Annotated in this window: 53 protein-coding genes and 3 pseudogenes (2 of these 56 cut by a window edge); 27 read left to right on the top strand and 29 right to left on the bottom strand. The window is 53.6% G+C overall.

All coding sequences use genetic code 11. The features are described 5' to 3' along the window. From M4I31_RS01870 to prs, 6 genes are all read right to left on the bottom strand, one after another. Positions 1 to 137 carry the 5' portion of a biotin-independent malonate decarboxylase subunit beta gene (locus tag M4I31_RS01870; protein ID WP_038634789.1) on the bottom strand. The gene continues 697 nt to the left of window position 1, outside the view, so the window shows 137 of its 834 coding nt (coding positions 1-137); it begins with the start codon at positions 135 to 137; its stop codon lies off the left edge, out of view. After that, positions 130 to 429: a malonate decarboxylase acyl carrier protein gene (mdcC, locus tag M4I31_RS01865; protein WP_032945188.1), complete on the bottom strand. Its 300-nt coding sequence runs from the start codon at positions 427 to 429 to the stop codon at positions 130 to 132. Before mdcC ends, M4I31_RS01870 begins: the two co-directional genes overlap by 8 nt. Positions 430 to 446: 17 nt before the next feature. Then, on the bottom strand, positions 447 to 1307 hold the full coding sequence (locus M4I31_RS01860) for a triphosphoribosyl-dephospho-CoA synthase (RefSeq protein ID WP_085048988.1): 861 nt from the start codon (positions 1305 to 1307) through the stop codon (positions 447 to 449). Further along, a complete protein-coding gene (gene mdcA, locus M4I31_RS01855) occupies positions 1307 to 2962 on the bottom strand; it encodes a malonate decarboxylase subunit alpha (RefSeq protein WP_038634792.1) in 1656 nt (551 codons plus the stop codon). Before mdcA ends, M4I31_RS01860 begins: the two co-directional genes overlap by 1 nt. A gap of 197 nt (positions 2963 to 3159) precedes the next feature. After that, the gene (locus M4I31_RS01850; protein ID WP_085048989.1) at positions 3160 to 4650 is read right to left on the bottom strand and encodes a nicotinate phosphoribosyltransferase; all 1491 of its coding nucleotides are present in this window, start codon (positions 4648 to 4650) and stop codon (positions 3160 to 3162) included. A 14-nt stretch (positions 4651 to 4664) separates the two neighbouring features. Continuing rightward, positions 4665 to 5525 (bottom strand): ribose-phosphate diphosphokinase, encoded by an 861-nt coding sequence (gene prs, locus M4I31_RS01845; protein ID WP_085048990.1) that lies wholly within the window; start codon positions 5523 to 5525, stop codon positions 4665 to 4667. Positions 5526 to 5715: 190 nt separating this feature from the next. Here prs and M4I31_RS01840 point away from each other — a divergent pair, with 190 nt between their 5' ends. The 4 genes and pseudogenes from M4I31_RS01840 (at position 5716) to M4I31_RS01825 (ending at position 8677) form a co-directional block, all read left to right on the top strand. Further along, the gene (locus M4I31_RS01840) at positions 5716 to 6435 is read left to right on the top strand and encodes an NUDIX domain-containing protein (RefSeq protein WP_085049160.1); all 720 of its coding nucleotides are present in this window, start codon (positions 5716 to 5718) and stop codon (positions 6433 to 6435) included. A 44-nt stretch (positions 6436 to 6479) separates the two neighbouring features. Next, positions 6480 to 7539 (top strand): annotated as a pseudogene (locus M4I31_RS01835) (hydrolase). Continuing rightward, positions 7536 to 7754, top strand: a complete 219-nt coding sequence (locus M4I31_RS01830) for a YheU family protein (RefSeq protein ID WP_085048991.1) — start codon at positions 7536 to 7538, stop codon at positions 7752 to 7754. Before M4I31_RS01835 ends, M4I31_RS01830 begins: the two are co-directional and overlap by 4 nt. Before the next feature lie 53 nt (positions 7755 to 7807). After that, on the top strand, positions 7808 to 8677 hold the full coding sequence (locus M4I31_RS01825; RefSeq protein ID WP_003827751.1) for a phosphoribulokinase: 870 nt from the start codon (positions 7808 to 7810) through the stop codon (positions 8675 to 8677). 98 nt (positions 8678 to 8775) lie between these two features. On the opposite strand, the gene M4I31_RS01820 is transcribed toward M4I31_RS01825, so the two are convergent. After that, positions 8776 to 9180 (bottom strand): OsmC family protein, encoded by a 405-nt coding sequence (locus M4I31_RS01820; protein WP_006687378.1) that lies wholly within the window; start codon positions 9178 to 9180, stop codon positions 8776 to 8778. A 308-nt stretch (positions 9181 to 9488) separates the two neighbouring features. Between M4I31_RS01820 and crp the strand changes: the two genes are divergently transcribed. Both crp and M4I31_RS01810 read left to right on the top strand, forming a co-directional pair. Next, positions 9489 to 10121: a cAMP-activated global transcriptional regulator CRP gene (gene crp / locus M4I31_RS01815; RefSeq protein ID WP_000242758.1), complete on the top strand. Its 633-nt coding sequence runs from the start codon at positions 9489 to 9491 to the stop codon at positions 10119 to 10121. A 51-nt stretch (positions 10122 to 10172) separates the two neighbouring features. After that, positions 10173 to 12260 carry a YccS/YhfK family putative transporter gene (locus M4I31_RS01810; protein WP_085048992.1) on the top strand — a complete coding sequence of 696 codons (2088 nt, stop codon included), beginning with the start codon at positions 10173 to 10175 and terminating at the stop codon, positions 12258 to 12260. A gap of 99 nt (positions 12261 to 12359) precedes the next feature. Here the strand turns inward: M4I31_RS01810 and M4I31_RS01805 are convergent, their stop codons facing one another. The 5 genes from M4I31_RS01805 to ppiA all read right to left on the bottom strand — a co-directional run bounded on the left by M4I31_RS01805 (position 12360) and on the right by ppiA (position 15697). After that, positions 12360 to 13577, bottom strand: coding sequence for an aspartate aminotransferase family protein (locus M4I31_RS01805; protein WP_085048993.1), 1218 nt, complete (start codon positions 13575 to 13577; stop codon positions 12360 to 12362). Between the two features lie 85 nt (positions 13578 to 13662). After that, positions 13663 to 14226, bottom strand: coding sequence for an aminodeoxychorismate synthase component 2 (pabA, locus tag M4I31_RS01800; RefSeq protein ID WP_038634811.1), 564 nt, complete (start codon positions 14224 to 14226; stop codon positions 13663 to 13665). 31 nt (positions 14227 to 14257) lie between these two features. Next, positions 14258 to 14860: a putative adenosine monophosphate-protein transferase Fic gene (locus M4I31_RS01795; protein WP_085048994.1), complete on the bottom strand. Its 603-nt coding sequence runs from the start codon at positions 14858 to 14860 to the stop codon at positions 14258 to 14260. Beyond that, positions 14850 to 15017: a YhfG family protein gene (locus M4I31_RS01790; RefSeq protein ID WP_069323810.1), complete on the bottom strand. Its 168-nt coding sequence runs from the start codon at positions 15015 to 15017 to the stop codon at positions 14850 to 14852. Before M4I31_RS01790 ends, M4I31_RS01795 begins: the two co-directional genes overlap by 11 nt. 107 nt (positions 15018 to 15124) lie before the next feature. Next, the gene (gene ppiA / locus M4I31_RS01785; RefSeq protein WP_003023595.1) at positions 15125 to 15697 is read right to left on the bottom strand and encodes a peptidylprolyl isomerase A; all 573 of its coding nucleotides are present in this window, start codon (positions 15695 to 15697) and stop codon (positions 15125 to 15127) included. Between the two features lie 264 nt (positions 15698 to 15961). Here ppiA and tsgA point away from each other — a divergent pair, with 264 nt between their 5' ends. The 6 genes from tsgA to M4I31_RS01755 all read left to right on the top strand — a co-directional run bounded on the left by tsgA (position 15962) and on the right by M4I31_RS01755 (position 23113). After that, positions 15962 to 17143 (top strand): MFS transporter TsgA, encoded by a 1182-nt coding sequence (gene tsgA / locus M4I31_RS01780; protein ID WP_085048995.1) that lies wholly within the window; start codon positions 15962 to 15964, stop codon positions 17141 to 17143. A 270-nt stretch (positions 17144 to 17413) separates the two neighbouring features. Then, positions 17414 to 19957 (top strand): NADPH-nitrite reductase large subunit, encoded by a 2544-nt coding sequence (nirB, locus tag M4I31_RS01775; protein WP_085048996.1) that lies wholly within the window; start codon positions 17414 to 17416, stop codon positions 19955 to 19957. Beyond that, positions 19954 to 20280, top strand: coding sequence for a nitrite reductase small subunit NirD (gene nirD / locus M4I31_RS01770; protein WP_042312029.1), 327 nt, complete (start codon positions 19954 to 19956; stop codon positions 20278 to 20280). The genes nirB and nirD overlap by 4 nt, the downstream gene beginning before the upstream one ends. Before the next feature lie 195 nt (positions 20281 to 20475). After that, positions 20476 to 21285 (top strand): nitrite transporter NirC, encoded by an 810-nt coding sequence (gene nirC, locus M4I31_RS01765; RefSeq protein WP_085048997.1) that lies wholly within the window; start codon positions 20476 to 20478, stop codon positions 21283 to 21285. A gap of 11 nt (positions 21286 to 21296) precedes the next feature. Further along, positions 21297 to 22670, top strand: coding sequence for a siroheme synthase CysG (cysG, locus tag M4I31_RS01760; RefSeq protein ID WP_085048998.1), 1374 nt, complete (start codon positions 21297 to 21299; stop codon positions 22668 to 22670). A 272-nt stretch (positions 22671 to 22942) separates the two neighbouring features. Beyond that, entirely contained in the window at positions 22943 to 23113 is a 171-nt protein-coding gene (locus M4I31_RS01755) for a YhfL family protein (protein WP_006687392.1), read from the top strand. 63 nt (positions 23114 to 23176) lie between these two features. On the opposite strand, the gene trpS is transcribed toward M4I31_RS01755, so the two are convergent. The 12 genes from trpS to M4I31_RS01695 form a co-directional block, all read right to left on the bottom strand. Then, the gene (gene trpS, locus M4I31_RS01750) at positions 23177 to 24181 is read right to left on the bottom strand and encodes a tryptophan--tRNA ligase (protein WP_038634836.1); all 1005 of its coding nucleotides are present in this window, start codon (positions 24179 to 24181) and stop codon (positions 23177 to 23179) included. After that, positions 24174 to 24932, bottom strand: a complete 759-nt coding sequence (gene gph, locus M4I31_RS01745; protein WP_038634839.1) for a phosphoglycolate phosphatase — start codon at positions 24930 to 24932, stop codon at positions 24174 to 24176. Before gph ends, trpS begins: the two co-directional genes overlap by 8 nt. Then, a complete protein-coding gene (gene rpe, locus M4I31_RS01740; protein ID WP_003023561.1) occupies positions 24925 to 25602 on the bottom strand; it encodes a ribulose-phosphate 3-epimerase in 678 nt (225 codons plus the stop codon). Before rpe ends, gph begins: the two co-directional genes overlap by 8 nt. A 17-nt stretch (positions 25603 to 25619) precedes the next feature. After that, positions 25620 to 26456: an adenine-specific DNA-methyltransferase gene (gene dam, locus M4I31_RS01735; RefSeq protein ID WP_085048999.1), complete on the bottom strand. Its 837-nt coding sequence runs from the start codon at positions 26454 to 26456 to the stop codon at positions 25620 to 25622. A 117-nt stretch (positions 26457 to 26573) separates the two neighbouring features. Continuing rightward, positions 26574 to 27911: a cell division protein DamX gene (gene damX / locus M4I31_RS01730; protein WP_085049000.1), complete on the bottom strand. Its 1338-nt coding sequence runs from the start codon at positions 27909 to 27911 to the stop codon at positions 26574 to 26576. Positions 27912 to 28007: 96 nt separating this feature from the next. Then, positions 28008 to 29096 carry a 3-dehydroquinate synthase gene (aroB, locus tag M4I31_RS01725; protein WP_038634848.1) on the bottom strand — a complete coding sequence of 363 codons (1089 nt, stop codon included), beginning with the start codon at positions 29094 to 29096 and terminating at the stop codon, positions 28008 to 28010. A gap of 57 nt (positions 29097 to 29153) precedes the next feature. Then, positions 29154 to 29675, bottom strand: a complete 522-nt coding sequence (gene aroK / locus M4I31_RS01720; protein WP_003023552.1) for a shikimate kinase AroK — start codon at positions 29673 to 29675, stop codon at positions 29154 to 29156. 405 nt (positions 29676 to 30080) lie between these two features. Beyond that, entirely contained in the window at positions 30081 to 31316 is a 1236-nt protein-coding gene (gene hofQ, locus M4I31_RS01715) for a DNA uptake porin HofQ (protein WP_370621288.1), read from the bottom strand. After that, positions 31231 to 31644, bottom strand: coding sequence for a HofP DNA utilization family protein (locus M4I31_RS01710; RefSeq protein ID WP_085049002.1), 414 nt, complete (start codon positions 31642 to 31644; stop codon positions 31231 to 31233). The genes hofQ and M4I31_RS01710 overlap by 86 nt, the downstream gene beginning before the upstream one ends. After that, the gene (locus tag M4I31_RS01705; RefSeq protein ID WP_085049003.1) at positions 31634 to 32089 is read right to left on the bottom strand and encodes a hypothetical protein; all 456 of its coding nucleotides are present in this window, start codon (positions 32087 to 32089) and stop codon (positions 31634 to 31636) included. The genes M4I31_RS01710 and M4I31_RS01705 overlap by 11 nt, the downstream gene beginning before the upstream one ends. Then, positions 32073 to 32612: a PilN domain-containing protein gene (locus M4I31_RS01700; protein WP_085049004.1), complete on the bottom strand. Its 540-nt coding sequence runs from the start codon at positions 32610 to 32612 to the stop codon at positions 32073 to 32075. Before M4I31_RS01700 ends, M4I31_RS01705 begins: the two co-directional genes overlap by 17 nt. After that, positions 32612 to 33391 carry a DNA utilization protein HofM gene (locus M4I31_RS01695; protein ID WP_085049005.1) on the bottom strand — a complete coding sequence of 260 codons (780 nt, stop codon included), beginning with the start codon at positions 33389 to 33391 and terminating at the stop codon, positions 32612 to 32614. The genes M4I31_RS01700 and M4I31_RS01695 overlap by 1 nt, the downstream gene beginning before the upstream one ends. Before the next feature lie 120 nt (positions 33392 to 33511). Between M4I31_RS01695 and mrcA the strand changes: the two genes are divergently transcribed. Beyond that, positions 33512 to 36064 carry a peptidoglycan glycosyltransferase/peptidoglycan DD-transpeptidase MrcA gene (mrcA, locus tag M4I31_RS01690; RefSeq protein WP_085049006.1) on the top strand — a complete coding sequence of 851 codons (2553 nt, stop codon included), beginning with the start codon at positions 33512 to 33514 and terminating at the stop codon, positions 36062 to 36064. A 55-nt stretch (positions 36065 to 36119) separates the two neighbouring features. Here mrcA and nudE read toward each other — a convergent pair whose 3' ends face one another. Continuing rightward, the gene (nudE, locus tag M4I31_RS01685) at positions 36120 to 36680 is read right to left on the bottom strand and encodes an ADP compounds hydrolase NudE (RefSeq protein WP_085049007.1); all 561 of its coding nucleotides are present in this window, start codon (positions 36678 to 36680) and stop codon (positions 36120 to 36122) included. Between the two features lie 322 nt (positions 36681 to 37002). Between nudE and igaA the strand changes: the two genes are divergently transcribed. From igaA to pckA, 5 genes are all read left to right on the top strand, one after another. Further along, positions 37003 to 39138, top strand: coding sequence for an intracellular growth attenuator protein IgaA (gene igaA / locus M4I31_RS01680; RefSeq protein ID WP_085049008.1), 2136 nt, complete (start codon positions 37003 to 37005; stop codon positions 39136 to 39138). A gap of 62 nt (positions 39139 to 39200) precedes the next feature. Next, the gene (yrfG, locus tag M4I31_RS01675) at positions 39201 to 39869 is read left to right on the top strand and encodes a GMP/IMP nucleotidase (RefSeq protein ID WP_085049009.1); all 669 of its coding nucleotides are present in this window, start codon (positions 39201 to 39203) and stop codon (positions 39867 to 39869) included. A gap of 10 nt (positions 39870 to 39879) precedes the next feature. Continuing rightward, a complete protein-coding gene (hslR, locus tag M4I31_RS01670) occupies positions 39880 to 40281 on the top strand; it encodes a ribosome-associated heat shock protein Hsp15 (RefSeq protein ID WP_250856850.1) in 402 nt (133 codons plus the stop codon). 24 nt (positions 40282 to 40305) lie between these two features. Further along, positions 40306 to 41184, top strand: coding sequence for an Hsp33 family molecular chaperone HslO (hslO, locus tag M4I31_RS01665; RefSeq protein ID WP_016157640.1), 879 nt, complete (start codon positions 40306 to 40308; stop codon positions 41182 to 41184). A 578-nt stretch (positions 41185 to 41762) separates the two neighbouring features. Beyond that, complete coding sequence (gene pckA / locus M4I31_RS01660) at positions 41763 to 43385, top strand: phosphoenolpyruvate carboxykinase (ATP) (RefSeq protein WP_038634881.1); 1623 nt, start codon at positions 41763 to 41765, stop codon at positions 43383 to 43385. A gap of 74 nt (positions 43386 to 43459) precedes the next feature. Here the strand turns inward: pckA and envZ are convergent. Together envZ and ompR are read right to left on the bottom strand one after the other, a co-directional pair. Further along, positions 43460 to 44811, bottom strand: a pseudogene (gene envZ, locus M4I31_RS01655) (two-component system sensor histidine kinase EnvZ). Next, positions 44808 to 45527, bottom strand: a complete 720-nt coding sequence (gene ompR, locus M4I31_RS01650; protein WP_001157751.1) for a two-component system response regulator OmpR — start codon at positions 45525 to 45527, stop codon at positions 44808 to 44810. Before ompR ends, envZ begins: the two are co-directional and overlap by 4 nt. Before the next feature lie 225 nt (positions 45528 to 45752). Between ompR and greB the strand changes: the two genes are divergently transcribed. The 6 genes and pseudogenes from greB to M4I31_RS01620 all read left to right on the top strand — a co-directional run. Next, positions 45753 to 46226 carry a transcription elongation factor GreB gene (gene greB, locus M4I31_RS01645; RefSeq protein ID WP_003023524.1) on the top strand — a complete coding sequence of 158 codons (474 nt, stop codon included), beginning with the start codon at positions 45753 to 45755 and terminating at the stop codon, positions 46224 to 46226. 98 nt (positions 46227 to 46324) lie between these two features. Further along, positions 46325 to 48658 carry a Tex family protein gene (locus M4I31_RS01640; RefSeq protein ID WP_085049010.1) on the top strand — a complete coding sequence of 778 codons (2334 nt, stop codon included), beginning with the start codon at positions 46325 to 46327 and terminating at the stop codon, positions 48656 to 48658. 375 nt (positions 48659 to 49033) lie between these two features. Continuing rightward, positions 49034 to 49261, top strand: a complete 228-nt coding sequence (gene feoA, locus M4I31_RS01635; RefSeq protein WP_003023519.1) for a ferrous iron transporter A — start codon at positions 49034 to 49036, stop codon at positions 49259 to 49261. Between the two features lie 18 nt (positions 49262 to 49279). Beyond that, positions 49280 to 51598 (top strand): Fe(2+) transporter permease subunit FeoB, encoded by a 2319-nt coding sequence (gene feoB / locus M4I31_RS01630; protein WP_038634892.1) that lies wholly within the window; start codon positions 49280 to 49282, stop codon positions 51596 to 51598. An 11-nt stretch (positions 51599 to 51609) separates the two neighbouring features. Further along, positions 51610 to 51846, top strand: coding sequence for a [Fe-S]-dependent transcriptional repressor FeoC (gene feoC / locus M4I31_RS01625; protein ID WP_085049011.1), 237 nt, complete (start codon positions 51610 to 51612; stop codon positions 51844 to 51846). Between the two features lie 70 nt (positions 51847 to 51916). Continuing rightward, positions 51917 to 52537, top strand: a pseudogene (locus tag M4I31_RS01620) (Rpn family recombination-promoting nuclease/putative transposase); the annotation flags it as partial. Positions 52538 to 52580: 43 nt separating this feature from the next. Here the strand turns inward: M4I31_RS01620 and bioH are convergent. Further along, the gene (gene bioH, locus M4I31_RS01615; protein ID WP_085049012.1) at positions 52581 to 53351 is read right to left on the bottom strand and encodes a pimeloyl-ACP methyl ester esterase BioH; all 771 of its coding nucleotides are present in this window, start codon (positions 53349 to 53351) and stop codon (positions 52581 to 52583) included. A gap of 37 nt (positions 53352 to 53388) precedes the next feature. Here bioH and gntX point away from each other — a divergent pair, with 37 nt between their 5' ends. From gntX to gntT, 3 genes are all read left to right on the top strand, one after another. Then, the gene (gene gntX / locus M4I31_RS01610) at positions 53389 to 54072 is read left to right on the top strand and encodes a DNA utilization protein GntX (RefSeq protein ID WP_085049013.1); all 684 of its coding nucleotides are present in this window, start codon (positions 53389 to 53391) and stop codon (positions 54070 to 54072) included. 58 nt (positions 54073 to 54130) lie between these two features. Next, positions 54131 to 54706 (top strand): Fe-S biogenesis protein NfuA, encoded by a 576-nt coding sequence (gene nfuA, locus M4I31_RS01605; RefSeq protein ID WP_003023509.1) that lies wholly within the window; start codon positions 54131 to 54133, stop codon positions 54704 to 54706. Between the two features lie 368 nt (positions 54707 to 55074). Then, entirely contained in the window at positions 55075 to 56391 is a 1317-nt protein-coding gene (gene gntT, locus M4I31_RS01600; RefSeq protein WP_003023507.1) for a gluconate transporter, read from the top strand. Between the two features lie 96 nt (positions 56392 to 56487). On the opposite strand, the gene malQ is transcribed toward gntT, so the two are convergent. Continuing rightward, a protein-coding gene (gene malQ, locus M4I31_RS01595) for a 4-alpha-glucanotransferase (RefSeq protein WP_085049014.1) crosses the window boundary here: on the bottom strand, positions 56488 to 57671 show its 3' portion. It continues 904 nt past the right edge of the window; only the last 1184 of its 2088 coding nucleotides appear in the window; the start codon falls outside the window, past its right edge — the gene reads right to left on this strand; it ends in the stop codon at positions 56488 to 56490.

The following is a 57671-nucleotide window of genomic DNA, read 5'->3' as shown; positions in this document are numbered from 1 at the left end:
ACAATGCCCTGTGCGCCGAGCCACGGCGACATCACGCCTTCAAACGGGTCGAGCAGTTCACGGTAGCTGCCTTCATCCAGCAGCGCATGCGCACGCTGGCGTGCTTTTAATTCGATAAAACTGCGGTCATCACGCATAGCTCACCTCTTCAAAAACCTGTTCGATACGGATGCGCGCCACGCCCGGCGTCGCGCCGAAGTCATGGATGGTCAGTTTGCCCGCAGGCAGGCTGCTGACCGTCTGCAGACGGTTGAATAGCGCTTCCCAGCGGCGGGTGCTGTTATCGACAGAAGTGGTGATATCAATGGTTAACGTCTGGCCCTGGTCGGCGGTGAATAACACCTCCATATCCCCGGAGCCCACAACGCCTGCCAGCGCTTTGCCGCTTAAGGTGCGGCTGGCCGGTACGGTTAACGTAATGTGTTCCATAACATCCTCTTAATGCTTTAAATACGGCGATTCGACGTGATTTCGACGCGATCGAGAAATAGCGTGGCGGCGAGCAGGTCAGCCGCGCCGCCCGGCGAGGCGTTTAGCGCCAGCATCTGGCTATCCAGTTCCGCTAATGCCGCCTGACCCGCCGGATGCGCGCTGCCGCCTGCATTCAACACGGCGCGCGCGCCGTCCTGCATGACATCAAGCCCTTCCAACCCGGCACGAGAAAGTACGCAGGTATCGGTCAGCGAGGTCATGATGGCCATCAGCGCATCCAGCCTCGCGTGCGTCTCGCTACTACCACGCAGGCGGCTTAAACGCAGCTGCGGCAGCGCGCGCTGCATCACGTGCGGAAACGCCTGCTGAGCTTCTTCACGAGCGCCCGGTACACGATAACGATGCGTCGCGCGAAGCCCTTTGCTGAACACCTTCGGCGCTGCGTCATCCGGCAGCTTCGCCAGCTCCGCTGCGGTAGCGGCTATCTGCTGCGCGCCACCGGCACCACCGTGCATCGCAACGGCGCTCACCAACAACCCCAGCGCCCAAATCGCGCCGCGGTGGGTATTCACGCCGTGGGTCGCGGCCATCATCTGCTGCTCGCCCTCACGGCCGAGTCGCCCTATGGTTTGTCTGAGCGCAATATCCGCTGGACGCTGCCAGCTTTGCTGCGCCAGCGCCTGAAACGTAGGGGTCAGGCTATGTGCGGAGCGCTCCATTAGCGAAAGCGTAAGATCGTGGTGCGCGCCGTTCCCCCGACTGTCCACCAGACCGGGTTTCGGGCTTAATCGTGCTTCGTCAATCAGACACTGCGTGGCGGTTCGCGCCAGCCACTCGGCACCGCCTTCAACCTGAATCTGGGGCAGAAGTTTCATTACCAGCTCCGGAATTTCGCAGGTGGGTTGTAAAGACCGCCGGACCATTCCACCAGGTCAGCGACGCTACCGGCTGCCAGCAGCGAACGGGTGGCATCGGTACGACGAATGCCCATATCTTCCGGATAGACCACCTTGCCGCTCTGACGCAGCTCGGCAACGCGTTTGGCATCAACGCCCAGGCCGATATCGGTGATACCCGCGACCGCAGCTACCATCGCACGGCGCTCTTCAAGATCTTTGGCGCGGTAGAGGTAGGCGATACCTTCTTCGGTCAGCACGTGGGTTACGTCATCGCCGTAGATCATTACCGGTGCCAGCGGCATGCCGGAGGCTTTCGCCACGTCAACCGCGTCCAGTTTTTCGACGAAGGTTGGCTTCACGCCCGCCTGGAAAGTTTCGACCATCTGCACCACCAGTTTTTTACCGCGCTGCATTGGGTCTGGTTCGGTGATCATATTCAGCCAGGCTGGCGTTGCATGACGACGACCGTGCGGGTCGTGACCCATGTTTGGCGCGCCGCCGAAGCCAGAAAGACGGCCGCGGGTCACGGTGGAGGAGTTGGCGTAGCCATCAACCTGCAGGGTGGAGCCGATAAACATATCTACCGCGTACTGGCCAGCCAACTGGCAGAAGGCGCGGTTAGAACGCATCGAGCCGTCGGAACCGGTAAAGAAGATGTCTGGGCGGGCGCGGATATACTCTTCCATCCCCAACTCGCCGCCGAAGCAGTGCACGCTTTCTACCCAGCCGCTCTCAATTGCCGGAATCAGCGTTGGATGCGGGTTCAGGGTCCAGTGCTTACAGATTTTGCCTTTCAGACCGAGCTGTTCACCGTAGGTTGGCAGCAACAGTTCAATCGCCGCGGTGTTGAAGCCGATACCGTGGTTCAGCGACTGTACCTGATGTTCCGCGTAGATGCCTTTAATCGCCATCATCGCCATCAGGATGTGTTCCTGTTTGATCAGGCGCGGGTCGCGGGTAAACAGCGGTTCGATAAAGAACGGTTTGTCAGCCACCACGACGTAGTCAATCCAGGAACCCGGAATATCCACGCGCGGCAGGTCGCATTCGTCGTCCACCAGCTCGTTCACCTGTGCGATGACGATACCGTCGTGGAACGCGGCGGCTTCCACCAGCGCTGGCGTATCTTCGGTGCTCGGCCCGGTGTAGAGGTTACCTTTACGGTCAGCTTTATAACCGGCAATCAGCGCCACGTTCGGGGCCAGGTCAACATAAAGACGGGAATAGAGTTCGATGTAGGTGTGGATGGCGCCAATTTCCAGTTGGCCATCTTCCAGTAGTTGCGAAATACGCAAGCTTTGGGTACCGGAGAAGGAGAAGTCCAGCTTGCGGGCGATCCCTTTTTCAAAGATATCCAGATGCTCGCTGCGCCCGACGCTTGGCATAATCATATGCAGGTCGTGCACAATCTGCGGATTGACTTCAGCCAGCATGCGGGACAGGAAATCTGCCTGCTTCTGGTTATTCCCTTCTAATACCACGCGGTCACCCGGCGCGATCAGTTTTTCCAGCATCGCGGTCAGGTCTGCGGTCGGCAGCACCTTACCCTGCACCGGAACGGAAGCCAGACGGCGCTGTTTTTCCGTGCGGCGGGTGTTCCAGACTCGTGCTGGCGTTTGCCCAGATAACATTATTAACCTCCTGATTCAGCTAATCATTTTGATTGCTTAACACTGGAAAGAGTGTGCACCCTGGTGAGAAAGTCATCAATTAAGCGTAGGAAAGAATCATTAGCTTGAGAGTAATAATTGAAGTAACCATTTGTGACGATGATCAATTCACGCCGGGAGGGAGGAGGAAGCGGGTAACGCTACCCGCTTGGGGAAAACTAGCTTTGTGCCGCCAGGCGCAGGCGGATCTGTTCAAAGTGCTCACGGTTAAACAACTTCCCGTTGAGAAAACGGGTTTTCAGCTCTCCTTCCTGCTCTTGCTCCCAGGTTTGTTCATCATGCAGACGCAATTCTCCTTGCTCATCACGTACTACGCGAAGCAGCCCACGGGCCGAGCGCTTTAAGCCGTTATCGGTTTTCGGCTCTTTAAAAATCGTCCGACCCTTGCCGTCGACTTCGCCCCACGTTGCCTTCATCGCAAAACCGAAGGTGTCACGCGTGTTGTACTGATAGGTAAAAGAACCCACGCCAAACACCACATTTGAACTGGCAAATCCTTTCGCTTCCAGGCGGCGCAGGATCTCATTCGCCCGCTCAAGGGTGATGGAATCGCCATAAATTAGCCCCACATGTGGGTCGAGCACCTTGTAGCCTTTGGCGTTAACCGTGCCGCCAAATATCTCCCACAGCACCTCCACAGAGCCTTTCTCCTGTGCCGTACGATCGGCTCGTGTATCCTCATCCGCGCCAGTACCGCACAGGATCTCAACCGGATTACCGCTGTCCGGGCGGAAAACCACCCGTCCCTCGCGCGCCAGAATGATGTTCTTCAGCTCGCGGGTGTACTCCGTCAGTACCTGCCAGTAATCCCATGTATCAGAGACAATCGACACAAATCCCTGCGGGTAGAGATCGGCAATCAGGCGGCGGAAGGTTTCGATCTCATGTTCACGTTCCCCCATACACATCACGCTGTGCTCGGTCGCCGGAATGCTGGCGCCGATAAAATAGGGCTCGCCGTCGGTATAATAATCCCGAGCGTAGAGAAGCGACGGAATGCTGTCAGTGCCTTTAAAACTCAACAAGTGGCCGCTGCCCGCCTGCATGGTGTCCTGCAATCCGGCCATACCGCGAAATGAAAAGTCATGGCACTGGAAGTCGAGGTGTGACAGGTCGCTACAGGTTTTCTGTGCCCAGCGCGCGCAAATTTTACGATAGTGATGAGCGATTGTGGCGTTTGTTGACGCCTTCCACAGTTCTGCCGACAGCACGGTCTCCAGGTAATTCACCAGCCAGAAAAACTCAGGTTGGGTGTTGATGATAGTTAAAACAGGCACCGCCATCAGCACCTTGCTGCCTTCATCCAGCGCTTTGATGTGCAACGGCAGATAGCCCAACTGATGCAGAGCGCGGATATGATCAACCGCTACCGCATCTTTGCCGAGATAGCTGTCCATGACCTGTTTGTATTCGCTGACCACCTCGTCTTCCGGACGGGCAAAGAATGCCTCGTTAAACAAATCAACCAGAAACCACTGCAGAAAACCTTGCAGGCCAAAAAACACCAGTTTGCCATCCGCCAACGGCGAGGAGAAAAAGCGATCGCTGCGCGGGGTAAAGTTGGAATACACGCGGCTGGTTCCTTGCGGATACTGTACGCGGTGAGAAACTTTGTAGCCGTCGATAGCCAGAATCGGGTTCATTTTCATAATCAGTATCTCCCTCAGGCGCGGTAAATCGCGTCAATGTCGATAAGCTCAAGCTGCGGATGTTCCAGCGTCGGGGCAGCGAAAGAGGTGGTGGTGTAGATAGCATCAATACCGTTCGCAAACAGGTGTTCGACGCCTTTAGAGAAAATACCGTGGGTGATATACAGGTTGACGCTACGGGCACCTGCATCACGGAGTACCTGCGCAGAACCAATGAACGTACCGCCAGCGTCACACAGGTCGTCAACAATCAGCATATCCCGGCCCCTGACGTCTCCGGCGACTAAAGCAAATCCCGTCAGCTTGCCGCTTGCCACATCGCGTTTTTTGCTCAGGACGGCGTATTCCGCTACACCGACCGCTCTGGCAACGGCATCAATTTTCTTCAGCGATCCGGCATCGGGGGCGACCAGCATTAGCGCTTTTTGTCGGAACTGCCGCTGCAAGGTCGCGCTGTGCAGCAGGCAAGTCTCTTGTGAAATCGCCACAAAATTATTGATAGCTGCCGCCGCCGCGTCACTGTGTGGATCGAGCACCTTCACCCTATCGAATTGCAGCGTATTAAGCTGGCTGGCAAAGACTTTCAGCGCAAAGCTATCACCCGCCACCATATGGCGATCCTGACGAGCCCATGGTAACCAGGGAAGTTCGAGATGACTGACCAGCACATCCGTTTGATGGCGAACCGCCTCCACCAGTTGCGCCAACAGCATAAAGTCGTTCATATCGCGCATCGCCGTCGCACGAATGCGCATCAGGCGAGCAAAGGGTGGTAATGCTTCAGTAACCTTCAACCAGACGGCGCCATCAGGAAAAACACCGTGTGTCATTCCGTAGCTCTGGTCGTCCAACGTTAGTGTCAGTTTTATGTTCATCACGCTCACCTTTAATTGTGTCCCTTCGACACAATTAATAATGTCCCTAGGACACATACAAAGCAAGCACAAAGTGCATTATTTTTAGGGCATCACATAATCCACTGATAAATAATAAGAAAAAACGAACCTTGCCCCCCGGTATTGGGCTGGTACACTTGTGGGCGTTGCAAATCATCGTGAGTACCTTATGACCACCGAAGCCGACTACCTGAATCAATACGATGCCCGCCGCTTTCCCACACCACTGGTGACGGTCGATAGCGTGCTGTTTACCCTGCATCAACAGGCGCTGTGCGTATTACTGGTTGAACGAGCAAACCAGCCGCAAAAAGAGCGTTGGGGATTACCAGGTGGCTTCATTGATATCGCGCACGATGACTCCACTCGCGCCACAGCGCTGCGCAAGCTCACTGAAAAAACAGGGGTTTTGCCTTCGTGGCTGGAACAACTGGATACTTTTTCCGGCCCGGATCGCGACCCGCGCGGCTGGAGTCTGACAGTCGCCTGGTTTGCGCTTATCGCCTGGGTAGACTGTGCGCCGCACATCGCCAGCGTCAGCAATGCCCGTTGGGTGCCGGTTGATGAGCTGAAAAATTATTCACTCGCGTTCGACCACGGAGACATCATTACGGCGGCCCTGCATCGCTTGCGGCAAAAAACGATGTACTCACTACTGCCCGTATACTGCTTGCCGGAGACATTTACCCATGGGCAACTGCTCGAAGCCACCGAGGTGATCCTCGGTCAGTCGATCCAGCGTAAAAGTCTGATTCGCCGCTTTGAAGCGTCAGGAATGTTTGAAGATACCGGAGAAAGCGTAGCGACAGGGACGCGTAAAGCTCGCCTGTGGCGACGAAAGCCCGACGTCGATTTTCATTTTTTCTCGCGTAACCTGCTGACTGACTAGCGACAAAATCACATATTGGCTAACCCGCAAGCGCTGCGCGCGGTATAGTTATTCTTTCCGATTATTAATTGCTCTGGTGTTATGGTTGAAATCACGTCCACAGAAATGATCCCACCTACTGATGATTCGCGAGAATTCCGCCCTATGCGCGGTATCAGTAACCGCCATTTGCAGACAATGCTGCCGCGTTTAATTCGCCGCAAGGTGAAGTTCGACGCCCATTGGCAGCGTCTGGAATTACCCGACGGTGACTTTGTCGATCTGGCATGGAGTGAAGATCCGCAACAGGCGAAGCACAAACCGCGCCTGGTGGTTTTTCACGGTCTGGAAGGCAGTCTGAACAGCCCGTACGCACATGGCCTGATTGAGGCAGCGCAAAAGCGCGGCTGGCTGGGCGTGGTGATGCATTTTCGCGGCTGCAGCGGCGAACCAAATCGTCTCAACCGTATTTATCATTCTGGTGAAACAGAAGATGGCACCTGGTTTTTACATTGGCTGGAACGCGAGCTTGGTCGTGTGCCGACCGCGGCGGTAGGCTATTCACTCGGCGGGAACATGCTTGCCTGCCTGCTGGCCAAAGAAGGCAACGATATTCCCATTGATGCAGCGGTTATTGTCTCTGCGCCTTTCGTGCTGGAAGCCTGTAGTTACCATATGGAGAAGGGGTTCTCACGCGTCTACCAGCGCTATCTGCTCAATCTGTTGAAAGCTAACGCCTCGCGTAAGCTACAGGCCTATCCGGGTTCGTTGCCGGTGAGTCTGACCCAGTTGAAATCCCTGCGTCGCATTCGTGATTTTGACGATCTCATCACTGCCAAAATCCACGGTTTTGCCGATGCTATAGACTATTACCGCCAGTGTAGCGCCATGCCATTGCTTAATCAGATCGCCAAACCGACGCTGATTATCCATGCCAAGGACGATCCGTTTATGGATCATCACGTGATCCCTGAACCGGAAAACCTGCCCTCACAGGTGGAGTATCAGTTGACTGAACACGGCGGACACGTCGGATTTATTGGCGGCACAGTGCGCCGCCCTGAGATGTGGCTGGAATCCAGAATTCCCGACTGGCTGACAACGTATCTGGAGGCGTCATCATGATTATCCCCTGGCAAGACATCTCCCCGGACGCGCTGGACAATCTGATTGAAAGCTTTGTCTTGCGCGAAGGTACCGATTATGGTGAACATGAACGTTCGCTCGAACAAAAAGTCGCCGACGTCAAACGCCAACTACAATCAGGTGAAGCCGTCCTGGTGTGGTCCGAACTGCATGAAACGGTCAACATCATGCCGAAGAAGCAGATTCACCAGTAATTCGTAGCCGACGGCTGACTATAATAAAAAATCAACCTATTCATGGAGTTGTTATGTCTGCCAAACATCCGGTGATTGCGGTAACAGGATCCAGCGGCGCGGGGACCACCACCACCAGCCTCGCGTTTCGTAAAATTTTCGCGCAGCTAAATCTGCGCGCCGCCGAGGTGGAAGGTGACAGTTTTCATCGCTATACCCGTCCGGAAATGGATATGGCGATTCGCAAAGCGCGCGATGCCGGGCGACATATCAGTTATTTCGGGCCCGAAGCCAATGACTTTGGTCTGCTGGAACAAACCTTCATTGAATACGGCCAGACGGGAAAAGGTCAGTCGCGTAAATATCTGCACACCTACGATGAAGCCGTACCGTGGAACCAGGTCCCGGGAACGTTTACCCCCTGGCAGCCATTGCCTGAACCGACGGATGTCCTGTTCTATGAAGGGCTACACGGCGGCGTCGTCACCCCACAGCAAAATGTGGCCCGGCATGTCGACCTTCTGGTCGGTGTGGTGCCGATCGTTAACCTGGAATGGATCCAGAAACTGACCCGCGATACCAGCGAGCGTGGACACTCGCGTGAAGCGGTGATGGACTCGGTTGTGCGCTCAATGGACGATTACATCAATTACATCACGCCGCAGTTTTCCCGTACGCACATTAACTTTCAGCGCGTACCCACCGTCGATACCTCAAACCCCTTTGCCGCCAAGAGCATTCCGTCGCTGGATGAAAGCTTTGTGGTCATTCATTTTCGTAATCTGGAAGGGATCGACTTTCCGTGGCTTCTGGCCATGCTGCAAGGCTCATTCATTTCCCACATCAATACATTAGTCGTACCTGGCGGCAAAATGGGTCTGGCGATGGAATTGATTATGCTGCCGCTGGTCCAGCGATTGATGGAAGGTAAAAAGATAGAGTGAGGTACGGGATGTGCCCGATGGCGCTACGCTTATCGGGCCTACGAATCGGTATCGTCCTGTAGGCCGGATAAGGCCAAGCCGCCATCCGGCTTCACGTATTACGCAGCAACCACTTCATAGGAGTGGGTAATATTCACCGCCTTTTCCAGCATCAATGCCACGGAACAATATTTTTCCGCCGAGAGATCGACGGCGCGGGAGACCGACGCCTCTTTCAGATCGTTGCCGGTGACGATGAAATGCAGATTAATGTGGGTAAACAAACGCGGCGCTTCTTCACGGCGCTCAGAGGTGAGCTTCACTTCGCAGTTGGTCACATCCTGACGACCCTTTTGCAGGATCGACACCACATCGATGGCGCTACAACCGCCTGCAGCCATTAATACCATTTCCATCGGGCTCGGCGCTTTATCACCGGAGTTACCGTCCATCAAAATTTGGTGGCCAGAGGCGGACTCACCGAGGAAGGTTAACCCCTCAACCCACTTTACACGCGCTTGCATATTTCGTAACTCCAATGTTTCAATTTTCCTGACAGATTACGCGTACATAACAATTCTCGCAACGGAAGGCGACCTGCGTCATGCTGAAGCGAGACACCAGGAGACACACGGCGAAAGCTATGCTAAAACAGTCGGGATGCTACAGTAATACATTGACGTACTGCATGTATGCAGAGGACATCACATTACAGGCTGCAGTATATTTTTAGTAGCCCCCTTCCCAGGTAGCGGGAAGCACATTTTTGCAAACCCAGAGGCAGCGTCGTTTTCTGGCTCTGGAGACAGCTTATAACAGAGGATAACCGCGCATGGTGCTTGGCAAACCGCAAACAGACCCGACTCTCGAATGGTTCTTGTCTCATTGCCATATTCATAAGTACCCATCGAAGAGCACGCTGATTCACCAGGGTGAAAAAGCGGAAACGTTGTATTACATCGTTAAAGGCTCAGTGGCAGTGCTGATCAAAGATGAAGAAGGGAAAGAAATGATCCTTTCTTATCTGAATCAGGGCGATTTTATTGGTGAATTAGGCCTCTTCGAAGAAGGCCAGGAACGTAGCGCTTGGGTACGGGCCAAAACCGCATGTGAAGTCGCTGAAATTTCCTACAAAAAATTTCGCCAATTAATCCAGGTCAACCCGGATATTCTGATGCGCCTGTCTTCTCAGATGGCTCGTCGCCTGCAGGTCACGTCTGAAAAAGTAGGCAACCTTGCCTTCCTCGACGTCACCGGCCGTATTGCCCAGACTCTGCTGAATCTGGCAAAACAGCCTGACGCGATGACTCACCCGGACGGTATGCAGATTAAAATCACCCGCCAGGAAATCGGCCAGATCGTTGGCTGCTCCCGTGAGACCGTTGGTCGTATTCTGAAGATGCTGGAAGATCAGAACCTGATCTCCGCTCACGGTAAGACCATTGTCGTTTACGGCACACGTTAATCCCATCGAAATGGCGCGTTACCCGGTAGCGCGCCATTTTTGTTTGTTCCGATGTGGCGAAGACTGATTTATCACCCCGAGATCAACTACGCACTACGGCAGACGCTGGTGCTGTGTTTACCTGTGGCCGTCGGTCTTATCATTGGTCAGCTTCATCTGGGGCTTCTGTTTTCCCTCGTCCCTGCCTGTTGCAACATTGCCGGTCTTGATACCCCGCATAAACGCTTTTTTAAACGTTTAGTTATTGGCGCATCGCTGTTTGCCGGTTGCAGCCTGATCATGCAGTTACTGCTGGCGCAAAATATACCACTGCCGCTCATCCTCACCGGCCTGACGCTAATTCTTGGCGTAACCGCCGAGCTAAGCCCGTTGCATGCGCGACTGCTGCCAGCCTCACTCATCGCGGCAATTTTCACGCTAAGCCTTGCCGGGAACATGCCCGTCTGGGAGCCATTGCTGATCTATGCACTGGGTACGTTGTGGTACGGTCTGTTCAACTGGTTCTGGTTCTGGATGTGGCGTGAGCAGCCACTGCGTGAATCGCTTAGTCTGCTGTACCGCGAATTAGCCGATTACTGTGAGGCCAAGTACAGTCTGCTGACCCAGCATGCCGATCCAGAAAAAGCGCTGCCTCCGTTACTGGTTCGTCAACAAAAAGCGGTGGATTTGATTACCCAGTGCTACCAGCAAATGCACATGCTGTCGGCGCATCACAATAATGAATACAAGCGACTGTTGCGTGCCTTTCAGGAAGCGCTCGATTTGCAGGAACATATTTCAGTTAGCCTGCATCAGCCGGAAGAGGTGCAAAAGCTGGTCGAGCGAAGCCACGCGGAACAGGTGATTCGCTGGAACGCGCGCACCGTCGCCGCCCGCCTGCGCGTCCTGGCCGATGATATCTTGTATCACCGCTTACCGACCCGTTTCTCAATGGAAAAGCAAATTGGCTCGCTGGAAAAAATCGCCAACCAGCATCCGGATAATCCGGTAGGACAGTTTTGCTACTGGCACTTCAGCCGTATCGCCCGCGTGCTACGGACCCAGCGCCCGCTGTATGCCCGAGATTTGATGGCGGACAAACAGCGGCGGTTGCCGTTGATCCCGGCGCTGAAAAACTATCTGTCGTTGAAATCCCCGGCGCTGCGTAACGCCGGGCGCATCAGCGTCATGCTGAGTATCGCCAGCCTGATGGGCAGCGCCTTACATCTGCCTAAACCTTACTGGATTTTGATGACGATCCTGTTCGTCACGCAAAATGGCTATGGGGCGACCCGGGTGCGTATTTTGCATCGTTCGGTGGGTACGCTCGTCGGACTGGTGATTGCGGGCGTCACATTGCACTTTCATATTCAGGAAGGTTTCACGCTGGCAGGCATGTTGCTGATCACGTTAGGCAGCTATCTGATCATTCGCAAAAACTACGGCTGGGCCACCGTCGGCTTTACGGTTACGGCGGTGTACACCCTGCAACTGCTGACGCTGAACGGGGAACAATTTATCGTGCCGCGGTTTGTCGACACGGTGATTGGCTGCTTAATCGCCTTTGGTGGCACGCTCTGGCTGTGGCCACAGTGGCAGAGTGGTCTGTTGCGTAAGAACGCCCACGATGCGTTAGAAGCCGACCAGGAGGCTATTCGCCTGATCCTCAGCAACGATCCGCAGGCCACGCCGCTGGCGTATCAACGCATGCGGGTCAACCAGGCGCATAACACGCTGTTTAACTCACTGAATCAGGCAATGCAGGAGCCGGGATTCAACGCGCACTATCTGGCGGATATGAAACTGTGGGTCACGCACAGCCAGTTTATTGTCGAACACATCAACGCGATGACCACACTGGCAAGGGAACATACGATGCTGACGCCGGATTTGGCGCAGCGGTATCTGGAGTCCTGCGAAATTGCGCTCCAGCGCTGTCAGCAGCGGCTGGAGTATGACGGACCGGGAAGCTCGGGCGATGTGAATATTCTCGAAGCGCCTGAAATGCTGTCCCACGGCCCATTAAGCACCCTGGAGCAGCATCTGCAGCGAGTATTGGGGCATCTGAACACCATGCACACCATTTCGTCGGTAGCATGGCGTCAACGACCCCACCACGGGATCTGGCTTAGCCGTCGGTTGCGGGACATGAAAGGCTAAGATCGGCTGCCGGATGCGCTACGCTTATCCGGCCTACGAATCACACCTTACCCTGTAGGCCGGATAAGGCGCTCGCGCCGCCATCAGGCAATCAACCAATCAGCCCACCACCTTCGCTACCGCCTGCGCGAAACGCTGCATCCCTTCCTCGATATCCGCATCTTCCACCACCAGCGACGGCGCGAAACGCATCACGTCCGGCCCGGCATTCAGCACCATCACCCCATCGTGCGCGGCGGCGTAGAGGAAATCGCGCGCCCGGCTTTTAAACTGCGGCTTCAGCTCGGCGCCAATCAGCAGCCCCATGCCGCGAATATCGCTGAAAATATCGAACTGCTGATTAATTTTCTGCAAATGATGCACAAACGTCTGACGTTTGCCCTGAATACCTTCCAGCACTTCCGGGGTGTTGATGATATCAAACGCGGCATCTGCAACCGCACAGGCCAGCGGATTACCGCCGTAAGTGGAACCGTGCGAACCCACGTGGAACGCGGAGGCAATTTCCTGAGTGGTCAGCATGGCGCTCACCGGGAAACCGCCGCCGAGCGCCTTGGCGCTGGTGAGGATATCCGGCGTCACGCCGTAGTGCATATAGGCAAATAAATCGCCGGTACGCCCCATCCCACACTGCACCTCATCAAAGACCAGCAGCGCCTGGTGCTGGTCGCAAAGTTCACGCAGACCTTGCAGGAATTCCGGGGTTGCCGCAGTGACGCCGCCTTCTCCCTGAATGGGCTCAACCACCACCGCACAGGTGTGATCGTCCATCACCGCTTTTACCGCATGCAGATCGTTAAACGGCACATGGATGATATCCGCCGGTTTTGGTCCAAAGCCGTCGGAATATTTCGGTTGCCCACCAACAGATACGGTAAACAGCGAACGACCGTGAAACGCATTATGAAAGGCGATGATTTTGGTTTTGAACGGGCTGTGGCGTACGCAGGCATAATGACGCGCCAGCTTAAAGGCGGTTTCATTGGCTTCGGTACCGGAGTTCATGAACAGCACGCGTTCAGCAAAGGTCGCATTGATGATTTTACGACCTAAGCGCAACGCCGGTTCGTTGGTGAAAACGTTACTGGTGTGCCACAGGGTTTCGCCCTGGGTTTTTAACGCCTCAACCAGCGCCGGATGGCAATGCCCTAACGCGGTAACTGCAATGCCGCCCGCGAAATCAACATACTCTTTGCCCTGTTGATCCCAGACCCGACTCCCTTTTCCTTTTACCGGGATAAACTCAGCCGGTGCATAAATCGGCAGAATTACTTCATCGAATGTCGCGCGCGTAATCGCAGTTTGTTCAGTTGCCATGTCATTACCACCCTGTTAAGCAGAAATGCTAGTGAAATTATAATCACAAAATATGAATAAAAAATCACTGAATGGCAACCATAAATCACCGTTGGAGGAAATTATCCAGCAGCTGATGCCCCTGTTCGCTGAGAATACTCTCCGGGTGAAACTGCACACCTTCCAGATCCCACTCGCGGTGGCGAATGCCCATTATCTCTTGTGTTTCACTCCAGGCCGTCACTTCAAAGCAGTCAGGAAGCGTTTCGGGGGCAACCACCAGAGAATGGTAGCGTGTCACGGTTAATGGGTTGGCGAGTCCCTGAAAAACCCCCTGCCCGTTATGCGTAATCGGCGAGGTTTTACCATGCATCACTTTTGCTGCCCGAACCACGGTCGCGCCAAACGCCTGCGCCATCGCCTGGTGACCAAGACATACACCCAGCAGGGGAATTTTGCCCGCAAAATGGCGAATCACATCCAGCGAGATACCGGCATCATCCGGCGTGCATGGGCCTGGGGAAATCACGATTTTTTGCGGATTCAGCGCGTCGATTTGCGACAGCGTCAGCTCGTCGTTACGCCTGACGAGGACATCAGCACCCAGTTCGCAGAAGTATTGGTACAGGTTCCAGGTAAAAGAATCATAGTTATCGATAAGCAGGATCATGGCGGCTCCGGTACATAAGAACCGCGCTATTCTACTCAGTTTCCGGGGCTTCGCTTACCACTTTACGAAATATCGCCCGCAGAGCGGTCAGGTCGCCCATCGCCCCGCTCTGGTTCGCCTGGTTCCACTCCTCAACCTGAATGTCATCCCAGCTCAGCATATACCCGGCATGGATCGCTAGCTGTTCGAAGAAAATACGCTGCGCGAGACCGCTACCAATACGAAACGGATGCAGCACATTGATTTCGCAATAATAGTGCGCAAGGCGGTCGACGAATTTTTCTTCCGGCAATCCCACCAGCCAGGACTCCTCTTCCAGGTCCTGCATCAACGCATTACCCTCTTTCTCGATATAGGCGAAATGGCAAAAGCGAGTATCGCCCTGGTAGATATCAACTTCCCGCAGTTGTCCCGCCCAGTCGAAAATATCCTGGTATAACTGGCGATGAATGGCGCACAGGTGTGGCAGGCCACGCTTTAAAGGCCCCAACTCAACCGTCGCGGCGCGCAGTGCTGTTAATTCGTATGCCGCTTGTGCCAGACGCTGGGTCTGATGAATCCCCAGGCGGTTACGCATCACATTCAGACCGGGGTACAGATAAGGGTCGCGTCCATCACCGAATTTATCGCTCATAGTGCCTCCTCAACTCATCCAGACGCGCCAGGGCGTCTTCCGCACTCAGAGTAACCCGTGGAATATCCACGCCTTCCAGTCGTCGACTTCCCTGGAAATTGACATTACGCCGTTGCTCCCAGAGCCTGGACTTTTGTTTATCGGTGAGTTTTTTCACGTGACCTCCCTGAATGTAAGCGGCACTTGCCACAAGTATAAGCAGCAATTTCGGGTTACGCAGAGAAGGGAGAGAACGCGGGCAGGAACTGCCCGCGCAAAATACGATTACGGCAGGACTTTAGCAGAAAGGATAACAATCGGTTTTGACGGGACATTCTGGTAAGGACCAACATCATGGGTCTGTACCTGAGAGATCTTATCTGCAACATCCATACCTTTCACAACTTTACCGAACACAGCATAGCCAAAGTCGCGTTGGCCATGATCGAGAAAAGCGTTGTCTGCAATGTTGATAAAGAACTGGCTGGTCGCGCTGTCTTTATCCGCTGTACGCGCCATCGCAATCGTACCGCGGGTGTTACGCAGACCGTTATCGGCTTCATTCTTGATTGGCGGGTTAGGTTTCTTCTGCTGCATCTGCTCGGTGAAGCCGCCGCCCTGTACCATAAAGCCTGGGATCACACGGTGGAACGTGGTGTTGTTATAAAAACCACTGTTCACATAATCGACAAAGTTTTGCACTGAAACCGGGGCTTTCTGGCTGTTCAGCTCCAGCTCGATGTTACCAGCAGAGGTGGTCAGCAGGACATGTGGGTCACCTTTTGCTGCCAGTGCTGCAGGAGAGAGCGCGGAAAGAGCGAGAACAGCTGCAACAGCCGCCAGAGTCGATTTGAGCATGAGAAGTCCTTAACAAGAGCAGAAATGAAGCAAGTGAAGTGATTCTAAAGAGCCTTCAAGGACAAGGCCATCCCTTTACTTAATTTTACGTATCTGAAACAAATGTAACTGCATAACCGGAATACTCATTGTGATCCAGCTCACATACAAAAATGTAACGGAGCAAGTTATTGCCATTAAATATTTAAATACGTCACTAAAACGCCTAAAATCTGCCCGCTCACGGCGCAATCAATGCGTCTTACACTTCTATACAGGCCAGTCATGACTAACAGCAATCGCATTAAGCTCACATGGATTAGCTTTCTCTCCTACGCCCTGACAGGCGCGTTGGTAATTGTCACCGGGATGGTGATGGGAAATATCGCAGATTACTTCCATTTGCCCGTTTCCAGTATGAGTAACACCTTCACCTTCCTGAATGCCGGCATCCTGATTTCTATCTTTTTGAATGCCTGGCTGATGGAAATTGTGCCCCTGAAAACCCAGTTGCGCTTTGGCTTTATCCTGATGGTTCTGGCGGTCGCCGGACTGATGCTCAGCCATAGCCTGGCCTTGTTCTCAGCAGCAATGTTTGTACTGGGGCTGGTGAGCGGTATCACCATGTCGATTGGTACGTTCCTGGTCACGCAGATGTATGAAGGTCGCCAGCGCGGTTCCCGCCTGCTGTTTACGGACTCCTTCTTCAGCATGGCTGGCATGATCTTCCCGATGGTGGCGGCGTTTCTGCTAGCGCGCAGCATCGAATGGTACTGGGTTTATGCCTGCATCGGCCTGGTATATGTTGCCATTTTCCTGCTGACCTTCGGTTGCGAATTCCCGGCGCTGGGCAAACACGCGCAGCAGTCAGACGCACCGGTAGTAAAAGAAAAATGGGGCATTGGCGTACTGTTCCTGTCCATTGCGGCTCTGTGCTACATCCTCGGCCAGCTTGGTTTTATCTCGTGGGTGCCGGAATATGCCAAAAGCCTGGGCATGAGCCTGGGTGATGCGGGTAAACTGGTCAGCGACTTCTGGATGTCTTACATGGTTGGCATGTGGGCGTTTAGCTTTATTCTGCGTTTCTTCGATTTGCAGCGCATCCTGACGGTACTGGCGGGTTTGGCCACCGTCCTGATGTATCTGTTTATCACCGGTACGCCGGAGCATATGCCGTGGTTCATTCTGACGCTGGGCTTCTTCTCCAGCGCGATTTATACCACCATTATTACCCTCGGTTCCCAGCAGACGAAGGTCGCCTCACCTAAACTGGTTAACTTCATTCTGACCTGCGGCACCATCGGTACCATGCTTACTTTCGTCGTCACTGGCCCGATCGTCGCTCATAGCGGTCCAATGGCGGCACTGCAAACAGCTAACGGCTTGTATGCCATTGTGTTCGTAATGTGCTTTATTCTTGGGTTTGTTACGCGCCATCGCCAGCATAACGCGCCGGCCACGCATTAATCTCACGGCCGGATGTTGTTCTCGCCATCCGGCATATCCCTGGCGTCCCTTCCTCCATTGGTGATGTAGGCCAATTCATACAAAAACCCCTTAATTTGTGCGCTTTTTATACAAACACGAAAAGCCAGTCAATTCCGTAACTTATAAAAATGTAGGTAAATCAGTTATATACCTCTTAAGGAGTATATGAGGGCGAATTTGATTTGTATCAATAAGCGGGGTAGCTGAATCGTTAAGGTAGGCGGTAATAGAAAAGAAATCGAGGCAAAAATGAGCAAAGTCAGACTCGCTATTATCGGTAATGGTATGGTCGGCCATCGCTTTATTGAGGATCTTCTTGATAAATCCGACGCTGCCAATTTTGATATTACCGTCTTCTGTGAAGAACCCCGCAAAGCGTACGACCGCGTACACCTGTCTTCCTACTTCTCCCACCACACCGCCGAAGAGCTTTCTCTGGTGCGTGAAGGATTCTACGAGAAGCACGGCGTTAAGGTATTAGTCGGCGAGCGCGCAATTACCATCAACCGCCAGGAGAAGGTGATCCACTCCAGCGCGGGTCGTACGGTTTATTACGATAAGCTGATCATGGCGACTGGCTCTTATCCGTGGATCCCGCCGATTAAAGGTTCGGAAACTCAGGACTGCTTCGTTTACCGCACCATTGAAGACCTCAACGCCATTGAGTCTTGCGCGCGCCGTAGCAAACGCGGCGCTGTCGTCGGCGGTGGCCTGCTGGGTCTGGAAGCCGCCGGTGCGCTGAAAAACCTCGGCGTTGAAACCCACGTGATTGAATTCGCTCCGATGCTGATGGCTGAACAGCTGGATCATATGGGTGGCGAGCAGTTACGTCGCAAAATTGAAAGCATGGGCGTGCGTGTGCACACCAGCAAAAACACGAAAGAGATTGTCCAGGAAGGCGTCGAAGCGCGCAAAACCATGCGTTTTGCCGATGGTAGCGAACTGGAAGTCGACTTTATCGTTTTCTCTACCGGTATTCGTCCACGCGACAAACTGGCTACCCAGTGCGGTCTGGACGTCGCTCCGCGCGGTGGGATCGTGATTAACGACACCTGCCAGACTTCTGACCCGGACATCTATGCCATCGGCGAATGCGCCAGTTGGAACAACCGTGTATATGGTCTGGTGGCTCCCGGCTACAAAATGGCGCAGGTCGCCGTTGACCATATCCTCGAAACCGAAAACGCCTTCGAAGGCGCAGATTTAAGCGCCAAGCTGAAGCTACTCGGTGTTGACGTTGGCGGGATTGGCGACGCGCATGGCCGCACACCGGGTTCGCGCAGCTACGTTTACCTCGACGAGAGCAAAGAAGTCTACAAACGCCTCATTGTCAGCGAAGATAACAAAACGCTGCTCGGCGCGGTTCTGGTGGGCGACACCAGCGATTACGGCAATCTGCTGCAACTGGTGCTGAACGCTATCGAACTGCCGGAAAACCCGGACTCGTTGATCCTGCCAGCACACGCGGGCAGCGGTAAACCCTCTATCGGTGTCGATAAACTGCCGGACAGCGCGCAGATTTGTTCCTGCTTCGACGTCACCAAAGGCATGCTGGTTGCTGCTATCAATAAAGGTTGCCACACCGTTGCAGCGCTGAAAGCTGAAACCAAAGCCGGTACCGGCTGCGGCGGGTGTATCCCGCTGGTAACGCAGGTCCTGAACGCTGAACTGGCGAAACAGGGTATTGAAGTTAACAACAACCTGTGTGAACACTTCCCGTACTCGCGTCAGGAACTGTTCCATCTCATTCGCGTAGAAGGCATTAAAACCTTCGAAGAGTTGCTGGCAAAACACGGGAAAGGCTACGGCTGTGAAGTGTGTAAACCTACCGTCGGTTCCCTGCTGGCCTCGTGCTGGAATGAGTACATTCTCAAACCTCAGCACACGCCGCTGCAAGACACCAACGACAACTTCCTGGCGAATATCCAGAAAGACGGCACCTACTCCGTGATCCCGCGCTCCGCTGGCGGTGAAATCACACCGGAAGGTCTGGTGGCCGTGGGACGTATCGCACGTGAATTTAACCTGTATACCAAAATCACCGGTTCTCAGCGTATTGGCCTGTTCGGCGCGCAGAAAGATGACCTGCCGGAAATCTGGCGTCAGTTGATTGAAGCTGGTTTCGAAACCGGTCATGCCTATGCTAAAGCGTTGCGTATGGCGAAAACCTGCGTGGGCAGCACCTGGTGCCGTTACGGCGTGGGCGACAGCGTCGGTTTCGGCGTCGAGCTGGAAAACCGCTACAAAGGCATCCGTACGCCGCACAAGATGAAGTTCGGTGTCTCTGGCTGTACCCGTGAATGCGCGGAAGCCCAGGGCAAAGACGTGGGTATCATCGCCACTGAAAAAGGCTGGAATCTGTACGTTTGCGGTAACGGCGGGATGAAACCTCGTCACGCCGATCTGCTGGCGGCAGATATCGATCGTGAAACGCTGCTGAAGTATCTCGATCGCTTCATGATGTTCTACATCCGCACTGCCGACAAACTGACCCGTACCGCACCGTGGTTAGACAACCTGGAAGGCGGCATTGAGTATCTGAAATCGGTCATCATCGACGACAAGCTGGGCCTGAACGAGCATCTGGAAGAAGAGATGGCCCGTCTGCGTGAAGCGGTGGTATGCGAGTGGACAGAAACCGTTAACACCCCATCCGCGCAGGTTCGCTTCAAGCACTTCATCAACAGCGACAAACGCGACCCGAACGTCCAGGTTGTGCCTGAACGTGAACAACATCGTCCGGCAACGCCTTATGAGCGTATCCCGGTGACTCTGGTGGAGGAGAACGCATGAGCCAGTGGCAAAACATCTGCAAAATCGATGACATTCTGCCTGCAACAGGCGTCTGCGCCCTGTTAGGTACTGAACAGGTCGCAATTTTCCGCCCGTATCACAGTGACCAGGTGTTTGCGATCAGCAACATCGACCCGTTCTTTGAGTCCAGCGTGCTTTCTCGTGGCTTGATCGCTGAGCATCAGGGCGAACTGTGGGTCGCCAGCCCGCTGAAAAAACAGCGCTTTCGTTTAAGCGATGGACTGTGCATGGAAGACGAACAGTTCTCCGTGAAACATTACGAAGCGCGCGTGAAAGACGGCACGGTGCAGTTGCGCGGTTAATAAACTTTTGGGAGGCGCAACGCCTCCCCTTTTTTGTATTTTTTTCATTTTAATTGTTATCACAAAATCATTTGTACTGCATCGCGGCGGCAACCGAGCAAATCTCCAGGAGCATAGTTCACTATGTGACTGGGGTGAGCGAGGGCAGCCAACAAAGAGGCAGTGCAAAGGATGAAGTGAGAAAAGGATAATCAAATGTTTACTGACACTATTAATAAGTGTGCAGCTAATGCTGCGCGCATCGCACGCCTGTCGGCTAATAACCCGCTCGGATTCTGGGTCAGTTCGGCAATGGCAGGGGCCTATGTCGGTCTCGGCATCATTCTTATTTTCACCCTCGGCAATCTGCTCGACCCGTCCGTACGTCCTTTGGTAATGGGTGCAACCTTTGGTATCGCCTTAACGCTGGTCATTATCGCGGGTTCTGAACTGTTTACCGGTCACACCATGTTCCTGACGCTCGGCGTCAAAGCGGGCACCATCAGTCACGGTCAAATGTGGGCAATTTTACCGCAAACCTGGCTGGGTAATCTGGTCGGTTCCGTGTTTGTCGCTCTGCTTTACAGTTGGGGTGGCGGCAGCTTGTTGCCGGTAGATACCAGCATCGTCCATTCGGTTGCACTGGCGAAAACCACCGCGCCTACGACGGTACTGTTCTTCAAGGGCGCACTGTGTAACTGGTTGGTTTGTCTGGCAATCTGGATGGCAATCCGTACCGAAGGCGCAGCAAAATTCCTCGCTATCTGGTGGTGTCTGCTGGCGTTTATTGCTTCCGGCTACGAACACTCGGTTGCCAACATGACGCTGTTTGCCCTCTCCTGGTTCGGCCACCACAGCGAAGCCTATACCCTGGCCGGAATTGGTCATAACCTGCTGTGGGTGACACTCGGTAATACTTTGTCCGGTGTCGTATTCATGGGATTGGGTTATTGGTATGCTACGCCAAAATCGGAGCGTCCGGCTCCGGCAAAAATCAATCAGCCAGAGGCTGCTGCCAATAATTAAGGGGTAATGTCGTGGATCATTTGCCTATATTTTGTCAACTACGTGACCGTGACTGCTTGATCGTCGGCGGTGGTGATGTCGCAGAACGCAAAGCGCGGTTATTGCTGGAAGCGGGCGCCCGTTTAACGGTTAATGCGCTGGCGTTTATTCCGCAGTTCACCGTATGGGCAAATGAAGGCATGTTGACGCTTGTTGAGGGACCGTTCGATGAATCCCTGCTCGATCCTTGCTGGCTGGTTATCGCCGCCACCGATGACGATGTCGTCAACCAAAGCGTCAGCACCGCCGCAGAATCACGCCGTATTTTCTGCAACGTGGTCGATGCGCCAAAAGCAGCCAGTTTTATCATGCCCTCCATTATCGACCGCTCGCCACTGATGGTGGCGGTCTCCTCTGGCGGCACTTCGCCGGTGCTGGCCCGTCTGCTGCGTGAAAGACTCGAATCCATACTGCCTCAGCATCTTGGCCAGGTCGCACAGTATGCGGGCAAACTGCGTTCCCGGGTTAAAAACCAGTTTGCCAGTATGGGTGAACGTCGCCGCTTCTGGGAAAAATTGTTCATTAATGACCGCCTGGCGCAGTCGCTGGCAAACAACGATCGGAAAGCTGTCGAGGAAACCACCGAGCAGTTGCTCAGCGAACCACTGGATCACCGTGGTGAAGTGGTGCTGGTTGGCGCCGGTCCTGGCGATGCCGGGTTACTAACGTTGAAAGGGCTGCAGCAGATCCAGCAAGCCGACGTAGTGGTTTATGACCGTCTGGTTTCCGACGATATTATGAACCTCGTGCGCCGCGATGCGGACCGGGTATTCGTCGGTAAACGCGCGGGTTACCACTGCGTACCGCAGGAAGAAATCAACCAGATCCTGCTGCGTGAAGCGCAACAAGGCAAGCGCGTGGTACGACTAAAAGGTGGCGACCCGTTCATCTTTGGCCGCGGTGGCGAAGAGCTGGAAACGCTTTGCCACGCCGGTATTCCATTCTCCGTTGTGCCGGGTATAACCGCGGCTTCCGGTTGCTCCGCTTATTCAGGTATTCCACTGACCCATCGCGATTACGCGCAAAGTGTTCGTCTGGTTACCGGACACCTGAAAACCGGCGGCGAGCTGGACTGGGAAAATCTGGCGGCAGAGAAACAGACGCTGGTGTTCTATATGGGACTGAATCAGGCGGCCACAATTCAGGAAAAACTGATCGAATTTGGCATGCAGGCCAATATGCCGGTTGCGCTGGTAGAAAACGGTACCTCCGTGAAGCAACGCGTCGTCAACGGTGTGCTGACGCAGCTCGGGGAATTAGCGCAACAGGTTGAAAGCCCAGCGCTGATTATCGTCGGTCGCGTGGTTGGACTACGCGATAAGCTGAACTGGTTCTCGAATCATTAATTGAATGTAAATACATGCCCTGATATTCAGGGCATGTATTTATCATCCTGCAGAAATAAATAATAAACGAAATACGCCACATGCTCACTTCAGCAAACCAATTATTAATTAAAATATAACCACCTAGTAATCCAATTCATTAATTATATAATTTACATAAAGCTTGTTATGTCCTTATCCGGACTACTTAAATTTTATTTAAGTTGATATCTTAACCGTCGAGAAATGGATTTCATCCATTTTAAAAATAGATATCTTACAAGGATTTTAACATGCTGAAATTTGCAAAAATCACCATTGTCGCTGGGGTTCTGGCTACACTGACCGCATGTACGGGTCATATTGAAAACAAAAAAAATAACTGCAGCTACGATTATTTCCTGCATCCAGCAATTTCAATTTCTAAAATTATTGGTGGCTGTGGTCCGGCTGCAGACCAGTAATAGATGCTATTGCGCAGATAAAAAAACCGGGGATTCCCCGGTTTTTTTGCAACGCAGAAAATATTACGGTCTGGCGACAAAACCAATCGCTTCGTAAACGGCTTTCAGCGTAACAGACGCGCGTGCGCTGGCTTTTTCCGCACCGTCTTTCATTACTTTCTGCAGGAAAGCTTCATCGTTACGGAAACGGTGATAACGTTCCTGAAGCTCGGTCAGCATGCCGGAAACGGCCTCCGCGACTTCACCTTTCAGATGACCATACATTTTGCCTTCGAAGTGCTGTTCCAGCTCGGGAATACTCTGGCCGGTGACGGCAGAAAGGATATCCAGCAGGTTCGAAACGCCCGCTTTTTCTTTCACATCGTAACGAACAACAGGCGGCTCTTCCGAGTCAGTCATCGCTCGTTTGATTTTTTTGACCACAGATTTTGGATCTTCCAGCAGACCGATCACGTTGTTGCGGTTGTCATCCGACTTGGACATTTTTTTCGTCGGCTCCAGCAGCGACATCACGCGCGCGCCGGATTTAGGGATGAACGGTTCCGGTACTTTGAAGATGTCGCCATACAGCGCATTGAAGCGCTGAGCGATATCGCGGCTCAGTTCAAGATGCTGTTTCTGATCTTCGCCAACCGGTACCTGATTGGTCTGATACAGCAGAATGTCTGCCGCCATCAGCACCGGATAATCAAACAGACCGGCGTTGATGTTCTCTGCGTAACGCGCAGATTTATCTTTGAACTGGGTCATACGGCTCAGCTCGCCGAAATAGGTGTAGCAGTTCAGCGCCCAGCCTAACTGTGCGTGTTCCGGTACGTGCGACTGAACGAAAATGGTGCTTTTTTCAGGATCGATCCCGCATGCCAGATACAGCGCCAGCGTATCCAGCGTTGCTTTACGCAGTTGCTGAGCATCCTGACGAACGGTAATGGCATGTTGGTCAACGATGCAGTAGATGCAATGGTAGTCATCCTGCATGTTCACCCACTGACGCAGCGCACCCATATAGTTGCCAATGGTCAATTCACCTGAGGGCTGTGCGCCACTAAAAACGATGGGCTTAGTCATTTTTCGATTCCTGATTTTCGCTATGCGGAAGCCCGAGAGCGGGCAATAGTTCATTAATGCGGTTGTACATGACATCGGGCTCGCTCAATGCGATAGACTCACCGTAGTTGTAGCCATACGTCAGACCAACGGACGGACAACCAGCAGCCTTAGCCGCCTGAATATCATTACGAGAATCCCCTACGAAGAGCATTTGCTCAGGCTTGATGCCAAGCTTACTTGCCACCAGCAGCAGCGGATCCGGGTGTGGTTTTTTATTCTGCACGTCGTCACCACCGATGACCACGCTGAAGTATTTGGCGATATCTAACGCCTCGAGCAATGGCGCGACAAACGGGGTTGGTTTGTTGGTCACCAGACCCAGCGGCAAACCTTTAGCATGCAACGCGCCCAGCGTGTCGGCAACATCAGGGAACAGGAATGTCCCCTCTTCTGCGACATCGCCGTAGTACCTGTCGAACAGCTTACGCAAAATACGTACCTGTTCCTCAGCAGGAATATCATCATCAATGGGGGGTTTACCCATCGTTTTACGTAATGTCGCGCGCTCCTGACGAGACCACGCCAGCGCGCGCTCCATCAGTACATCTGCACCATTACCAATCCAGGTGATTACACGTTCTTCACCAGCAACCGGCAGTTCCAGCGCATACAGCGCCATATCCACCGCTGCGGCTAATCCCGGCGCGCTGTCGACCAACGTGCCGTCGAGGTCAAAAGCGGCGCCCCGAATATCCTGAAACTTATCCATGACTTACCTTCGCCAGTTCATTGCGCATTTCATCAATGACTTTTTTGTAGTCTGGTTGGTCGAAAATAGCGGAGCCTGCAACAAACATATCTGCACCCGCCGCCGCGATTTCACCGATGTTGTTCACCTTGACGCCACCATCAACTTCCAGGCGGATGTCATAGCCAGATTCATCAATACGACGACGCACTTCACGCAGCTTATCCAGCGTTTGCGGGATGAAAGACTGTCCGCCAAAGCCTGGGTTAACGGACATCAGCAGGATCACATCCAGCTTATCCATGACGTAGTCCAGGTAGCTCAAAGGCGTTGCCGGGTTAAACACCAGGCCCGCTTTACAACCATGCTCTTTGATCAGTTGCAGGGTACGATCAACGTGCTCGGAGGCTTCCGGATGGAAAGTAATGATGCTGGCGCCAGCGGCGGCGAAGTCAGGGACAATACGATCGACCGGTTTCACCATCAGGTGAACATCAATCGGGGCGGTGATGCCATATTTACGCAGCGATTTCAGAACCATCGGTCCGATGGTCAGGTTCGGTACGTAGTGATTGTCCATGACGTCGAAGTGTACTACATCGGCACCGGCAGTCAGCGCTCTCGCGGTGTCTTCGCCCAGGCGGGCAAAATCAGCCGACAGAATTGAGGGGGCGATCAAATACTGTTTCATCCGCTTCTCCTTGAGAATTATTTTTTCGCAGGCGTTGCGACTCCTGGTTTATACAGCGCCAGCAGTTCGTTCACCTTTTTACGCGTGCCGCCATTGCTGCTGATGCTGCGCCGCACTTTGACCTGAAAATGTTTCGCTGCCCGGTACCACTCACGAGTATCGGGCGTGTCATGGTTCGAAATTAACACCGGAATCTGCTTACTGACCAGCTTTTCTGCCATCTCGGCCAAATGCGCCTGCTCTTTCGGGCTAAAGCTGTTGGTATGATACGCGGTGAAATTTGCCGTCGCCGAAAGCGGTGCATAAGGCGGGTCACAATAGACTACGGAGTTGGTATCCGCACGGTCCATGCACTCTTCATAGGAAAGGCAATGGAACTCCGCATTCTGCGCTTTTTCAGCAAAATGGTATAACTCGGCTTCCGGAAAATAAGGTTTTTTATAACGACCAAACGGTACGTTAAACTCACCGCGCAGGTTATAACGGCACAACCCGTTGTAACCAAAGCGGTTCAGATACAGGAATAGCACTGCGCGGCGGAACGGGTCCTGGCAGGTATTAAATTCTTCCCGGAACTGGTAGTACACCTCAGCCTGATTAGTTTCAGGCATAAACAGCTCGCGCGAAGCCTGCACGTACTCATCGGTACGGGTCTTCACGATGTTATAGAGACTGATGAGGTCGCTGTTGATATCGGCAAGAATATAACGAGAAAAGTCGGTGTTGAGAAACACCGACCCGGCCCCTACGAAGGGTTCAATCAGACACTCACCCTGGGGTAAATGCCGTTTGATATCATCAAGCAGGGGGTATTTTCCCCCTGCCCATTTCAAAAAAGCGCGATTTTTTTTCATGCTGACTAACTAATTACACCTTCTCCGGCTGTGGAGAAAGCTCCGACAGCATCCTGCGCTTTAGTCTTTGTCCCGCAATTGGGCGAAACAGCAAACCATTGCAGAACATATCCTATCTTACTTCAAATCGGCCTGAACCTGGTGCAGCGGTTTTGCCCACGGATTTTTCGCCTGAATATCGGCGGGTAACGTAGACACTGCACGTTTCGCATCTTCTTTAGACGCGTACACGCCCGTCACCAGAACATACCACGGTTGACCGTTACGCGTCGTCTGATACACCACGTAGTTCTTCAGGTTTTCTTTCTTCGCCCAACCGTTCAGGTTGTCGTAGTTAGAAGAACTGCTGAGCTGCAGCGTGTAATGGCCGGACGGCGCAGATTTTAACGCGCCAACATTTCCTGTACTTTTCGCTCCGCCAGCCACAGGCGTTGCCGTCGCGGTTGGCGCAGGTGTTGCAGTTTGTGCAGGCGTTGCCGTCGCGGTTGGCGCAGGTGTTGCAGTTTGTGCAGGCGTCGTCGTCGCGGTTGCTTTCGGTTCTGCTGTCGCTTTTGGCGCAGCGGTTACCACAGGCGCTTTGGTTGTGGTCGTCGGCGCAGTCGCGGTTGGTTTTGCCTGAGCAACAGGTTTCGGCTCTGTCGTCGCCGCTTTCACCGTGGTCTGCGGTTTGCTCTTCGGCTCAATGACGGCCTGTTTACGTTCCTGGTGCGTAGCAGCAGGACGTTCAACCGTTTCCGTTTTGGCAGTCTGGCGCGCAGCAGTACCATTACGAACGGGTGCGACGGTCGCGGGTTCGGTCGGCAGCGTAGAGTTCACCACGACGTTGTTAACCTGCTCCTGACCTTGCGGTTGCGTCAGCGCATTGTTCAGATCGCCCTGCACTTCAACACGCTGCTGACCTTCAGTTGCCGCAGGCGTCTGACCTTGAGTGGGGGTAGAGGAAATCGGCGGCAGGGAAACATCCTGCTGGGTATTGCCCGCCGTCTGCTCAGCGCCCGTTGCAGGCGTATTCGTGTTCGCCTGATCCGTCGCATTGCTGCCAGAAAGATCGATGCTCTTCTCGCCAGACGCCGTCTGTTCACTGGAAGAAGATGAGGGGGCTTTCAGCGCAGAACCAATACCGATGATCAACAGCAGCAGCACCAGCACGCCCACACCCATCATCATATACTGACGAGAGGCAGGTTTACTGACCGCTTTCTTACGCTTGCGCGGACGACGTTCTACACGCTCTTCATCCACCGCATCGTCATCAGATTCATAGTCTTCTTCGATGTCCCGCTCTTCTTCACGCTCTTTACGTGCGCGCGCAGGACGGCGATCGTCAGCATCCAGATCAACATCATCAAAATTGATTTGCGGCTCATTATCGCGTTCAGACGATTGACGAGAACGACCAGTACGACGATCGCTGGGATCGGGTTTCAGCTCGTCTTCTGGTTTGAATTCATCCATTTAACACCCCACTCAAAGGTTAATGCTTACAACTTTGCACGTAACCTGAAGCTAAAAGACCTACGTTTCGCAACGTACGTCGGACCTTTCTTGTTGTTACGCCTGCTGGCAATCAGCAATAGCGTTAAGAACCACCTCGTGCGACACTCCGCCGCGCACTTCACTCTTCCCTATTGCCCGCGGAAGCACTAAACGAATCTCTCCCGCTAACACTTTTTTATCTCGCAGCATATGCGGCAAATAGGCCTCGGTGGACATTTCACGTGGCCCATTAACCGGTAAGCCTGCTCGCTGTAGCAGCGTAATGATGCGCTGCGTATCCGCAGAGCTAAACTGACCCAGACGTTCTGACGTACGAGCAGCCATTACCATACCTGCTGCGACGGCTTCACCATGTAACCAATTGCCATAACCCATTTCAGCTTCGATCGCATGGCCGAACGTGTGTCCCAGATTCAGTAAAGCACGTAAGCCCATTTCGCGCTCGTCTGCTGCGACAACTTCTGCTTTCAGCTCACAACAACGGCGAATACAGTACGCCATTGCCGGACCGTCCAGACGCAATAACGCGTCCAGATTGTCTTCCAGCCAGTTGAAAAACTCACCGTCAAGAATGATGCCGTATTTGATGACTTCCGCCAGCCCCGATGCCAGCTCACGCGCAGGAAGCGTTTTCAGACAATCGAGATCCACCACCACGGAGGCTGGTTGGTAAAACGCGCCAATCATGTTTTTACCGAGGGGATGGTTTACGGCGGTTTTGCCGCCGACGGAGGAGTCGACCTGCGACAACAGAGTTGTCGGGACTTGAATGAAACGAACACCGCGCTGGTAGCTGGCTGCCGCGAAACCGGTCAGGTCGCCAATCACGCCGCCGCCAAGTGCGACTAACGTGGTATCTCGACCGTGCGGTTTTTGCAGTAACGCGGTGAAAACCGTATCCAGAACCGTCAGGCTTTTATACTGTTCGCCATCGGGAAGGATAACGCTATCAACGTTAACACCCGCCTGTTCAAGTACGCCGCGAACCTTATCGAGATACAGGGGAGCCAGGGTTTCGTTGGTCACCAACATAACCTGATCGCCCGATTTCAGCGGTAAGAATGAAGCTGGCTCATTGAACAAACCAGCCGCGATAGTGATAGGGTAACTACGTTCCCCGAGAGTGACTGTGATCCTCTCCATTACGCGACATCCACCTTAGTTACTTGTACCCGCAGACGAGTGTGTATTCGGCCAGAATTAGTTGCTTTCCAACATATGAATAATCTGGTTTGCTACGACTTTTGCGCTCTGATCGTCGGTGCGAATGGTCACGTCGGCAATCTCTTCGTACAGAGGATTGCGTTCGTCAGCCAACGCTTCCAGAACTTCACGAGGCGGTGATTCTACCTGCAGCAGCGGGCGTTTCTTGTCACGTTGAGTACGCGCAAGTTGTTTTTCAATTGTCGTTTCAAGATAGACCACGACGCCACGCGCGGAGAGACGGTTACGTGTTTCACGTGATTTTACAGAGCCACCGCCAGTTGCCAGCACAATACCCTGTTTTTCCGTCAACTCGTTGATGACTTTTTCTTCGCGATCACGGAAGCCGTCTTCACCTTCTACATCGAAGACCCAGCCCACATCAGCTCCGGTTCGTTTCTCAATCTCTTGATCAGAATCGTAAAATTCCATATTGAGTTGTTGAGCTAACTGCCGCCCAATAGTGCTTTTTCCGGCACCCATAGGCCCAACCAGAAAGATATTGCGTTTCTCTGCCATTTTTTCGGTACTACTAAGACTATTCGTTAATGGTAAACCCGCTTCGCAGACACCCAGCGCAGCAGGACATGAACTGAAACCTCATAAGATATTGCGAGAGTCAGACTGAAAATTATCTCAATACTCAAGCGGGTTTGGCAACTGAATAAATCACCAAACCCTACGCATTTCTGGTCGTGGCAGGCATGCAGCCCTGCAAACATCAGACATGGCGACGTATCGCGTAGTCCAATGACGGCAAAATAAGCCTATGACACACCACCAGAAAGGCAAAGCGTATTCATTGCCGCATAAGTAAAGAAAAGTACCGACGCTCAAATCGGTACTCCTTGTATGCTAAATACACCCCCACGTCAAATCCCTGAAACGTGTTCAGTGCAAAAACAACGGTTTTTCATGCATAAGTTATTCCGTTGACACCAGTCTGGGCGTAATAAAGACCACTAACTCACGACGCTCATCTTCTTTTCCATCGCGACGAAAAAGAGAGCCAAGCCAGGGGATGTCGCCTAACAACGGCACGCTGTCAGCCGCAGATTTATTTTTATGTGAAAAAATGCCGCCCAACGCAATCGTCTCTCCGCTTTTTACCTCAACCTGCGTTTCAATTTCCTGCTTATCGATAGCCAGAACTTCACCATCAGCTTGTTGTAGCACCTGCCCGGGGACATTCTGGCTGATATGCAGTTTCAGCCTGATTCGCCCTTTCTGCAAAACAGTGGGCGTAACCTCCATCCCCAGTACCGCTTCTTTAAACTCGACGGATGTCGCCCCGCTTTCTCCGCTGGAGACCTGATACGGGATCTCGCTGCCCTGCTTAATACTGGCAGGTTGCAGGTGAGAAGCCAGTAATCGCGGACTGGCGATGATATCAAGCTGCTGTTTTTGCTCCAGTGCCGACAGCTCCAGTTCCAGTAACCGACCGTTAATGCGACCAATATTAAATCCCACACGGGATGTTGCTGCGGGCACCGAAAGATCGCTGGCAAGCGTAGTGACATTCCCCACCGCCCCCGGTTGTTGCGCGTCGGCCAGCGACCATTTAACCCCCAGCTCGCGCAAACTTTTTTCATTAATCGTGACGATATGCGCCGCCAGTTCGACCTGTTCAACGGGTAAATCCATTTGCGCCACCCACTTTTCCAGCGCGTTAAGCACAACGCTATTATCACGCAGCAGTAAGCGGTTGGTTCGTTTATCAACCGTCATGCTGCCTTTAGCGCTCAGCAACTTCTCTCCGGCTTTTGCCAGCTCGGCGGCGTCAGCGTATTGCAAAATGATGCTGCGATATTCCAGAGGCAGGCTGGCCTGCATTCGTGCCTGCTCATTTTCCTGACGGGCCGCATTTTCACTCTGCCATTGCATAGAATGCACATGCAGAATGTTGCCCTCCTGGCGTAGCACTAATCCGGCGCTTTTCACGACCGTTTGCAACGCCTGCTTCCAGGGCACATCTGTCAGATGCAGTGACAGCACCCCGCCGACATCCGGTGAAACCACCAGGTTTTTCTTTTCTTGTTCCGCCAGGGCCTGCAAAACCTGCACAACAGGCACATCATCCACCACCAGCGTTACGTTTTGCGGTTTTCCCGCCTGCCCGCGGAACACCGCGACCAGCAGCATCATGGCTATCCATCTCATCCATCGCTTCATTTACCGCTCCCTGTCGTTGCCACTGCCATTGAGCAGGCTCGCAGCTTTTCTCTGTATTGAGGGTTAAGCTTTCGGCCGTTATCTGCGAAATCGTCCAACCGTTTTTCAGGACGTCATTTCGCTCAACTCGCCGCCATTTGTGCTGCCCATCCTGCACGATGCCGATCGGTCGCTCACCCACGCTCACCATTCCCTGATAACGCCACGTCGACCACTCAGCTATCTGGCAAGGATCCTCCGGCGGTAAGAAGGGATTACGCATACCGGTCAGGATCAGCACACTGATGCATGCCAACAGCCAGCGTTCAACCGTCATTCAGATGTTCCAGTTGTAGCGTTAACAGCAGTTCAGCGCCTTCTACACTGAGAGAAAACCGGCTGACGCTCATCCCTTGTTCCGCCAGTTGGACAAACACCGGCGGGATAGCCTCCCACGCAGGCCTCAGCGTCATCTCCCCGCCCTGAATGGCGGGTTGCCAGTGGACAAGACGTATAAGGGGCGTCTGAAACAGCAACGGAGAGAATGGAATAAACGTCTCTTCAGCCTCTCCTGACGATGACGCCAGCAGATACACGTTTCGCCATTGCGTCTGAATGGCAGCACGTTGCTGGTTTAGCGCCTCTTGTTGCATACCCCGCAGCCTGGCGGCGGGGTAAAGACATAGCGCGACCATCATAAGCAGCCCTAAAATCCAGCCGCATGCGCACATAACACGAAAGCGCAGCGAGTGCGCGAGCCAGGCATCACAGAGCGTTATCATGCGTGTCACTCCGCGTCAGACGATAGTGGAATTGCCAACGCCCTTGGGCATCCTGCTGCGTTTCGCCAGAACGATTTAGCGTAAACAACGGCTGCTGGCGTAATTGCGTTTCCAGCGCCTTAAGGGCGGCAAAGTTCAGCGCATTTCCCGTCAGTTCCAGCGTCCCTTGCTGCCAGGTCATTTTGGTTAACCACACCTGTTCCGGGAGTAATTCCGCCAGCTGTTGCAGAATCTGTTGCCAGCTTTGGGTCTGGTCACGCTGTTTGTTTCGCGCTTGTACCTGTTGCCATTGTTGCAGGCGCTGCTGCAAGCGAGGCTTTAGCGCCATCAGCGCCGCTATGCGCTTATTTTCAGCCTCTACCAGCAGGAGTTCGACCCGGTTTTCCACGCTAAAAACGCTGTAATAGATTAACGTCACGCCAATGCTCAGCAGTAGAGCAGCGCTAAAGAAGACGGCCCAGAAACGCAAACAGGTATACCGCCGAGTCTGACGCCAGGGCAGAAGATTGATGGTCGCTATCATCAATACGATCCTCCCATGGCCAGTCCTAATGCAATGGTAAAGCGGTGGCTGTGTGGTGGAATTGGCGGCTGGCGAACGGACACGACGTTTAAAGGATCGAATCCGCTGGGGTCGCATAGCGCAATAGCTGTCGGGGAAAGAGATAACGTTGCGGCAAGTTCGTCGAGACGGCCAATATCGCCCGTCAATTTTCGCCCCCATGACGAGCGGGTCGCCCATAGCCACTGGGTCTCATCACGCCATACCAGACACTGTTGATGTTCGGGTAAATAAGGAATAAATCGTTGCAAGGCGCTAGCGTCCGGCGTAATCGCTTTAACCTGTACTTTCAGCGCTTGTATTAACGTCAGCAGCGTTGAAATCTCTTTGCTTTGCGCGGCTGTGACGTTAAACGCCGGGCTCAACGTGTCTTCGCTATAATCAAAATGCAGCGCATCCTGCGACATATCCAGTTCACATGCCATCAAACCGGACAACCATGCGGTTTGCTCTGGCTCTCGCAAGGTCATTGCCGGACGAGGAAACTTTTTTTGTAACGTCCTGTTGGCGGGAAAGGAGAGATAAATATGATGTCGGCGAGGAAGCTCACGGCTCCACGGCAGTAGCGTTGCGACAAGCTGTTCTGGCTCGCGAATGTGACCATCAACGATAACCTGAGGTGCCAACGGCATACGCCACCAGCGCTGTAGAAACCAACCGGACGCGTCGCGAACGACAGCGACAGCCAGCGCTTCATGTTGCTGAATATGCAGACCAATTTTCCAGATATTAAAAGCCATTGCTGATGATCTCCGTATCACCCGTTGCTTTAACGGGTATATCAATGCGTCTGGCTTGCCTTTATACTACCGCGCGTTTGTTTATAAACTGCCCAAATGCCACTAAATGGGAAATCTCCAGTGAAGTTCGTAAAGTATTTATTAATCCTTGCAGTATGTTGCATCCTGCTGGGAGCAGGCTCGATTTATGGCCTCTATCGCTATATTGAGCCGCAATTACCTGACGTCGCGACGCTCAAAGATGTGCGTTTACAGATCCCGATGCAGGTTTACAGCGCTGACGGCGAGCTGATCGCGCAATATGGCGAGAAACGTCGAATCCCGGTCACGCTGGATCAGATGCCGCCAGTGATGGTCAAAGCTTTTATCGCCACAGAAGACAGCCGCTTTTATGAGCACCACGGGGTCGACCCGGTGGGGATCTTCCGTGCAGCCAGCGTCGCGTTGTTCTCCGGTCACGCCTCACAAGGGGCGAGTACCATTACCCAACAGTTGGCGAGAAACTTCTTCCTGAGTCCGGAACGTACGCTGATGCGTAAGATCAAAGAAGTTTTCCTGGCGATCCGCATTGAACAACTGCTGAGTAAAGATGAAATCCTCGAGCTGTATCTGAACAAGATCTACCTGGGATATCGCGCCTATGGCGTGGGGGCGGCCGCGCAGGTCTATTTCGGCAAGACGGTCGATCAGCTCAGCTTAAGTGAGATTGCGGTGATTGCCGGTCTGCCAAAAGCGCCGTCAACCTTCAACCCCCTCTATTCGATGGATCGGGCCACCGCGCGACGTAACGTCGTGCTGTCGCGTATGCTGAGTGAAAATTACATTACGCAGGCCCAGTACGATCAGGCGCGCGGCGAGGCCATTGACGCCAACTATCACGCGCCGGAAATCGCCTTCTCTGCGCCGTATCTGTCTGAGATGGTGCGCCAGGAGATGTATAACCGCTATGGCGAGAAAGCCTATGAAGACGGGTATCGCATCACCACCACCATTACGCGCAAAGTGCAGCAGGCGGCCCAGCAGGCAGTACGTAACAACGTGATGGATTACGACATGCGCCACGGCTACCGCGGCCCGTCAAACGTGCTGTGGAAAGTGGGAGAAAGCAGTTGGGACAGCAAGAAAATCACCGATACGCTGAAAGCGCTGCCAACATATGGACCACTGCTGCCGGCGGTTGTCACCAGCGCCAATCCGCAGGAAGCCATTGCCGCGCTGGCGGATGGCACATCAGTTTCATTACGGATGGATGGCATGCGCTGGGCGCGTCCTTACCGCTCGGATACTCAGCAAGGTCCGACGCCGCGTAAAGTGACAGATGTGGTACAGACCGGGCAGCAAATCTGGGTACGCCAGGTTGGCGATGCCTGGTGGCTGGCGCAAGTGCCGGATGTTAACTCCGCATTGGTTTCTATTAATCCGCAAAACGGCGCGGTGTTGGCGCTGGTAGGGGGTTTTGACTTCAACCAGAGCAAGTTTAACCGTGCGACCCAGGCGCTACGCCAGGTAGGTTCCAACATCAAACCATTCCTCTATACCGCCGCAATGGATAAAGGTCTGACGCTGGCGAGCATGCTCAACGATGTGCCGATCTCCCGCTGGGATGCCGGTGCCGGTTCCGACTGGCAGCCGAAGAACTCACCGCCGCAGTATGCTGGTCCTATCCGTTTACGTCAGGGGCTGGGCCAGTCGAAAAACGTGGTGATGGTACGCGCCATGCGTGCTATGGGCGTGGATTACGCAGCAGAGTATCTGCAACGTTTCGGCTTCCCGGCACAGAACATTGTGCACACCGAATCGCTGGCGCTGGGTTCCGCCTCGTTCACACCATTGCAGGTGGCGCGCGGTTACGCGGTGATGGCGAACGGCGGCTTCCTCGTCGATCCGTATTTCATCAGTAAGATCGAAAGCGATATGGGTGGCGTTATCTTCGAAGCGAAGCCAAAAATTGCCTGCCCGGATTGTGATATTCCGGTGATTTATGGCGATACCCAGAAATCTAACGTGCTGGAAAACAGTAATGTAGAAGATGTCGCCGTCTCGCAGGAGCAGCAGAATGCCGCCGTGCCTATGCCACAGCTTGAGCAGGCCAACCAGGCGTTGGTCGCGCAGAGTGGAACGCAGGAGTACGCTCCGCACGTGATCAACACGCCGCTGGCGTTCCTGATTAAAAGCGCGCTGAACACCAATATCTTTGGGGAACCAGGCTGGATGGGAACCGGCTGGCGTGCGGGCCGCGACCTGAAACGTCACGATATCGGCGGAAAAACCGGGACTACCAACAGTTCTAAAGATGCGTGGTTCTCCGGTTACGGACCAGGCGTAGTGACATCAGTATGGATCGGCTTTGACGATCATCGCCGCAATCTGGGTCACACGACAGCTTCCGGGGCGATCAAAGATCAAATCTCCGGCTATGAAGGCGGCGCGAAGAGCGCGCAGCCTGCGTGGGATGCTTACATGAAATCCGTGCTGGAAGGTGTGCCCGAGCAGCCGCTGACGCCGCCGCCGGGTATCGTGACGGTCAATATCGATCGCAGTACCGGTCAACTGGCGAGCGGCGGTAACAGCCGCGAAGAGTATTTCATTGAAGGTACTCAGCCAACGCAACAGGCGGTACACGAGGTGGGGACAACCATTATCGATAATGGTGAGACACACGAACTGTTCTGATCAAAAAAGGCGCTTCGGCGCCTTTTTTATTGTTTGTGTATTAGTGGGATAGATATTAAAGCCGTCCCTGCCCTTTCAGCCATTCACGTACGAGGAACAACGCGCTCACATTACGCGCTTCGTGGAAATCAGGGTCTTCCAGCAAATCCATTATATGCGCGAGCGGCCAGCGTACCTGTGGTAATGGCTCAGGTTCATCCCCTTCCAGCGATTCAGGATAAAGATCCTCTGCCACCACAATGTTCATTTTGCTGGAGAAATAAGACGGTGCCATGCTGAGTTTCTTCAAAAACGTCAGATCTTTCGCGCCAAATCCCACCTCTTCTTTCAGTTCCCGATTCGCCGCCTCAAATACGCTTTCACCGGGATCGATTAATCCTTTGGAAAAACCCAGTTCGTAGGACTCGGTCCCGACCGCGTATTCGCGGATAAGAATCAGGTGGTCATCCACAATCGGCACAATCATTACCGCTTCACGCGTGGAGGGCCGCATACGTTCATAAACGCGGCGTACGCCGTTGCTGAACTCAAGGTCCACGCTTTCGACCTTAAACAGCCGGGATTGGGCGACGGTTTCCACTTTCAAAATCGTGGGTTTTTGTAATGATTTGCTCATTGTGAGGGTCTTTGCTGTGAAATCTGGGGTCATTGTGCGATATACCGCACGGTTTCGGCAACGTGAATTGCCGTTTATTTACATTTATGTAACGTACTAAAAGTTAATCCCTATTTCAAATTAAAAGTCAATAGGTTGAAATAACTCCAGGAATTTGCTGATATTCCATTTTTAGTGATTTTGCTATGATTCGCATTTACTGGGCTGCGCTTTAAGATGCTCAAGTTCAACTCCACACTTGCCGATAGCCAACTAAAGAATCACGAATATTGAACAGGGTGCGACTGACCACGCCTGACAGACTAAGTAAGATGGGGAAAGCATGAGCACCATTCTGATTTTTTTAGCTGCTTTGCTGGCCTGCTCATTGCTTGCAGGGTGGCGACTCAGAACGAAATCCAGACGGAAAAATTTACCTTTGAGCAACGTCTTTTCAGACGCCTCTAAGCGTAAGCTTACGCCTGAAGAACGCAGCGCTGTCGAAAACTATCTCGAAAACCTGAGTCAAATTCAGCAAGTACCTGGTCCAACTGGTGCCAGTTCTGCGCCAGTATCGTTAACACTGAATGCCCAAAGTAACAGCGTTATTGTGCTTACGCACGCGATTACACGTTACGGTATTACCACCGACGATCCTAACAAATGGCGCTATTATCTTGATTCCGTTGAGGTGCATTTGCCGCCTTTTTGGGAACAATACATCAATGACGAAAACAGCGTTGAGTTGATTCACACCAATACGTTACCGCTGGTTATTTCGCTAAACGGCCACACCCTGCAGGAATATATGCAGGAAGCGCGTGGCTATGCGTTACAGCATACCGCCTCTACCCAGGCGTCCATTCGCGGTGAAGAAAGCGAACAAATCGAACTGCTGAATATTCGTCAGGAAACTCATGAAGAATATGCGCTCAGCCGCCCTTCTGGATTACGCGAAGCGTTACTGATCGCCGCATCATTCCTGCTGTTCTTTTTATGTTTAATCATCCCGGATACGTTTGTTCCGTGGACAGTCGGTGGCGCGGTGCTGTTGCTCGGTGCAGGTCTGTGGGGGCTGTTCGCTCCGCCATCTAAAACCGCCCTGCGAGAAATTCATTGTCTGCGCGGGACGCCGCGTCGCTGGGGCTTGTTTGGCGAGAACGACCAGGAGCAAATTAACAATATTTCTCTGGGTATTATTGATCTGATCTATCCCCCTCACTGGCAGCCTTACATTGCGCAGGATCTTGGTCAGCAAACGGATATCGATATTTATCTCGATCGCCACGTTGTACGCCAGGGGCGTTTTTTATCCCTGCACGACGAGGTTAAAAATTTCCCGTTGCAACACTGGCTACGCAATGCCGTTATCGCTGGCGGTTCGCTGTTAGTGCTGCTGATGCTGCTGTTCTGGATCCCGTTGGATATGCCGATAAAATTCACCCTTTCCTGGATGAAAGGCGCACAGACTATCGAAGCCACTAGCGTGAAACAGCTTGAGAACGCGGGCGTCCGCGTGGGGGACACACTACACCTGAGCGGCACAGGTATGTGTAACATTCATACCCAGGGGAGCTGGAATACACAGCCCGCCACGCCGTTCATGCCTTTTGATTGCACGCAAATTATCTGGAATGACGCGCGCGCGCTACCGCTTCCTGAATCCGATCTGGTGAACAAAGCCACCGCGCTCACGCAGGCCGTAAGCCGCCAGTTGCACCCCAAACCAGATGATGATTCCCGCGTCAGCGCGTCATTACGTTCGGCAATCCAAAAGTCCGGCATGGTGTTACTGGATGATTTTGGTGAAATTGTCCTGAAAACAGCCGATCTGTGCGCAGCCAAAGATGAATGCGTGCGCTTAAAAAATGCGCTGGTTAACCTCGGTAACAGTAAAGACTGGGCCGCCCTAGTGAAACGCGCTAACGCCGGAAAACTGGATGGCGTAAATGTGCTGCTGCGTCCGGTAAGCGCCGAGTCGCTGGATAATCTGGTCAATACCTCTACGGCGCCGTTTATTTCACGCGAGACGGCGCGAGCGGCCCAGGCGCTAAATAGCCCTGCCCCCGGCGGTTTTCTGATTATCAGCGACGAGGGCAGCGATCTGGTCGATCAGCCCTGGCCGTCGACCTCTCTGTATGACTACCCGCCGCAAGAACAGTGGAACGCCTTCCAGCGTCTGGCCCAGATGCTAATGCAAACACCATTTCGCGCGGAGGGGATCGTCACCAATATCTCTACCGACGCCAACGGTACCCAGCACATTGGCCTGCACCGAATCCCGGATCGTTCAGGATTATGGCGCTACCTTGGCACGACGCTGCTGATGCTCTCCATGCTCGGATGCGCTATCTATAACAGCGTTCAGGCATTCAGACGCTACCAGCGCCATCGCTCGCGCATCGCAGAAATTCAAAGCTATTACGAAAGTTGCCTCAACCCAACGCTGATTGACGACCCGGAAAGCCTGATTCGATAACACGCTCGCGCGCCAGGATATGCTACCCTGTCGCGCATCATGTTTTCTTCTGGGGGGGTTCCATGCATATCAATATTGCCTGGCAGGATGTCGACACCGTGTTGTTAGATATGGACGGCACGCTGCTCGATCTGGCATTCGATAACTATTTCTGGCAAAAACTGGTGCCGGAAACCTATGGCGCAAAGCAGGGTATCTCTCCCCAGGAAGCCCAGGACTATATTCGCCAGCAGTATCATGCCGTGCAGCATACGCTAAACTGGTACTGCCTGGATTACTGGAGTGAGCGCCTGGATCTGGATATTTGCGCTATGACAACGGCACAGGGACCACGCGCTGTTTTGCGTGAAGATACCGTACCGTTTCTTGATGCCTTAAAAGCCAGCGGCAAGCGCCGTATTTTGCTCACCAACGCGCATCCGCATAACCTCGCGGTGAAGCTGGAGCATACCGGCCTGGCCTCGCACCTTGATTTATTACTTTCCACCCACACATTTGGTTATCCCAAAGAGGATCAGCGGTTATGGCACGCTGTGGCTGAAGAAACGGGAATGAGTGCAGATAAGACGCTGTTTATTGACGATAGCGAACCCATTCTCGACGCCGCTGCTCTGTTCGGCATTCGTTACTGCCTCGGCGTAACCAATCCCGACTCAGGTATTGCGGAAAAACAGTACGCACGCCATCCGTCATTGAATGACTACCGCCGACTGATCCCCTCACTGATGTGAAGGAGACGCCATGAAAGAAAAGCCCTCTGCTGAAGTCAGGTTGGATAAATGGCTATGGGCTGCGCGCTTTTATAAAACGCGTGCGCTGGCCCGTGAAATGGTTGAAGGCGGTAAGGTGCATTACAACGGCCAACGTAGTAAGCCGAGTAAGATTGTCGAGCTGAACGCCACCCTCACCCTGCGCCTGGGAAATGACGAGCGGACGGTCATTATCAAGGCCATTACCGAGCAGCGTCGCCCGGCCACGGAAGCCGTTACGCTGTATGAAGAAACCGCGGAAAGCGTAGAAAAACGCGAAAAAATGGCGCTGGCGCGTAAACTTAACGCGTTAACCATGCCGCACCCGGACAGACGACCGGACAAGAAAGAACGCCGCGACCTGTTACGATTTAAACACGGCGACAGCGAGTGACTGTCACCTGCAAGAGAGATGATTATGCCGCAACATGACCAATTACATCGTTATCTGTTTGAAAACTTTGCCGTGCGCGGCGAGCTGGTGACCGTTTCGGAAACCCTGCAACAGATCCTCGAAAACCATACTTACCCGCAGCCGGTTAAAAACGTGCTGGCTGAACTGCTGGTCGCCACCAGCCTGCTTACCGCTACGCTGAAGTTTGCTGGTGATATCACCGTACAGTTGCAGGGCGATGGTCCGCTGAGCCTGGCCGTCATCAACGGCAACAACAATCAGCAGATGCGCGGCGTGGCCCGCATGCAGGGTGATATTCCTGAAGGCGCGGATCTGAAAACGCTGGTAGGCAACGGCTACCTGGTGATTACCATTACGCCGGAAGAAGGCGAGCGTTATCAGGGTGTGGTCGGTCTGGAAGGCGACACGCTGGCCGCCTGTCTGGAAGATTACTTCATGCGTTCTGAACAGCTGCCGACACGTCTGTTTATCCGAACTGGCGACGTCGATGGCAAACCCGCAGCTGGCGGAATGCTGCTGCAGGTGATGCCGGCGCAAAACGCGCAGGCAGATGATTTTGATCACCTGACCGCCCTGACCGAAACCATCAAAACTGAAGAGCTGTTGACGCTGCCAGCCAACGAAGTACTGTGGCGTTTGTACCACGAAGAAGAAGTTACCCTCTACGATCCGCAGGACGTTGAGTTCAAATGCACCTGTTCACGCGAACGCTGCGCAGGCGCACTGAAAACGCTGCCGGACGAAGAAGTGGACAGCATTCTGGCGGAAGAAGGCGAGATCGATATGCACTGCGATTACTGCGGTAGCCACTATCTGTTTAACGCAATGGATATTGCCGAGATCCGCAGCAACGCTTCCCCGGCAGACCCACAGGTCCATTAAGTTTATCAGCCCGGTAGTGTCCTCTGCCGGGCTAACTCCCGCTTACTCAGCGTAATAATGCCTCTTTAGCCGTTCGCCAAGAATCACGATAACACGCCACATTCTGGGCGCTGAATCCAGTGACTGATTCGCTACCGCCTGCCGCAGGCCAATAGATTCCATGCCCCAGCGAGTAGTTTGTGAACGTTCAACACTAACCATGTCGTCATTCAGCATCAACAGAAAGCCTCATATCGCATCAACTTCACAATTTTGAATATTGACTGAACTTTTTCGAACCATGACGACGGGAAGTGAATCGATATTGTTTATGTATGAGTTACGTATTTTTCTTACATGAATGCGATTACACTCACAAGATTCCCGCCAAAAACACTCTCCATTAACGTTTTAAGAACATTTTCCACAACAAAAAAGGGTTTCCTGCCATAATATCTGCCTCTTTGTGACAGGAGTCGCAGCGCATTCGGTCACCTGTGATTTTGCCCGATGCGTAAATCTATGAGCCTTGTCGCGGTTAGCAATCCCAAAAAAACCTTACTATTCCAGGTAATACATATTGGCTAAGGAGCAGTGAAATGCGTGTGAACAACAGTTTAACCCCGCAAGATCTCAAGGCTTATGGTATCAATGACGTTCAGGATATCGTTTACAATCCAGACTACGACACGCTTTTCCAGGAAGAACTTGATCCTTCCCTTCAAGGTTATGAGCGTGGCGTATTGACGAATCTGGGCGCCGTTGCAGTTGATACCGGTATCTTTACCGGACGTTCGCCAAAGGATAAGTACATTGTCCGTGACGACACGACGCGTGATACGCTGTGGTGGTCCGACAAAGGTAAGGGTAAGAACGACAACAAACCGCTTTCCCCGGAAACCTGGCAACATCTGAAAGGGTTAGTCACCCAGCAACTTTCCGGCAAGCGCCTGTTTATTATTGATGCTTTCTGTGGCGCAAACGCCGATACCCGTCTTTCCGTGCGCTTCATTACCGAAGTTGCCTGGCAGGCGCATTTTGTCAAAAACATGTTCATCCGCCCAAGCGACGAAGAACTGGTTGATTTTAAACCTGATTTTATCGTGATGAACGGCGCTAAATGCACCAACCCGCAATGGAAAGAGCAGGGTCTGAACTCAGAAAACTTCGTGGCATTCAACCTGACTGAACGTATTCAGTTGATTGGTGGTACCTGGTACGGCGGCGAGATGAAAAAAGGTATGTTCTCCGTCATGAACTACCTGCTGCCGCTGAAGGGCATCGCCTCCATGCACTGCTCGGCAAACGTCGGGGAAAAAGGTGATGTGGCGGTCTTCTTTGGCTTGTCCGGCACCGGTAAAACCACGCTGTCCACCGATCCTAAACGCCGCCTGATCGGTGATGATGAACACGGTTGGGATGATGATGGCGTGTTTAACTTCGAAGGCGGTTGCTACGCTAAGACCATCAAGCTGTCTAAAGATGCCGAGCCGGAGATCTACAACGCGATCCGTCGTGACGCGCTGCTGGAAAACGTCACCGTGCGCGAAGATGGTTCTATCGACTTCGACGACGGTTCCAAAACCGAAAACACCCGAGTTTCCTACCCGATTTATCACATCGAGAATATCGTTAAGCCGGTGTCAAAAGCGGGTCATGCCACCAAAGTGATCTTCCTGACCGCCGACGCGTTTGGCGTGCTGCCACCGGTGTCTCGCCTGACGGCAGATCAAACGCAGTACCACTTCCTGTCTGGCTTCACTGCCAAACTGGCCGGTACCGAACGTGGCGTCACTGAACCTACCCCAACCTTCTCTGCCTGCTTTGGCGCAGCATTCCTGACGCTGCACCCAACGCAGTACGCTGAGGTGCTGGTGAAACGTATGCAGGCGGCAGGTGCGCAAGCGTATCTGGTTAACACCGGCTGGAACGGTACCGGTAAGCGTATCTCCATCAAAGATACCCGCGCGATTATCGACGCCATTCTGAACGGTTCACTGGACGACGCAGAAACATTCCGTCTGCCGATGTTCGACCTGGCTATTCCAACCGAACTGCCGGGCGTGGATACTCGCATTCTCGATCCGCGTAATACCTACGCGTCACCGGAGCAGTGGCAGGAAAAAGCCAACGCACTGGCGAAACTGTTTATCGAGAATTTCGAGAAGTACACCGATACCCCAGCAGGTGAAGCACTGGTTAGCGCCGGGCCGAAGCTGTAATTAACGTTGCCGGATGGCGGTTTCGCCTTATCCGGCCTACAACAACAAAAAGGGAGGCATTTCGCCTCCCTTTCTTATGCGTCTTTCGTGGTGCCCTGCGCACGAGTAAAGGGAACCGGAAGCCAGGCGCGAATCGACAACCCACCCCGCTCGCTGGTGCCAATTTCCAGCATACCGTTATGGTTATCGATAATACGCTGCACAATCGCCAGCCCCAGGCCCGTACCGCTGGTACTACGCGCGCTGTCGCCGCGGACAAACGGCTGGAACAGATGTTTACGCTGTTCCGGCTTGATGCCCGGACTATCATCTTCCACCTGGAACCAGGCGCGATGCGGCTCCATACCGCTACTGACCTTAATCCAACCGTTACCATAGCGGGCGGCATTAACCACCATATTGGCAACCGCACGCTTGATCGACAGCGGATGCATCTTCACCTGAATGTTGCCCGGCAGCAGCGCAGTCTCAATTTCCCGCTCATAGCCGCTTTCCGCCGCGACCACTTCGCCTAACACCGAGTTCAGATCCGCCATCTCCATCGGCATCTCCTGACCGGTACGCAGGTAATCGATAAACTGCTCGATAATAGCGTTACACTCTTCGATGTCCTTATTGATGGACTCTGCGAGATAACCGTCTTCCTCGCCCATCATTTCCGTCGCCAGACGGATACGCGTCAGTGGAGTACGTAGATCGTGACTCCCCCCGCCATCAGCAGCGTACGGTCATCGGCCAGTTGCTTCACGCCTGCCGCCATATGGTTAAAGGCACGGGTAACGGAACGCACCTCAGAAGCGCCATACTCACGCAACGGCGGCGGAATAATACCTTTCCCCACCTGCAACGCCGCATGTTCAAGATCCACCAGCGGTCGGTTCTGAATACGAATAAACAGCCATGCGCCGCCGATGGCCAGCAGCATGATCGCCAACGTATAGCGGAACAGCGGCGAAAAATCACCCTGATGGATTTCAGTCAGCGGCACACGTACCCAGATATTGGGCGACAGCCAGGTTTTCAGCCACACGACCGGCGAGCTTTTGTTGACCTCAACGCGGACTTCGGTCGGGCCACCCAGCTGCTGCGCCATCTGATGGCTTAAGAATTCATAGTGTTGCGCCCAACGCAGTCCGGCCTCTTCAGCGGCCTCGTTGGAATAGAGGGAAATACCCAACTCACGATAAATTTCCCGGCGGAACGCGGGCGGCACCACCAGTTGCGTACCGTCCTCCAGTTGCAGTTTATCGGTCATCAGCATACGAACTTCGTAAGCCAGGACCTTATTAAACTGCTGGAGGCTCGGCAAAATCGCGAAGTTCAGCACGACCAGGTAAGTCGTCACCAGGCTGGCAAACAGCAAGGTGACGATGAGCAATAATGTGCGGGCAAACGAACTTCGTGGCGAGAAGCGCATTCGCCTCATGCTTTAGAACCGTCCGGAACAAAAACGTAGCCCAGGCCCCATACGGTCTGGATATAACGCGGATGCGCCGGATCTTCTTCCACCATACGGCGCAGACGAGAAATCTGTACGTCGATGGAACGTTCCATCGCCGAGTATTCACGACCACGAGCCAGGTTCATCAGCTTGTCGCGAGACAGCGGCTCACGCGGGTGGCTTACCAGCGCTTTCAGTACCGCAAATTCCCCGCTGGTGAGCGGCATCGGTTCATCTTCGCGGAACATTTCACGCGTACCGAGATTCAGTTTGAACTTACCAAAGGCAATAACCGCTTCTTCCTGAGAAGGTGCGCCCGGTAGTTCGTTCGCCTGGCGACGCAGTACGGCACGAATACGCGCCAGCAGTTCACGCGGGTTAAACGGTTTCGGAATGTAATCGTCAGCGCCGATTTCCAGCCCTACGATACGATCAACCTCTTCACCCTTCGCGGTCACCATAATGATCGGCATCGGGTTGCTTTGGCTGCGCAGGCGACGGCAAATAGACAGGCCGTCTTCACCCGGCAGCATTAAATCCAGCACCATCAGGTGGAAGGACTCACGGGTCAGCAGACGATCCATCTGCTCAGCGTTTGCGACGCTTCGAACCTGGAAGCCCTGCTCGGTCAGATAACGTTCCAGAAGCGCACGTAAGCGCATGTCGTCATCGACCACCAGAATCTTATAGTTCTCTTGCATTGTTATTACTCCCAAAGGTTCGCAACAATTAAGTGTATATTCTTAAGAAAGCTCACGTGAGTCACCAGCGAATTCTGGTATGAATTCCAGGCTAAATTGTTACAAAGCATATTAAACAGCAGCTTAAGTATACAATGTTTCTCGCAATACATTATTTATTCTGTTGATATGCTCACGTAATACTAATTGTGCGCATCATCACAGAGTTGAAGGTAAAACAATAAGATGAAAACGCCCCTGATAACCCGTGAAGGGTATGAAAAACTCAAACAAGAACTGAATTATCTCTGGCGTGAAGAGCGCCCGGAAGTCACCAAAAAGGTCACCTGGGCCGCAAGTCTGGGCGACCGCAGCGAAAATGCCGACTACCAGTATAATAAAAAGCGCCTGCGCGAAATCGACCGCCGCGTTCGTTATTTGACCAAGTGCATGGAAAATCTGAAAATCGTCGATTACTCCCCGCAACAGGAAGGCAAAGTCTTCTTTGGCGCATGGGTCGAGATTGAAAATGACGATGGCGACATCCGCAAATTCCGCATTGTCGGCTACGATGAGATCTTCGGCCGTAAAGATTACATCTCTATCGATTCGCCAATGGCGCGGGCGCTGCTGAAAAAAGAGGTCGGCGATCTCGCGGTAGTAAACACCCCAGGCGGCGAAGCCAGTTGGTACGTAAACGAGATCGAATACGTGAAGTGAGACCGGAACAATCCGAAGCCCCCGTAGATGACTGGCATTTTTGCCAGTCAATCCGTATAACTATCCCCTGATTTTTTATCCTATAGACGAAGCTATCCATGATGAATGATTCTTTCTGCCGCATTATCGCAGGTGAAATTCAGGCTCGTGCTGAACAGGTAGAAGCTGCCGTTCGCCTGCTTGATGAAGGGAACACCGTGCCGTTTATCGCACGTTATCGTAAGGAAATCACCGGCGGTCTGGACGATACGCAATTGCGTAATCTGGAGACCCGTCTGGGATATCTGCGTGAACTGGAAGACCGCCGTCAGGCGATCCTGAAATCTATCGGCGAGCAAGGCAAACTGACCGACGATCTGGCGAATGCGATCAACGGTACGTTAAGTAAGACCGAACTCGAAGATCTCTATCTGCCGTACAAACCCAAGCGCCGCACCCGTGGGCAAATCGCCATTGAAGCCGGGCTGGAGCCGCTGGCTGACCTGCTGTGGAACGAACCCTCCCACGACCCGGAAACGGAAGCCGCCAAATACCTCAACGCCGAAAACGGCGTGGCGGACACCAAAGCCGCTCTCGACGGCGCGCGCTACATTCTGATGGAGCGTTTCGCAGAAGACGCCGCGCTGCTGGCAAAAGTTCGTGATTACCTGTGGAAAAACGCGCATTTGGTTTCTACCGTGGTCAGCGGTAAAGAAGAGGAAGGGGCGAAGTTCCGTGACTACTTCGACCACCACGAACCGATTTCTACCGTGCCATCCCACCGCGCGCTGGCCATGTTCCGTGGTCGTAACGAAGGCATGTTACAGCTTTCATTGAATGCCGATCCGCAATTCGATGAGCCGCCAAAAGAGAGCCACGGCGAGCAGATTATCCAGGAACATCTGGGACTGCGCCTGAATAACGCACCAGCCGACAGCTGGCGTAAAGGCGTGGTGAGCTGGACGTGGCGCATCAAAGTGCTGATGCACCTTGAAACCGAGCTGATGGGTACCGTGCGCGAACGTGCGGAAGATGAAGCGATTAACGTCTTTGCCCGCAACCTGCATGACCTGCTGATGGCCGCCCCAGCCGGACTGCGCGCCACAATGGGCCTCGATCCGGGTCTGCGTACCGGGGTAAAAGTGGCTGTGGTTGACGGTACCGGCAAACTGGTCGCTACCGATACCATTTACCCACATACCGGTCAGGCCGCCAAAGCCGCCGTCGCCGTTGCGGCGTTGTGTGAAAAATACAACGTTGAGCTGGTGGCGATTGGTAATGGTACGGCGTCGCGCGAAACCGAGCGTTTCTTCCTCGACGTACAGAAACAGTTCCCGCAAGTCACCGCGCAGAAAGTAATCGTCAGCGAAGCCGGCGCGTCAGTGTACTCCGCTTCTGAGCTGGCGGCGCTGGAGTTCCCGGACCTTGATGTTTCGCTGCGTGGGGCGGTGTCGATCGCCCGTCGTCTGCAGGATCCGCTGGCTGAGCTGGTGAAAATCGATCCGAAATCTATCGGCGTGGGCCAGTATCAGCACGACGTAAGCCAGACGCAGCTGGCGCGTAAGCTGGATGCGGTAGTGGAAGACTGCGTAAACGCCGTCGGCGTGGATCTGAACACCGCCTCCGTACCGCTGCTGACCCGCGTGGCGGGCCTGACGCGCATGATGGCGCAGAACATCGTGGCCTGGCGTGACGAGAACGGCCAGTTCCAGAACCGTCAGCAACTGCTCAAAGTCAGCCGTCTGGGCCCTAAAGCCTTTGAACAGTGCGCGGGCTTCTTGCGTATCAATCACGGCGATAATCCGCTGGATGCCTCCACCGTTCACCCGGAAGCCTATCCGATTGTGGAACGCATTCTGGCCGCCACCGAGCAATCGCTGCGCGATCTGATGGGCAACAGCAGCGAACTGCGCAATCTGAAAGCCGCCGATTTTACTGACGAGCGCTTCGGGGTACCGACCGTCACCGACATCATCAAAGAGCTGGAAAAACCGGGTCGCGACCCGCGTCCTGAATTCAAAACCGCACAGTTTGCTGATGGCGTAGAAACCATGAACGATCTGCAACCGGGGATGATTCTGGAAGGGGCCGTCACCAACGTCACCAACTTCGGCGCGTTTGTCGATATCGGCGTACACCAGGACGGTCTGGTGCATATCTCTTCACTGTCGAATAAGTTCGTCGAAGATCCCCACACCGTGGTGAAAGCGGGCGACATTGTGAAAGTGAAAGTGCTGGAAGTAGACCTGCAGCGTAAGCGTATCGCGCTGACTATGCGTCTGGATGAGCAGCCAGGTGAAACCAACGCGCGTCGCAGTGGTGGAAATAACGATCGTACTCAGGGCAATCGCCCGGCCCCAAAAGCCGCGAAACCTCGTGGCCGTGACGCTCAGCCTGCGGGCAACAGCGCGATGATGGATGCGCTGGCAGCGGCAATGGGTAAAAAGCGCTAAGTTTGGATCATGTGCCGGATAGCGGTGTAAATACCGTATCCGGCATATTTACTATATTAACTTCTCTCTTCCTCATTATATTTATCACTTCATTAACAGATGAAACCTTAATTAAACATTAAGGATTTCAATAATTGCTAGCGCGAATCATTCGTCCCCAACCAGAATAAATATTGAGGAATATCAAAATTGGCTCAAATTATTATCTAATTGTACATTCCGTCACACTTATTCTATTGATGATAGAAACCATTCTCATTATCATTGGTTTGTTGATTATTTACTCTTTCCTTACGTTGGCTAATCATCTGGTCTCATGCCGCCCTGTCGCCCCATGAGGTAATCACCCAGTTAGCGAGATATAAGTAGGTCCCTATGCAATTCACTCCTGACAGTGCGTGGAAAATTACCGGTTTTGCCCGTGAAATCAGCCCGGCTTATCGTCAGAAACTGTTGTCACTTGGCATGCTACCCGGCTCATCCTTCAACGTGGTTCGCGTCGCCCCGCTCGGCGATCCTATCCATATTGAAACGCGTCGCGTAAGTCTGGTATTGCGTAAAAAGGATTTGGCGTTATTAGAAGTGGAAGCGGTGTCCTGTTAATACAGTGAGTCTATAAAAATGAAAAAACTAACCATTGGTTTAATTGGTAATCCTAATTCCGGCAAGACAACTTTATTCAACCAGCTCACCGGCGCGCGTCAGCGTGTAGGCAACTGGGCTGGCGTTACCGTTGAGCGTAAAGAAGGTCATTTCGCCACGACGGACCATCAGGTCACGCTGGTCGACTTACCCGGCACCTATTCACTGACGACAATCTCGTCGCAGACCTCTCTTGATGAGCAAATCGCCTGCCACTACATTTTAAGCGGCGACGCGGATCTGTTGATCAACGTGGTCGATGCCTCAAACCTTGAGCGCAACCTCTACCTGACGTTGCAACTGCTTGAGCTGGGCATTCCCTGTATCGTCGCGCTGAACATGCTGGATATTGCTGAGAAACAGCAAATCCGTATCGATATCGACGCCCTCTCCGCCCGTCTTGGCTGCCCGGTGGTTCCGCTGGTCTCCACCCGCGCCCGCGGCATTGAAGCGTTGAAGCTGGCGATAGATCGCTACAAGGAAAACGACACCGTCGAACTGGTGCATTATGCCCAGCCGTTGTTGCAGGAAGCGGATTCTCTCGCCGATGCGATGGCCAAAGATATGCCGCTAAAACAACGCCGCTGGCTGGGCCTGCAAATGCTGGAAGGCGATATCTACAGTCGTGCCTACGCCGGTGAGGCCGCGCAAAACCTCGATGCCGCCATTGCGCGTCTGAGTGAAACAATGGATGATCCCGCGCTGCATATCGCCGATGCGCGTTACCAATGCATCGCCGCAATCTGCGATACCGTCAGTAATACCCTGACGGCAGAGCCGAGCCGTTTCACCACCGCGGTGGATAAAATCGTCCTTAACCGCTTCCTCGGGTTGCCGATTTTCCTGTTCGTGATGTACCTGATGTTCCTGCTCGCCATTAATATTGGCGGCGCACTGCAGCCGTTATTCGATGTGGGTTCCGTGGCGCTGTTTATTCATGGTATTCAATGGATTGGCTATACGCTGCACTTCCCGGACTGGCTCACTATCTTCCTGGCGCAAGGTCTTGGCGGCGGGATTAACACCGTGCTACCGTTGGTGCCGCAAATCGGCATGATGTACTTGTTCCTCTCTTTCCTTGAAGACTCCGGTTACATGGCGCGCGCTGCGTTTGTGATGGACCGTCTGATGCAGGCACTGGGTCTGCCGGGCAAATCGTTTGTCCCGCTGATAGTCGGCTTTGGCTGCAACGTACCGTCGGTGATGGGCGCCCGTACGCTGGATGCGCCACGTGAACGTCTGATGACCATCATGATGGCGCCGTTTATGTCCTGCGGCGCACGTCTGGCGATTTTCGCCGTCTTTGCCGCGGCTTTCTTTGGTCAGAACGGCGCGCTGGCGGTTTTCTCGTTGTACGTACTGGGTATCATCATGGCGGTGCTGACCGGCCTGATGCTCAAACACACCATCATGCGTGGCGAAGCAACACCGTTCGTCATGGAGCTGCCGGTGTACCATGTGCCGCACATCAAGAGCCTGATTATTCAGACCTGGCAACGTCTGAAAGGCTTCGTGCTGCGTGCCGGTAAAGTGATTATCATCGTCAGTATTTTCCTCAGCGCCTTTAACAGCTTCTCGCTAAGCGGGAAAATCGTCGATAACATCAACGACTCTGCTCTGGCTTCCGTCAGCCGCGTCATCACCCCAGTCTTCAAGCCGATTGGCGTCCACGAAGATAACTGGCAGGCAACCGTCGGTCTGTTCACCGGTGCGATGGCAAAAGAGGTGGTTGTCGGTACGCTGAACACGCTTTACACCGCAGAAAACATTCAGGAAGAAGAATTCAATCCGGCAGATTTCCACCTCGGTGACGAGCTGTTCAGTGCGGTGGATGAAACCTGGCAAAGCCTGAAAGACACCTTCAGCCTGAGCGTTCTGGCCAACCCTATTGAAGCCAGCAAAGGCGACGGCGAGATGGCTACAGGCGCAATGGGCGTGATGGGCGAGAAATTTGGCAGCGCCGCCGCCGCGTACAGTTACCTGATTTTCGTGCTGCTGTATGTCCCGTGCATTTCAGTGATGGGTGCTATCGCACGTGAATCCAGCCGTGGCTGGATGGGCTTCTCCATCCTGTGGGGCCTGAACATCGCCTATTCACTGTCAACGCTGTTTTATCAGACCGTCAGCTACAAAGCGCATCCGACTTACAGTCTGGTCTGCATCTTAGCCGTCATTCTGTTTAACATCGTGTTGCTGGGTCTGCTGCGTCGTGCCCGCAGCCGGGTGGATCTCTCACTGCTGTCAACCAACAGAACGGCTAGCTCCTGCTGTTCCAGTACCACTGGCGATTGCCACTAAGGTCGTCAACGATGGCATCGCTTATTCAGGTTCATGATTTACTGGCGCTGCGGGGGCGCATGGAGGCAAAGCAAATTAGCCACACGCTGCATACCCCGCAGCCAATGATTGACGCCATGCTGAATCAGTTAGAAAAGATGGGCAAAGCGGTGCGGATTCAGGAAGATGCCGATGGGTGTCTGTCCGGAAGCTGCAAGAGTTGCCCCGAAGGTAAAGCCTGCCTGCGCGAGTGGTGGGCTTTGCGCTAGTTTGCCGCTCCTGCCGGATGGCGCTACGCTTATCCGGCCTACAAATGGCAGCAAACATCCAGGCCATATTTTGGCTGCGGGCCATAAGAAACTACCGTTGGTGATCCCCATACTTTTTTATCATGGCACCGTCAGCCCATATCCATATTCACTCTGCTGGCTGGACGAATTTGACGACCTGGAGGCAGCCAGACCACTTTATGCCACAGCATTTCCATTGGTCGATATCACCGTTGTGCCCGATGACGAGATCATGCAGCACCGCCGGATGGCGCTGTTGGAGCTCATCCAAAAGCATATTCGTAAACGCGATTTGATGGGGTTAGTTGAAAAACTCGCCATCCTGCTTGTTAAAGGGCATGCTAATGACAACCAGTTGAAAGCCCTGTTTAATTACCTGATGCAGGCCGGTGACACCGCGCGTTTTAGCGAATTTATTCACCAGGTCGCCGAACGTTTACCTCAACATAAGGAAAAGTTGATGACTATTGCCGAAAGATTACGTCAGGAAGGGCACCTTAATGGTCTTCAGGAAGGTCACAGGAAAGGGTTACGAGAGGGTTTGCAACAAGGCAAACGAGAGGAAGCTCTGCGCATTGCAACAACCATGCAGGCTGATGGCACAGACCCGCTGACCATCTGCAGAATCACCGGCCTGACCGCTGAGGATCTGGCTACTTGCAGCCATTAATCACCAACCCGGCAGTATGATTCCACCGGGCAAAACAGCGGATTTATAGCCGCTGTTTTAACGCCACCAGCACTAAGCAGAACTCCGTCGGATGTGAGATAAACGGCGCATGCGCCGCTTTGGCAAACACCAACGACTCGCTTTGCGGCCACAAGGTATCCAGCATCGGGACGACTTTGCGCGGAACCAAACCATCAAGATAACCGTACATCCGCAGAAAAGGTATATCCACAGAACATAACGGCTCACGCAGATCGACCGTTTTCAGGATCTCCAGCCCGCCATTAAGCACCTCGACGTCCGGCATGGGTAATGCCAGCACCGTTTTCTTCAGCGCTCGCGCATCCTGACGCGCGGTTTCAGTACCCATCGTTTGCAAGGCCAGAAAACGCTCAACCGTCCGCTGGAAATCTTCGCTCAACTGTTGCTGGAAACCGGCCAGTACTTCCGGCTTAATGCCCGGCCATTCGTCGCGCGCGCTAAAACAAGGTGAGGATGCCACGGTAACCAGCGCCTGAACACGCTCAGGATGCGTTAACGCCACCTGACTGGCGACCAGCCCCCCGAGACTCCAGCCGAGCCAGATGGCTTTCTCCGGCGCCTGTTTTAATACCCGCCCGGCCATCTCTTCCAACGACATTGCGCCGAACCCCTGGCTACGACCAAATCCCGGCAAGTCGACAAGATGCAGCGTGAAATGCGAGCTCAGTTCCTCACTTATGCAATGCCATACTTCCGCGTTCAGTCCCCATCCGTGCAGCAGCACAAGATGGCAATTTCCCGAACCCTGGGTCTGCCACCAGATGTCATTCATCAGTTATTGTTCTCTTTTAGCCTGAAAGGATGCATCTATGCTAACAGTACCAGGATTGTGCTGGCTATGCCGAATGCCGTTGACGTTGGGGCACTGGGGGATCTGTTCGGTTTGCACGCGGGCAACGCGTCAGCCTCTCTGCCGGTGTCCTCAATGCGGACTACCTGCCGCACATCCTTCGCTTCCCTGCGGTCGTTGCCTGCAAAAACCCCCGCCGTGGCAGCGTCTGATCGCCGTCAGCGACTATATTCCTCCGCTGAGCGGACTTATCCACCAGTTTAAGTTTTCACGCCGCAGCGAAATGGCCAGTGCTCTTTCACGTTTACTGTTGCTGGAGGTATTACAGGCCCGGCGCGTCAGCGCTCTTCCTCTGCCGGACAGAATAGTTAGCGTCCCGCTCTGGCAACGCCGACACTGGCGCAGAGGATTTAATCAGAGTGATTTACTGTGTCGCCCTTTGGCGCGCTGGCTTGGATGCGACTGGGACAGGCAGGCCATCACACGGGTTCGGGCCACCGCCACACAACACTATCTCAGCGCCAGATTACGCAAACGTAACCTGAAAAATGCCTTTCGCCTTGAATTGCCGGTGCAGGGACTCCATATGGTTATTGTGGATGATGTCGTCACTACCGGAAGTACCGTCGCGGAAATCGCGCAGCTGCTTTTACGCAACGGCGCGGCGACTGTCCAGGTATGGTGCCTGTGTCGAACCTTGTAGAGCCTCGATGATGGGCGTATTATAACCAAGTAAAATAGTCAACTATTAGGCCATTACTATGATCCATATTTCCGATGCTGCACAAGCGCACTTTGCCAAACTGCTGGCAAATCAGGAAGAAGGGACACAAATTCGCGTATTTGTGATTAATCCCGGCACGCCTAACGCTGAATGCGGCGTTTCTTATTGCCCGCCCGACGCCGTGGAAGCAACCGACACCGCCATTAAATTTGACCTGCTGACCGCATATGTTGATGAACTAAGCGCACCGTATCTGGAAGATGCAGAAATCGATTTCGTTACCGACCAGTTAGGCTCCCAGCTGACGCTGAAAGCGCCAAACGCCAAAATGCGTAAAGTTGCCGATGATGCGCCGCTGATGGAACGCGTAGAGTACATGCTGCAATCGCAGATCAACCCACAGTTGGCAGGCCATGGTGGCCGCGTCTCTCTGATGGAGATCACCGATGAAGGCTACGCCATTCTGCAATTTGGCGGCGGCTGTAACGGCTGTTCAATGGTAGATGTAACGCTGAAAGAAGGTATCGAGAAACAGCTGCTGGCTGAATTCCCTGAACTGAAAGGCGTTCGCGATTTAACCGAACACCAGCGTGGTGAGCACTCTTACTACTAACGACCAGACCTGCAAGGCCCGATCAGGCGCATCCGCGTCGCCATCGGGCATTGATGCCGGATGGCAGCGTAAACGCTTTATCCGGCCTGCACCCTTACATTTCTCTGCATGTCCCCTGCAACAACGCCGCTATAATTTGACCCGCCTCTCATAATTTAAATTTTGCCTGCTCAGGTGATTTTCAAGCGCCGCATGTTACCCGTATCATTCATATCAGCACCTAACACACCCATAACAGCCAGCTAAACTAATTAGTTTTGACGGTAATCAGCATTGGTGCTGTGAATACTCGGTTCCCGGTCGGGACAATCGGAATTTGTCATCTAAACACTGACGTTACCCATAACAAAGTAAAGGCCAGGTAAATCATGCCATTAGTCATCGTTGCTATCGGTGTAATCTTGTTACTTCTCCTGATGATCCGTTTCAAAATGAACGGCTTCATCGCTCTCGTCCTGGTGGCGCTTGCTGTCGGATTGATGCAAGGGATGCCGCTGGATAAAGTCATCGGTTCTATTAAAGCCGGCGTCGGCGGAACCCTTGGCAGCCTCGCCCTGATTATGGGTTTTGGCGCCATGTTGGGCAAAATGCTGGCGGACTGCGGCGGCGCACAGCGCATCGCCACCACGCTGATTGCTAAATTCGGCAAAAAACACATTCAGTGGGCGGTAGTATTAACCGGTTTCACCGTCGGTTTTGCCCTGTTCTACGAAGTCGGCTTCGTACTGATGCTGCCGCTGGTGTTCACGATTGCCGCGGCGGCAAACATCCCGCTGCTGTACGTTGGTGTCCCGATGGCTGCTGCGCTGTCCGTCACGCACGGTTTCCTGCCGCCTCACCCGGGTCCGACTGCTATCGCCACCATTTTCCACGCAGATATGGGTAAAACCCTGCTGTTTGGTACGATTCTGGCCATCCCGACCGTTATTCTCGCCGGTCCGGTGTACGCGCGCTTCCTGAAAGGCATCGATAAGCCAATCCCGGAAGGTTTGTACAGCGCAAAAACCTTCACCGAAGAAGAGATGCCAGGCTTTGGCGTCAGCGTCTGGACCTCTTTGGTTCCGGTTATCCTGATGGCGATGCGCGCCGTCGCGGAGATGATTCTGCCTAAAGGTCATGCTTTCCTGACAGTTGCAGAATTCCTTGGCGACCCGGTCATGGCTACGCTTATCGCGGTGCTGATTGCGATGTTCACGTTTGGTCTGAACCGTGGACGTTCGATGGATCAGATTAACGACACGCTGGTGTCCTCAATCAAAATCATCGCGATGATGCTGTTGATCATCGGTGGTGGCGGTGCCTTCAAACAGGTTCTGGTTGATAGCGGCGTGGACAAATACATCGCTTCAATGATGCACGGCTCGAACGTTTCTCCGCTGCTGATGGCATGGTCTATCGCTGCGGTCTTGCGTATCGCGCTGGGTTCCGCAACCGTTGCAGCTATCACCGCAGGTGGGATAGTGGCGCCGCTGATTGCGACGACCGGCGTAAGCCCTGAGCTGATGGTTATTGCAGTCGGTTCCGGCTCCGTCATTTTCTCCCACGTGAACGATCCAGGCTTCTGGCTGTTCAAGGAGTATTTCAACCTGACTATCGGTGAGACCATCAAGTCATGGTCAATGCTGGAGACCATTATCTCCGTCTGCGGTCTGGTGGGTTGTCTGCTGCTGGGCATGGTGGTCTGATAAAACGGTGCCGGGTGGCGCTTCGCTTACCCGGCCTACCGCAGTCATTGTAGGCCGGATAAGACGCATTCTGCGTCGCCATCCGGCCAACTAACACTATTTCTTCTTCGCAGCGGCTTTTCGGCGCTTATCCAAATCCTTAATCAGCTTGTTCACCCCGTCATCGGCGAACATCTGCTCCAACGTAGCGGTGAGCTTACGCCGCCAGTTTTTGTACTGTTCGCTGGTCCCCGGGATGTTGACCGGATCCGCCATTCCTAACCAGTCCTCCGGTTGCAGGCCCAGCAGCGCACTGTTGCTGTCAGCGATGTAGCGTTGCATGCCACGATTAAGCATCGGTGTCATCGACATCAGCGAGGCCTTGTGACCCGCGCGTTTTGGCAGACAGCCATATTTGTGCAGCGCGTCCAGCAGCCCTTGTTTCGCCAACTCCCGGTCCTGATATAACCCTCGTAGCACAACCTCATCCGGGTACAGACCCAGCGCTCTACCCAGCGTCAGATCGCCGCTATCCCAATAACCTTTAAGCGTAGGAAGGTCATGCGTCGCCGCGACTGCCATTGATTGTTCCGGGTACGCTTTCGGCGCACGGAAGTTTTTCTCATGGTCATTCTCAAAATAAAGCACTTTATAGGAGTACACACCGCTATCGCGCAGCTTGCTGACGATCTCCACCGGCACAGTACCCAGATCTTCACCAATCACCATGCAGTGATGACGTTTACTTTCCAGCGCCAGAATTGAAAGAAGATCGTCGACCGGATAATGCACATAGGCGCCGTGATCGGCCGTTTCACCGTAGGGGATCCACCACAGACGCAGCATCGACATAACATGATCGATACGCAATGCGCCGCAGTTCTGCATATTGGCGCGCAGCAGCTCGATAAACGGTTCGTAAGCGCGGGCTGTGATGATGTGCGGATCCATCGGCGGCAGCCCCCAGTTCTGACCCAGCGGACCGAGAATATCCGGCGGCGCGCCAACCGAGGCTTTCAGGCAGTACAGCTCACGGTCGCACCAGGTTTCCGCCCCCCCTTCTGCCACGCCGACCGCCAGATCGCGATACAGCCCGACAGGCATCGCAAAACCCTGACTCGTTTCCCAGCAGTCAGCGAACTGGGTATACGCCAGCCACTGAAGCCACAGGTAGAAGTCCACGTCATCACGATGCGCTTCGCAGAACTGTTTGACCTCTGGCGAGTCCACCGACTGGAAAGCCTCTGGCCACACCGGCCAGCCCCAGCGCAATGCGTCTTCTTTCACCTGATGCGCATGCA

The sequence above is a fragment of the Citrobacter sp. XT1-2-2 genome, assembly GCF_023516235.1.
GTDB lineage: Bacteria > Pseudomonadota > Gammaproteobacteria > Enterobacterales > Enterobacteriaceae > Citrobacter > Citrobacter werkmanii.
Note: the sequence above shows the minus strand (reverse complement) of the source record. Positions and strands in the feature narration are given on the sequence as shown.

Coding starts and splice junctions, on each gene's coding strand:
- mdcC (WP_032945188.1), bottom strand. CDS start 429: ATGGAACACATTACGTTAACCGTACCGGCCAGCCGCACCTTAAGCGGC.
- M4I31_RS01860 (WP_085048988.1), bottom strand. CDS start 1,307: ATGAAACTTCTGCCCCAGATTCAGGTTGAAGGCGGTGCCGAGTGGCTG.
- mdcA (WP_038634792.1), bottom strand. CDS start 2,962: ATGTTATCTGGGCAAACGCCAGCACGAGTCTGGAACACCCGCCGCACG.
- M4I31_RS01850 (WP_085048989.1), bottom strand. CDS start 4,650: ATGAAAATGAACCCGATTCTGGCTATCGACGGCTACAAAGTTTCTCAC.
- prs (WP_085048990.1), bottom strand. CDS start 5,525: ATGAACATAAAACTGACACTAACGTTGGACGACCAGAGCTACGGAATG.
- M4I31_RS01840 (WP_085049160.1), top strand. CDS start 5,716: ATGACCACCGAAGCCGACTACCTGAATCAATACGATGCCCGCCGCTTT.
- M4I31_RS01830 (WP_085048991.1), top strand. CDS start 7,536: ATGATTATCCCCTGGCAAGACATCTCCCCGGACGCGCTGGACAATCTG.
- M4I31_RS01825 (WP_003827751.1), top strand. CDS start 7,808: ATGTCTGCCAAACATCCGGTGATTGCGGTAACAGGATCCAGCGGCGCG.
- M4I31_RS01820 (WP_006687378.1), bottom strand. CDS start 9,180: ATGCAAGCGCGTGTAAAGTGGGTTGAGGGGTTAACCTTCCTCGGTGAG.
- crp (WP_000242758.1), top strand. CDS start 9,489: ATGGTGCTTGGCAAACCGCAAACAGACCCGACTCTCGAATGGTTCTTG.
- M4I31_RS01810 (WP_085048992.1), top strand. CDS start 10,173: ATGTGGCGAAGACTGATTTATCACCCCGAGATCAACTACGCACTACGG.
- M4I31_RS01805 (WP_085048993.1), bottom strand. CDS start 13,577: ATGGCAACTGAACAAACTGCGATTACGCGCGCGACATTCGATGAAGTA.
- pabA (WP_038634811.1), bottom strand. CDS start 14,226: ATGATCCTGCTTATCGATAACTATGATTCTTTTACCTGGAACCTGTAC.
- M4I31_RS01795 (WP_085048994.1), bottom strand. CDS start 14,860: ATGAGCGATAAATTCGGTGATGGACGCGACCCTTATCTGTACCCCGGT.
- ppiA (WP_003023595.1), bottom strand. CDS start 15,697: ATGCTCAAATCGACTCTGGCGGCTGTTGCAGCTGTTCTCGCTCTTTCC.
- tsgA (WP_085048995.1), top strand. CDS start 15,962: ATGACTAACAGCAATCGCATTAAGCTCACATGGATTAGCTTTCTCTCC.
- nirB (WP_085048996.1), top strand. CDS start 17,414: ATGAGCAAAGTCAGACTCGCTATTATCGGTAATGGTATGGTCGGCCAT.
- nirD (WP_042312029.1), top strand. CDS start 19,954: ATGAGCCAGTGGCAAAACATCTGCAAAATCGATGACATTCTGCCTGCA.
- nirC (WP_085048997.1), top strand. CDS start 20,476: ATGTTTACTGACACTATTAATAAGTGTGCAGCTAATGCTGCGCGCATC.
- M4I31_RS01755 (WP_006687392.1), top strand. CDS start 22,943: ATGCTGAAATTTGCAAAAATCACCATTGTCGCTGGGGTTCTGGCTACA.
- trpS (WP_038634836.1), bottom strand. CDS start 24,181: ATGACTAAGCCCATCGTTTTTAGTGGCGCACAGCCCTCAGGTGAATTG.
- gph (WP_038634839.1), bottom strand. CDS start 24,932: ATGGATAAGTTTCAGGATATTCGGGGCGCCGCTTTTGACCTCGACGGC.
- rpe (WP_003023561.1), bottom strand. CDS start 25,602: ATGAAACAGTATTTGATCGCCCCCTCAATTCTGTCGGCTGATTTTGCC.
- dam (WP_085048999.1), bottom strand. CDS start 26,456: ATGAAAAAAAATCGCGCTTTTTTGAAATGGGCAGGGGGAAAATACCCC.
- damX (WP_085049000.1), bottom strand. CDS start 27,911: ATGGATGAATTCAAACCAGAAGACGAGCTGAAACCCGATCCCAGCGAT.
- aroB (WP_038634848.1), bottom strand. CDS start 29,096: ATGGAGAGGATCACAGTCACTCTCGGGGAACGTAGTTACCCTATCACT.
- aroK (WP_003023552.1), bottom strand. CDS start 29,675: ATGGCAGAGAAACGCAATATCTTTCTGGTTGGGCCTATGGGTGCCGGA.
- hofQ (WP_370621288.1), bottom strand. CDS start 31,316: ATGAGATGGATAGCCATGATGCTGCTGGTCGCGGTGTTCCGCGGGCAG.
- M4I31_RS01710 (WP_085049002.1), bottom strand. CDS start 31,644: ATGACGGTTGAACGCTGGCTGTTGGCATGCATCAGTGTGCTGATCCTG.
- M4I31_RS01705 (WP_085049003.1), bottom strand. CDS start 32,089: ATGATAACGCTCTGTGATGCCTGGCTCGCGCACTCGCTGCGCTTTCGT.
- M4I31_RS01700 (WP_085049004.1), bottom strand. CDS start 32,612: ATGATAGCGACCATCAATCTTCTGCCCTGGCGTCAGACTCGGCGGTAT.
- M4I31_RS01695 (WP_085049005.1), bottom strand. CDS start 33,391: ATGGCTTTTAATATCTGGAAAATTGGTCTGCATATTCAGCAACATGAA.
- nudE (WP_085049007.1), bottom strand. CDS start 36,680: ATGAGCAAATCATTACAAAAACCCACGATTTTGAAAGTGGAAACCGTC.
- igaA (WP_085049008.1), top strand. CDS start 37,003: ATGAGCACCATTCTGATTTTTTTAGCTGCTTTGCTGGCCTGCTCATTG.
- yrfG (WP_085049009.1), top strand. CDS start 39,201: ATGCATATCAATATTGCCTGGCAGGATGTCGACACCGTGTTGTTAGAT.
- hslR (WP_250856850.1), top strand. CDS start 39,880: ATGAAAGAAAAGCCCTCTGCTGAAGTCAGGTTGGATAAATGGCTATGG.
- hslO (WP_016157640.1), top strand. CDS start 40,306: ATGCCGCAACATGACCAATTACATCGTTATCTGTTTGAAAACTTTGCC.
- pckA (WP_038634881.1), top strand. CDS start 41,763: ATGCGTGTGAACAACAGTTTAACCCCGCAAGATCTCAAGGCTTATGGT.
- ompR (WP_001157751.1), bottom strand. CDS start 45,527: ATGCAAGAGAACTATAAGATTCTGGTGGTCGATGACGACATGCGCTTA.
- greB (WP_003023524.1), top strand. CDS start 45,753: ATGAAAACGCCCCTGATAACCCGTGAAGGGTATGAAAAACTCAAACAA.
- M4I31_RS01640 (WP_085049010.1), top strand. CDS start 46,325: ATGATGAATGATTCTTTCTGCCGCATTATCGCAGGTGAAATTCAGGCT.
- feoA (WP_003023519.1), top strand. CDS start 49,034: ATGCAATTCACTCCTGACAGTGCGTGGAAAATTACCGGTTTTGCCCGT.
- feoB (WP_038634892.1), top strand. CDS start 49,280: ATGAAAAAACTAACCATTGGTTTAATTGGTAATCCTAATTCCGGCAAG.
- feoC (WP_085049011.1), top strand. CDS start 51,610: ATGGCATCGCTTATTCAGGTTCATGATTTACTGGCGCTGCGGGGGCGC.
- bioH (WP_085049012.1), bottom strand. CDS start 53,351: ATGAATGACATCTGGTGGCAGACCCAGGGTTCGGGAAATTGCCATCTT.
- gntX (WP_085049013.1), top strand. CDS start 53,389: ATGCTAACAGTACCAGGATTGTGCTGGCTATGCCGAATGCCGTTGACG.
- nfuA (WP_003023509.1), top strand. CDS start 54,131: ATGATCCATATTTCCGATGCTGCACAAGCGCACTTTGCCAAACTGCTG.
- gntT (WP_003023507.1), top strand. CDS start 55,075: ATGCCATTAGTCATCGTTGCTATCGGTGTAATCTTGTTACTTCTCCTG.